This window comes from Micromonospora sp. NPDC002717 (genome assembly GCF_040295705.1).
GTDB lineage: Bacteria > Actinomycetota > Actinomycetes > Mycobacteriales > Micromonosporaceae > Micromonospora.
In genome coordinates this window covers 173,015-218,120 of record NZ_JBEOVW010000012.1, presented here as the reverse complement: position 1 = coordinate 218,120, position 45,106 = coordinate 173,015, and the positions used below count along the sequence as shown (strand labels likewise).

General features: G+C 75.7%; 38 protein-coding genes and 1 pseudogene (1 of these 39 only partly in view). 20 read left to right on the top strand and 19 right to left on the bottom strand.

Going from position 1 to position 45,106, the window contains the following annotated elements; genetic code table 11:
• Positions 1-195 precede the first annotated feature (195 nt).
• The 3 genes from ABT006_RS19970 to ABT006_RS19960 all read right to left on the bottom strand — a co-directional run bounded on the left by ABT006_RS19970 (position 196) and on the right by ABT006_RS19960 (position 3,011).
• Entirely contained in the window at positions 196-903 is a 708-nt protein-coding gene (locus ABT006_RS19970) for a hypothetical protein (protein ID WP_350708351.1), read from the bottom strand.
• A 326-nt stretch (positions 904-1,229) separates the two neighbouring features.
• Complete coding sequence (locus tag ABT006_RS19965; RefSeq protein ID WP_350708349.1) at positions 1,230-2,351, bottom strand: DUF3626 domain-containing protein; 1,122 nt, start codon at positions 2,349-2,351, stop codon at positions 1,230-1,232.
• Positions 2,352-2,534: 183 nt separating this feature from the next.
• Positions 2,535-3,011, bottom strand: a complete 477-nt coding sequence (locus ABT006_RS19960; RefSeq protein ID WP_350708347.1) for a VOC family protein — start codon at positions 3,009-3,011, stop codon at positions 2,535-2,537.
• Between the two features lie 108 nt (positions 3,012-3,119).
• Here ABT006_RS19960 and ABT006_RS19955 point away from each other — a divergent pair, with 108 nt between their 5' ends.
• Complete coding sequence (locus ABT006_RS19955) at positions 3,120-3,302, top strand: hypothetical protein (RefSeq protein ID WP_350708345.1); 183 nt, start codon at positions 3,120-3,122, stop codon at positions 3,300-3,302.
• A 29-nt stretch (positions 3,303-3,331) separates the two neighbouring features.
• Positions 3,332-4,237, top strand: a complete 906-nt coding sequence (locus ABT006_RS19950) for an anti-sigma factor RsbA family regulatory protein (protein ID WP_350708343.1) — start codon at positions 3,332-3,334, stop codon at positions 4,235-4,237.
• Positions 4,238-4,383: 146 nt separating this feature from the next.
• Here the strand turns inward: ABT006_RS19950 and ABT006_RS19945 are convergent, their stop codons facing one another.
• Together ABT006_RS19945 and ABT006_RS19940 are read right to left on the bottom strand one after the other, a co-directional pair.
• Positions 4,384-5,013, bottom strand: coding sequence for an MBL fold metallo-hydrolase (locus ABT006_RS19945; protein ID WP_350708341.1), 630 nt, complete (start codon positions 5,011-5,013; stop codon positions 4,384-4,386).
• Positions 5,013-6,098, bottom strand: coding sequence for an S-(hydroxymethyl)mycothiol dehydrogenase (locus ABT006_RS19940; protein WP_350708339.1), 1,086 nt, complete (start codon positions 6,096-6,098; stop codon positions 5,013-5,015). Before ABT006_RS19940 ends, ABT006_RS19945 begins: the two co-directional genes overlap by 1 nt.
• Positions 6,099-6,289: 191 nt before the next feature.
• Between ABT006_RS19940 and ABT006_RS19935 the strand changes: the two genes are divergently transcribed.
• A complete protein-coding gene (locus ABT006_RS19935; protein WP_350708337.1) occupies positions 6,290-6,715 on the top strand; it encodes a hypothetical protein in 426 nt (141 codons plus the stop codon).
• 40 nt (positions 6,716-6,755) lie between these two features.
• Here the strand turns inward: ABT006_RS19935 and ABT006_RS19930 are convergent, their stop codons facing one another.
• The 4 genes from ABT006_RS19930 to ABT006_RS19915 form a co-directional block, all read right to left on the bottom strand.
• Entirely contained in the window at positions 6,756-8,060 is a 1,305-nt protein-coding gene (locus tag ABT006_RS19930; RefSeq protein WP_350708335.1) for an MFS transporter, read from the bottom strand.
• Positions 8,057-8,719 carry a GntR family transcriptional regulator gene (locus ABT006_RS19925; RefSeq protein WP_350708333.1) on the bottom strand — a complete coding sequence of 221 codons (663 nt, stop codon included), beginning with the start codon at positions 8,717-8,719 and terminating at the stop codon, positions 8,057-8,059. Before ABT006_RS19925 ends, ABT006_RS19930 begins: the two co-directional genes overlap by 4 nt.
• Before the next feature lie 158 nt (positions 8,720-8,877).
• Positions 8,878-9,984: a CapA family protein gene (locus ABT006_RS19920; RefSeq protein ID WP_350708331.1), complete on the bottom strand. Its 1,107-nt coding sequence runs from the start codon at positions 9,982-9,984 to the stop codon at positions 8,878-8,880.
• A gap of 107 nt (positions 9,985-10,091) precedes the next feature.
• Positions 10,092-11,651, bottom strand: a complete 1,560-nt coding sequence (locus ABT006_RS19915) for an MFS transporter (RefSeq protein WP_350708329.1) — start codon at positions 11,649-11,651, stop codon at positions 10,092-10,094.
• Positions 11,652-11,799: 148 nt separating this feature from the next.
• Here ABT006_RS19915 and ABT006_RS19910 point away from each other — a divergent pair, with 148 nt between their 5' ends.
• The gene (locus ABT006_RS19910) at positions 11,800-12,333 is read left to right on the top strand and encodes a TetR/AcrR family transcriptional regulator (protein WP_350708327.1); all 534 of its coding nucleotides are present in this window, start codon (positions 11,800-11,802) and stop codon (positions 12,331-12,333) included.
• Positions 12,334-12,468: 135 nt separating this feature from the next.
• On the opposite strand, the gene ABT006_RS19905 is transcribed toward ABT006_RS19910, so the two are convergent.
• Genes ABT006_RS19905 through ABT006_RS19895 form a run of 3 tightly spaced genes read right to left on the bottom strand, consistent with a single transcriptional unit; the run spans position 12,469 to position 15,804 of the window.
• A complete protein-coding gene (locus tag ABT006_RS19905) occupies positions 12,469-13,410 on the bottom strand; it encodes an alpha/beta fold hydrolase (RefSeq protein WP_350708326.1) in 942 nt (313 codons plus the stop codon).
• Complete coding sequence (locus tag ABT006_RS19900; protein ID WP_350708324.1) at positions 13,407-14,333, bottom strand: SDR family NAD(P)-dependent oxidoreductase; 927 nt, start codon at positions 14,331-14,333, stop codon at positions 13,407-13,409. The genes ABT006_RS19905 and ABT006_RS19900 overlap by 4 nt, the downstream gene beginning before the upstream one ends.
• The gene (locus ABT006_RS19895) at positions 14,326-15,804 is read right to left on the bottom strand and encodes a flavin-containing monooxygenase (protein ID WP_350708372.1); all 1,479 of its coding nucleotides are present in this window, start codon (positions 15,802-15,804) and stop codon (positions 14,326-14,328) included. The genes ABT006_RS19900 and ABT006_RS19895 overlap by 8 nt, the downstream gene beginning before the upstream one ends.
• A gap of 121 nt (positions 15,805-15,925) precedes the next feature.
• On the opposite strand from ABT006_RS19895, the gene ABT006_RS19890 reads away from it, so the two are divergent.
• Both ABT006_RS19890 and ABT006_RS19885 read left to right on the top strand, forming a co-directional pair.
• Positions 15,926-16,588, top strand: coding sequence for a TetR/AcrR family transcriptional regulator (locus tag ABT006_RS19890; RefSeq protein ID WP_350708322.1), 663 nt, complete (start codon positions 15,926-15,928; stop codon positions 16,586-16,588).
• Positions 16,589-16,724: 136 nt separating this feature from the next.
• Entirely contained in the window at positions 16,725-17,357 is a 633-nt protein-coding gene (locus ABT006_RS19885) for a flavin reductase family protein (protein WP_350708370.1), read from the top strand.
• Positions 17,358-17,372: 15 nt separating this feature from the next.
• Here ABT006_RS19885 and ABT006_RS19880 read toward each other — a convergent pair whose 3' ends face one another.
• A complete protein-coding gene (locus ABT006_RS19880) occupies positions 17,373-17,834 on the bottom strand; it encodes a hypothetical protein (protein WP_350708320.1) in 462 nt (153 codons plus the stop codon).
• Positions 17,834-18,313, bottom strand: coding sequence for a hypothetical protein (locus tag ABT006_RS19875; protein WP_350708318.1), 480 nt, complete (start codon positions 18,311-18,313; stop codon positions 17,834-17,836). Before ABT006_RS19875 ends, ABT006_RS19880 begins: the two co-directional genes overlap by 1 nt.
• 44 nt (positions 18,314-18,357) lie before the next feature.
• Here ABT006_RS19875 and ABT006_RS19870 point away from each other — a divergent pair, with 44 nt between their 5' ends.
• The 11 genes from ABT006_RS19870 to ABT006_RS19820 all read left to right on the top strand — a co-directional run bounded on the left by ABT006_RS19870 (position 18,358) and on the right by ABT006_RS19820 (position 39,026).
• Positions 18,358-19,365, top strand: a complete 1,008-nt coding sequence (locus ABT006_RS19870; RefSeq protein ID WP_350708316.1) for a helix-turn-helix transcriptional regulator — start codon at positions 18,358-18,360, stop codon at positions 19,363-19,365.
• A 186-nt stretch (positions 19,366-19,551) separates the two neighbouring features.
• Positions 19,552-19,836 carry a hypothetical protein gene (locus tag ABT006_RS19865; RefSeq protein ID WP_350708314.1) on the top strand — a complete coding sequence of 95 codons (285 nt, stop codon included), beginning with the start codon at positions 19,552-19,554 and terminating at the stop codon, positions 19,834-19,836.
• Position 19,837: 1 nt separating this feature from the next.
• Positions 19,838-21,550: a M14 family zinc carboxypeptidase gene (locus ABT006_RS19860; RefSeq protein WP_350708312.1), complete on the top strand. Its 1,713-nt coding sequence runs from the start codon at positions 19,838-19,840 to the stop codon at positions 21,548-21,550.
• The gene (locus ABT006_RS19855) at positions 21,550-24,867 is read left to right on the top strand and encodes a DUF6603 domain-containing protein (RefSeq protein ID WP_350708310.1); all 3,318 of its coding nucleotides are present in this window, start codon (positions 21,550-21,552) and stop codon (positions 24,865-24,867) included. The genes ABT006_RS19860 and ABT006_RS19855 overlap by 1 nt, the downstream gene beginning before the upstream one ends.
• A 13-nt stretch (positions 24,868-24,880) precedes the next feature.
• Positions 24,881-27,517, top strand: coding sequence for a hypothetical protein (locus tag ABT006_RS19850; RefSeq protein WP_350708309.1), 2,637 nt, complete (start codon positions 24,881-24,883; stop codon positions 27,515-27,517).
• Positions 27,517-31,371: a hypothetical protein gene (locus ABT006_RS19845; protein WP_350708307.1), complete on the top strand. Its 3,855-nt coding sequence runs from the start codon at positions 27,517-27,519 to the stop codon at positions 31,369-31,371. The genes ABT006_RS19850 and ABT006_RS19845 overlap by 1 nt, the downstream gene beginning before the upstream one ends.
• A 7-nt stretch (positions 31,372-31,378) precedes the next feature.
• The gene (locus ABT006_RS19840) at positions 31,379-32,905 is read left to right on the top strand and encodes a hypothetical protein (protein ID WP_350708305.1); all 1,527 of its coding nucleotides are present in this window, start codon (positions 31,379-31,381) and stop codon (positions 32,903-32,905) included.
• A gap of 91 nt (positions 32,906-32,996) precedes the next feature.
• Entirely contained in the window at positions 32,997-33,605 is a 609-nt protein-coding gene (locus ABT006_RS19835) for an ATP-binding cassette domain-containing protein (protein WP_350708303.1), read from the top strand.
• A complete protein-coding gene (locus ABT006_RS19830; protein ID WP_350708301.1) occupies positions 33,602-34,882 on the top strand; it encodes an extracellular solute-binding protein in 1,281 nt (426 codons plus the stop codon). Before ABT006_RS19835 ends, ABT006_RS19830 begins: the two co-directional genes overlap by 4 nt.
• Positions 34,879-36,642 carry an ABC transporter permease gene (locus ABT006_RS19825; RefSeq protein WP_350708300.1) on the top strand — a complete coding sequence of 588 codons (1,764 nt, stop codon included), beginning with the start codon at positions 34,879-34,881 and terminating at the stop codon, positions 36,640-36,642. Before ABT006_RS19830 ends, ABT006_RS19825 begins: the two co-directional genes overlap by 4 nt.
• Complete coding sequence (locus ABT006_RS19820; protein WP_350708298.1) at positions 36,639-39,026, top strand: tetratricopeptide repeat protein; 2,388 nt, start codon at positions 36,639-36,641, stop codon at positions 39,024-39,026. Before ABT006_RS19825 ends, ABT006_RS19820 begins: the two co-directional genes overlap by 4 nt.
• 46 nt (positions 39,027-39,072) lie before the next feature.
• On the opposite strand, the gene ABT006_RS19815 is transcribed toward ABT006_RS19820, so the two are convergent.
• The gene (locus tag ABT006_RS19815; protein WP_350708296.1) at positions 39,073-40,107 is read right to left on the bottom strand and encodes an extracellular catalytic domain type 2 short-chain-length polyhydroxyalkanoate depolymerase; all 1,035 of its coding nucleotides are present in this window, start codon (positions 40,105-40,107) and stop codon (positions 39,073-39,075) included.
• A 254-nt stretch (positions 40,108-40,361) separates the two neighbouring features.
• Positions 40,362-40,685 carry a hypothetical protein gene (locus tag ABT006_RS19810; RefSeq protein ID WP_350708294.1) on the bottom strand — a complete coding sequence of 108 codons (324 nt, stop codon included), beginning with the start codon at positions 40,683-40,685 and terminating at the stop codon, positions 40,362-40,364.
• 211 nt (positions 40,686-40,896) lie between these two features.
• Between ABT006_RS19810 and ABT006_RS19805 the strand changes: the two genes are divergently transcribed.
• Positions 40,897-41,712 (top strand): G5 domain-containing protein, encoded by an 816-nt coding sequence (locus tag ABT006_RS19805; protein WP_350708292.1) that lies wholly within the window; start codon positions 40,897-40,899, stop codon positions 41,710-41,712.
• A gap of 165 nt (positions 41,713-41,877) precedes the next feature.
• On the opposite strand, the gene ABT006_RS19800 is transcribed toward ABT006_RS19805, so the two are convergent.
• Positions 41,878-43,116, bottom strand: a complete 1,239-nt coding sequence (locus tag ABT006_RS19800) for a low temperature requirement protein A (protein ID WP_350708290.1) — start codon at positions 43,114-43,116, stop codon at positions 41,878-41,880.
• Between the two features lie 327 nt (positions 43,117-43,443).
• Positions 43,444-44,007 (bottom strand): aminotransferase class I/II-fold pyridoxal phosphate-dependent enzyme, encoded by a 564-nt coding sequence (locus ABT006_RS19795; RefSeq protein WP_350708288.1) that lies wholly within the window; start codon positions 44,005-44,007, stop codon positions 43,444-43,446.
• Positions 44,008-44,035: 28 nt separating this feature from the next.
• Here ABT006_RS19795 and ABT006_RS19790 point away from each other — a divergent pair.
• Both ABT006_RS19790 and ABT006_RS19785 read left to right on the top strand, forming a co-directional pair.
• Positions 44,036-44,179: pseudogene (locus ABT006_RS19790) on the top strand (LysE family transporter); the annotation flags it as partial.
• 103 nt (positions 44,180-44,282) lie between these two features.
• The gene (locus tag ABT006_RS19785; protein WP_350708286.1) at positions 44,283-44,567 is read left to right on the top strand and encodes a LysE family translocator; all 285 of its coding nucleotides are present in this window, start codon (positions 44,283-44,285) and stop codon (positions 44,565-44,567) included.
• Positions 44,568-44,617: 50 nt separating this feature from the next.
• On the opposite strand, the gene ygiD is transcribed toward ABT006_RS19785, so the two are convergent.
• Positions 44,618-45,106, bottom strand: the 3' portion of a protein-coding gene (gene ygiD / locus ABT006_RS19780) for a 4,5-DOPA-extradiol-dioxygenase (protein WP_350708284.1). The gene runs 381 nt beyond the window's last position; only the last 489 of its 870 coding nucleotides appear in the window; its start codon lies off the right edge, out of view; the stop codon is at positions 44,618-44,620.

Genomic DNA, 45,106 nt, shown 5'->3' with positions numbered 1-45,106 from the left:
CCCGGCGCAGGGATCAAGCCTGACCGCCCGGAGCCGGGCACGGCGGGCCACACCCCCCACCACGACCGCACAGCAAGACAACACCCCCCCACCAAGGAAGGCACAGCGCCGGAAGAACGCGCCGCCGCAGACACAACCGGCCGGCCCCCTGAAATCGGGACCGGCCGGTCGGGTCATGCGGTTGTCACACGGTCGTCACCAGAGCTGGGCGACGATGTCCGCTGCCTGCTCCTCCCACTGCGCGTACGCGAACGGGTAGGCCGAGACCTGCACCGTCTGTGCGGCGGAGGTCAGCGGCAGGTCCTGCCAGCCGCCGACGTTCTTGAGCGCCTCGAAGAACGCCCGCGAGGCGTACTCGGGGTCGGTGATCTGGTCGGGCGAACCCCAACCCGACGACGGGCGCTGCTGGAACAGGCCCTGCGAGTCGTGGTCGTTGTACGCGCCCAGGTGGCCGAGGTTGTAGAGCTTCGACTCCTGCAGCGACGTCGCGATGCCGATGACGGCGCCCCGCTCACCCACGCCGGTCTCCTTGGCCTCCTCGATGATGGCCTTGGCGTTGGCGAGCTGCGCGTCGTCGAGCGGGATGCGCGACTGGGCGCCCTGCACGCCGTGCGGGATCAGCTCGTCCCGGGCGGGCTTGTCGGCGACCGGCTTGGCCGTCTCGCCGCCGGTGGTCAGGGCCGACTCCTCGGTGGGGGCCGACTTGCCCTGGCCGGTGGCCTGCTCGATCGCGGCCACGGCGCCCTCGTGCGGCGTGCTGGTGACAGGTGCGGCCACGGCTGTCGGCCCGAATGCCAGGCCGCCGAGGGCGGCGACACCCACGACGCTCAGCGCGATCTTGCGGTTCGAGTCCTTCGAGTCCTTCGCGATGGCCGGGAGCCACCGAGTGAAGTCGTACTTCACGATGGTTGCCCTTTCGGTCAGGCGAAGCGCTCCGTGCTGAGCGCTCCTCGGGGGAACTTCCGCGCCGGAGGAGGTTTCGGTTCCGGCGGTACGGGGGACACAACCAGCTTGACCTGTCGGGCATTCCGGATATGAGCCGGTGGTGGCGTGCTGCGGTCCCCGTCACTCGACACGTGGGACGGGCGAGCACATTCCCCTGCGTCGGCGCGCGGAAAGATGAACCGGACGATCGACCCAGGCCGGCCGAGTCCGGGCCGGGACAGCCGGGACACGCTCACCGCGAGGCCGGACCGGTGAGGGCTGGCACGGTGCCGGACCAGACCGGCTCAGGCGGCGTGGGGCGCGCCGAACCGGACGAGGACGTGCCAGAGCTGCTTGAGGTGCTGGAGGGTGACCTCGGCCGGCCCCCGGTCGGCCCAGCGGGACGGCTCGGTGACCACGGAGACCGCCGCGCGCCCGATCAGGGCGGCGTCGACCAGTTCGCCCGGCCGGGCGAACTCGGCGTGCACCCGGGCGGCCAGCGGGGGGATGGCCGGCCCCCGGAAGTCGGGGTCGATCCGGTCGACGGGAAGCGCGAAGCCGGCGTGCCAGTGCAGGGCGACGCCGTGCCGACGGGCCAGCGCGTCGAGGGTCTCGCCGGCCTCGGTGCCCCGGAAGGACGGGTCCAGGACCACCGCCTCCACGTCCCGGGCCAGGCTCAACTCCCCGTGGATCTGGGCCTCGATGTAGTCGTCGAGGGCGCGACCCGCGGCGCCGGCGGCCCAGGCGGCGTCCTCGCGGCGGCGCAGCAGCGCCCGGACCAGGGCCACCCCATCCCCCGGCACGCCCAGGGTGACCCCGGTGCCGTCGGTAGCCGCGAGCAGGGCCGCCAGCACCGGCTCGAAGACGTCGACGGTGCCCAGGTCGCGGGGGCCCAGGTGACTGTCGCCGAAGCAGAACGTCGCCCGGGCGAGCACCTCGGGGCGCAGCCGCAGGTGGCAGGAGCCGAACCGGGGGCTGGCACCGTCCGGGTGGTCGAGCAGGTTCAGGCCGCCGTACTTCGGCCGGTCCGTCGGGGGTACGCCGGGCACCTGGTAGGCGCCGCCGAAGAGGGTCTCCTCCCAGCGGTCCCGGTCGCCCCCGGGGAAGGCGGTCAGCCCGCCGTTGGAGATGCCGGTCTCGAACTGGCTGCGGTAGACGCCCTCGGCGGCGAGGGCCGACGCGACCGTACGCCCGTCGGCGCTCAGCCGGTCCGGGTGGAAGTTGAGGGTGAGGCGACCGTGCCGGCCGACCGCGGCGATCAGGCGCTCCGGCCGGTGGGTCACGCCCGAGCCCGCGAGTGCGCGGGCGATGGCGGCCAGGGCTGCGGGGCGGTCGCGCAGCGCCGCCGCGCGGACGTGCCCGATCGCCGCGCGCTGGGCGGGGGTCAGTGCCGCGTCGACGGCGGCCGGACCGGCGGTGGGGTGCACGGCTGCGAATACTTCCCGCGCGCGGGCCGGGACGCACCCGAATTTCGGTGCCGGCCGGAGCAGCGTCGTGCGGCGGCGGCAGCCGGTCACCGACCTGCCGGCCCCGGCCGATTCCGGTTCCGCCCTTCCGCCCGCGCCGTCGTTGCCGGCCACGCTCCGAACGGACCGAGGAGTCCTTTTCGGTTACTCCTCGCGCGCCCGGTCGGTGCCGAAGCCGTCGAGGGTCGCCCGCTCGTCCGCGCCGAGCAGTTCCTGGAAGAGCGTGATCTGCAGGCCGGCCGGGGCGTCGAGGCGCGAGTTGAGCGACTGCCACGGGGTCACGGTCGGCGGGGCGATCTCGGTGGCGCCGGCGGAGACCAGGCGGCGGGTGGCGGACCGGCTGTCGTCCACCTCGAACGCCACCCTAATCTTGGGGGCGACCTGCCGCCCGACCTCGACCTCGTCGATCATCCGCTTCTGCGCCGGGTTGGCGATCTCCAGCGTCGCCCGGCCGGCGTCGAGGATCACCACCCGCGCGTCGCCCTCCCCCGTGAAGGCGGCCTGCTCGGGCAGGCCCAACGCGTCACGGAAGAACACGACCGCCGCCTCGTAGTCCTCGGCCTCCACGACCAGACGAAGCTGGCGTACGGCGGGTGGGCGGCCGGCGTCGTCCGTCGTCATGCCGGCAGAGCCTAGTCGGTCACGGTGCGCCGGGCGCCTACGGTTCACCCGCTGGGTCGGTACCGAAACCGGGGATTACAGTGGGAACGCCGACCGGAAGGCAGGGAATTGACTGTTGGTGCGGTGGTCGACCAGGCCGCCCTGGGGGACCACGTCTGGTGGGCCGACGACGACGAGACCGACGCGCTCGCCGCCGTCGGCCGCTTCGTCACCCCCGGTCCCCGCCACGGTCGGGCCGCGGCCGACGCCCTGGACACGTCGGGCCCGTCCCCGGTGGGACCGGCGGCATGACCGGGCCGGGCGGCACAGCGGGCGCTTTCGTGCACGAGGGCCTTTTCTACCGCGACCCGGACGAGCTGTTGGCGGGCACGGTGCCGTTCATCACCGGCGGGTTGGCCGCCGCAGAACCGGTGCTGGTCGCGATGCCCGGCGCCAACCTGTGGCTGGTCCGCGCCGCGGTCGGCGCGATGGACGGCGTGCGCTGGGCGGACATGACCGAGGCCGGCCGGAACCCGGGGCGGATCATCCCGTGGGTGTTGCAGGCGTTCATCGACGAGCACGCCGGCCGGCGCGTGCGGATCATCGGCGAGCCGATCTGGGCCGGGCGCAGCGACACCGAGTATCCGGCCTGCGCCCAGCACGAAGCGCTGATCAACATGGCGTTCGCCGGCCGTGACGCCACCATCCTCTGCCCGTACGACGTGGCGGGCCTCGACGACGACGTGCTGGCCGACGCGTGCGCCACGCACCCGGTGCTCGTCGACGACGCGGGGCGGCGGTCGAGCGGGGCATACGCCCCGTCGGAGGTGGTCGCCCGCTACAACATCCCGTTGCCGGCACCGGCGGAACCGGTCGCTGCACTGGCCTACCAGGTCGACAGCCTGCCCGCCGTGCGCGCGTTCGTCGCCGGCCACGGCCAGGTCGCCGGGCTGCACGAGGACCGGGTGGCCGACCTGCAGATCGCGGTGACCGAGCTGGCCACGAACAGCATCGCGCACGCCGGGGGCGCGGGCGTGCTGCGGGTCTGGCGGACCGCCGAGCACCTGGTCTGCGAGATCCACGACGACGGCCGGCTGGCCGACCCGCTGGCCGGCCGGTTGACTCCGGCGAAGGACGGCGTCGGCGGTCGGGGCCTGGTGATCGTGCAGGCGCTCTGCGACCTGGTCCGGGTGTACAGCACCGCCGTCGGCACGACGGTCCGCCTGCACATCCGCCGCCCGCTCTGACCGGCGCCGGCGCTCCTCCCCCACCCGCTCTGACCGACGCCGGCGCTCCTCCCCCCGCCCGCCGGGTGGGCGGCGTCGCCCGGACCGGGCCGGCGGGTCCGGTCCGGGCGACGGGCTGACCGTGGCCGGCCCGCCGGCCCGCGCGCTCAGTGCCCTCGGGCCAGCCACTCGTCCAGGTGCGGGGCCTCCGCGCCGACGGTGGTGCTGTCGCCGTGCCCGGTGTGCACCACCGTCTCGGGCGGCAGGGTGAGCAGCCGGTCCCGGATCGAGGCGACGATGGTGCCGAAGTCGCTGTACGAGCGCCCCGTGGCACCGGGCCCGCCGGCGAAGAGCGTGTCGCCGGTGAACACCGCGCCGAGCACCGGGGCGTGGAAGCTGCACGCGCCGGGGCTGTGGCCGGGGGTGTGCAGGACGGTCAGCGCGACCCCGGCCACCTCGACGGTCTGCCCGTCGCGCAGCTCCCCGCCCGGCGCCTCGTCCGGGTGCACCATGTCCCACAGCACCCGGTCGGCGGGGTGCAGCAGCACCGGCGCGCCGGTGGCCCGGGCCAGCGCCGGGGCCACCCGGACGTGGTCGTCGTGGGCGTGGGTGGCGAGGACGGCGCGTACCCGCCGGTCGCCGACGGCGGCCAGGATCGCGTCGACGTCGTGCGGGGCGTCGACGACGACGCACTCGGTGTCGTCGCCGACGATCCAGACGTTGTTGTCCACGTCGAAGGTCTGGCCGTCGAGGGAGAACGTGCCGGAGGTGACGGCGTGGTCGATGCGGGCCGCCATCAGAGGACCACCACCGAGCGGAGCACGTCGCCGCGGTGCATCCGGGCGAACGCCTCCTCGACCCCGTCCAGCGCGATCTCCTCGGTGACGAACGCGTCCAGGTCGAGGCGGCCCTGCAGGTAGAGCTCGGTGAGCATCGGGAAGTCCCGGCTGGGCAGGCAGTCGCCGTACCAGCTCGACTTCAGCGAGCCGCCGCGGCCGAACACGTCCAGCAGCGGCACGTCGACCGTCATCTCCGGCGTCGGCACGCCCACCAGCACCACCGTGCCGGCCAGGTCGCGGGCGTAGAAAGCCTGCTTCCAGGTCTCCGGGCGGCCCACCGCGTCGATCACCACGTCGGCACCGAAGCCGCCGGTCGCGGCGCGGATCGCCTCGACCACGTCGTCCTCGCGGGCGTTCACGGTGTGCGTGGCGCCGAACCTGCGGGCCCAGTCGAGCTTGCGGGGGTCGGTGTCCACCGCGATGATCGTCGTCGCGCCGGCCAGCGCCGCGCCGGCGACCGCCGCGTCCCCGACGCCGCCGCAGCCGATCACGGCCACCGAGTCGCCCCGGGTGACCCCGCCGGTGTTCATGGCGGCGCCGAGACCGGCCATCACGCCGCAACCGAGCAGCCCGACGGCGGCGGGCCGGGCGGCCGGGTCCACCTTCGTGCACTGGCCGGCGTGGACCAGCGTCTTCTCAGCGAAGGCGCCGATGCCGAGTGCCGGGGCGAGTTCGGTGCCGTCGGTCAGGGTCATCTTCTGGGACGCGTTGTGGGTGGCGAAGCAGTACCACGGTCGGCCCCGGCGGCAGGCGCGGCACACCCCGCAGACGGCCCGCCAGTTGAGCACCACGAAGTCGCCGGGCGCGACGCTGTCGACGCCGGCCCCGACCTCCTCGACGATGCCGGCGGCCTCGTGCCCGAGCAGGAACGGGTAGTCGTCGTTGATGCCGCCCTCGCGGTAGTGCAGGTCGGTGTGGCAGACCCCGCAGGACAGGATCCGCACGACCGCCTCGCCGGGCCCCGGGTCCGGCACCACGATCGTCGTCACCTCGACCGGCGCGCCCTTGCTGCGGGAGATGACTCCCCTGACCTGTTGGCTCACGATTTCCTCCTGCTCCACGCCGGCGCGCCGCGCCGCCGTCATCCAGGGTGCGCTGCGACGGCACCGTGGGGTGACGTCCTCTCGGCGACGCTACCGCTGATCATCCGTCGTCCCAACGCCAGGTCGGGCGGTTATCGCCTCGTGGGCGGGGTAGGCGGAGGCACGGTTCGACGGTGGGACGGGAGTGCGCCATGAAGGTCAGTCATCTGCCGCTGCGGGTCAGCACCGGCGCGTTCATCCTCAACTCCGGCCTCGGCAAGCGGAGCCTGGAGGGGGAGGCCGCGCAGGGCATGCACGGGATGGCCGTCGGCGCCATCCCGCAGCTCGGGCAGCTCGATCCGAACCGGTTCGCCCGGCTGCTCTCCCGGGCCGAGGTCGCCCTGGGCGCGGCGCTGCTCGCGCCGTTCGTCCCGTCGGCGCTCGCGGGGCTGGGGCTGGCCGCGTTCGGCGCGGGTCTGGTGCAGCTCTACCTCAAGACGCCGGGGATGCGCGAGCCCGGCAGCCTGAAGCCCACCCAGCAGGGCATCGGCCTGGCCAAGGACGTCTGGCTGCTCGGGGCCGGCCTGACCCTGGTGCTCGACGACCTGACCCTCCGCCGCCGGCTCCGCCGACGGTGAGGCGGGCCGGGGCCCGGCGCCGGGCCCGGCCGCGCCGGACTCAGGGCGTGGCCGGGGTACGCGCCCGCGCGGCGGCCTCCCGGCGGGCGGCGTTGCGGTAGCGCAGGACCTGCACCGCGCCGAGCGCCCAGAGGGCGTACTGCACGGCGAAGGCCCAGCGGAAGGCGGCCAGGTCCGGGGCGGCCCGACCGGCCGGCGTGGCCAGGTCGAGCACCACGCCGACGGCCAGCACCAGCACGATGGAGGCGAGGAAGCCCCCGACGTTGACCACGCCGCTGGCGCTGCCGATCCGGTTGACCGGGTTGGCGGTACGCGCGTAGTCGAAGCCGATCATGGAGCCGGGGCCGTTGACGGCCAGCACCAGCACCAGCGTGACCAGCAGCCAGCCCGGCGCGCGTCCCGGCCAGGCCAGCACGACGGCCCAGACCGCGGCGGTGGCGCCGGTGATCACGAAGACCAGCACCGACCGGTGGAACGGGTGCCGGGCGCACAGGTGCGCGATCACCGGCCCGGTCAGGAACATGGCGACGGTCATCAGGGTGAGCAGCGACGCGGCGGCCGTCGGGCTGAGTCCCTGTCCCTGCACCAGGAACGGGTATCCCCAGAGCAGGGCGAACACGGAGCCGGAGAACTGGGTGACGAAGTGCGTCCAGAGGCCCAGCCGAGTGCCCGGCTCGGCCCAGGCGGCCCGCAGCTTCCGGCGCACGGCGGCGAGGTCGGGTGCCGGGCCGGGGGCGGTCTCCCCGTGCGGGGTGTCCCGGACGGCAACCACGATCATCAGGAGCACCGTCGCCCCCACCGCCGCGACGGCGAGGAAGGCGGGAGTCCAACCGGCCCGGTGCAGCAGCGCCACCAGCGGTACGGCGCCGAGGATCGCCCCGAGCTGCCCGAGCGTCCCGGTGAGCTGGGTCATCATCGGGTTGCGTCGCCCAGGGAACCAGAACGCCACGATCCGCAGCACGCTGATGAAGGTCATCGCGTCGCCGAGCCCGACCAGGACGCGGGCGGCCACGGCGAGGCGCACGTCGGTGGCGAGGGCGAAGCAGACCTGCCCGGCGACCATCAGCGCGCCGCCGGCGATGAGCAGCCGCCGGGAGCCGAACCGGTCGAGCAGCACGCCGACCGGCACCTGCATCAGCGCGTACACGGCGAGCTGGGCGACGGAGAAGGTGGCCAGCACCGAGGAGTTGATCTCGAAGCGGTGCGCCGCGTCGACCCCGGTGACGCCCAGCGAGCTGCGGTGGAACACTGCGGCCACGTACGCGCTCACCGCCACGCCCCAGACCAGCGCGGCGGCACGGCGCGGCGCGACCGGCGCGGGTGCCGGGGTGGTCAGGACGGTCACGGCAGCGTCCGCAGCACGTCCGCGGCCTTGTCGATGTGCGCGGCGACGGCGGCGAGCCAGGGCCCGGGGTCGTCGGAGTCGAGCGCGGCGAGCTGGGCGGCGTGCTCGGTCAGTGCCGTCTCGGCCCAGCCGGGCGAGAGCCGGAAGCTGGCCTCCCCCATCCGCAGCTGCCGGTCGCGCAGCCGCTGGTACAGCTCGGCGAGGATCTCGTTGCCGGCCGCGTCGACCACGATGGCGTGGAAGGCGCGGTCGGCCTCCATCAACGTGGTCACGTCGCCGGCGGCGTGCGCGGCGCGCATCTCGGCCAGCCGGGCGGCGAGCCCCTCCCGCAGCGCCGCCCGGCGGGGCCAGATCCGCTCGGCGGCGTGCAGCTCGACCAGTCGCCGCGCCTCGATCACGTCGGTGATCTCCCGGGCCGAGACCGGACGGATCAGCGCGCCCCGCTTGGGGTAGAGCTTGACCAGCCCCTCGGCCTCCAGGCGCAGCAGCGCCTCCCGGACCGGCGTGCGGGACACGCCGGCGGCCTCGGCGATCTCCCCCTCGCTGACCAGCGAACCGCCCGGGTGGATCTGCTCCAGGATCGCCCGCTTGAGGTGGCGGTAGGCGCGTTCGGCGGCCGACGGCGCGGCGACCCGCCCGGACGGAGAGGGATGCGTCATGTATCTATGATGCGCCCCTGGCATCGACGCGTCCGATCGCCCGTCCTCGGGGTGGCGCACACCACGGTCGGCGCGGGGCCACGGCCAGGACGGGCGACCGTCGGCGCGGGATAACGGGCAGGCCGGGCGGTCGGCGCGGGCCCCCGTCGGGCAGGCCGTCAGCGCGGGTGGAGGGCCAGCAGCCCGTCGGGGTCCATGTCGAACCCGGAGACGAACGGCGGGCCGAAGCCGCCCAGCAGGTCCGCGAGCCAGCGGGCGTCCCCGGGCGCGGCCCGCTCCAGCCGCATCCGGCGCATCCGCACCGGGGCCGCCCGCAGCCGACGCAGCGCCCCGGTCGCCGCGTCGAGGGTGGGCAGCCAGAGCAGCCGCAGCTCCGGCCGGTACGCCTCCTGCCCGCCGATCCCCTCGTAGTCGTCGACCAGGTCGCCGCAGCCGTAGAGGACCAGCCGGTCGCGGTACACCTCGACCGGTCGCGGGTGGTGCGACGAGTGGCCGTGCACCACGTCCACCCCCGCGTCGACCAGCCGGTGGGCGAAGTCGACGTGCTCGGGCGGCACGTCGTACCCCCAGTTGGAGCCCCAGTGCACGGAGACCAGCACCCGGTCTCCCGGCCCCGCCACGGCGGCGATCCGGCCGGCCAGCGCGTCGGCCGACGCGGCGGAGACCTCCGGCAGGTACGCCACCCCGGGCGCGTCGGCGGTGGCCGCCCAGGGCGGGGGCACGCCGCTGGACGGGGCGGCCACCGACCAGACCAGCAGGCGGCGGCCCGCGGCGAGCGGCACCCGGGCGGGCGCCCAGGCCGACGCCTCGTCGCGGCCGGCGCCGGCGGTGACGATGCCCGTGTCGGCCAGCGCGTTGAGGGTGTCGGTGAGGCCGACCTCGCCGAAGTCGAGGGTGTGGTTGTTGGCCAGCGCGCAGACGTCGAGCCGGGCCGCGGCGAGGCAGGGCAGGTTCGCCGGGTGCATCCGGTAGTGGATCGCCTTGGCCGGGGCGTGTGCGCCCCGGCCCGTCACCGCCGTCTCCAGGTTGACCACCCGCACGTCCGGCCGCAGCGCGTCGAGCAGGTCGAGCGCCTCGCCCCACGGCCAGGCCGGCGGCGCCGGGCGCGGGACCGGGCCGGCGGCGGCCTCGGCCAGGCCGACGTAGTCCCGCGCGTCCCCGACGGCGGGTTCACGCAGCTCGGGCGGACCCGGTGCGGGCAGGATCGCGTCCACGCCCCGGCCGGTCATCACGTCGCCGCCGAGGAAGAGGGTCACGTCGGACATCCCGTCTGCCTTCCCCGCGGGGCCCTGCACTCACCTGTCGCCGGCCGGCGATCGACAGCCGACGGTGGACGTCTCTCACCGGGGCCCGAACAGCCGGTGTCGCGGACTCAGGGGCGCCGGCCGGAGGGAATGATCTTCCACGCGGTCAGGGCGGCCAGGAGGAGCAGGGCCGCGGCGACGAGCGAGGTGATCTGCATGCCGTGGGCGAAGGCGTCGCGGGCGGCGGCCAGGATCAGGCTGCCCTGCTCGCCGGCGCCGACCAGCGCCGGAGTGCCGGCGGCCAGCGACTCGGTGACGGCCTCGCGGGTCGAGTCGCCGAGTGCGGACAGGTCGGGCAGGCCGGCGCGGTACAGCACGGTGTGCAGGGTGCCGAGCAGGGCGATGCCCAGCGCGACGCCCAGCTCGTAGGACATCTCCGAGATCGCCGAGGCGGCGCCGGCGCGTTCGCGGGGCACCGTGCTCAGGATCGCGTCGGTGGAGGCGGTGAACGCGATCCCGATCCCCAGCCCGATCACGACGAGCCCCACGGCCAGGCAGGTGTATCCGGTGGCACCCTCGGCCACTGCCAGCACCCCCAGGCCCGCCGCGGTCACGAGCAGGGAGGCGGCGAGGGCGCGACCCACGCCGAGCCGGGTGATGACGCGGACGGCGACGACGGCCACGGCGATGGAGGCCAGGGTGGCGGGCAGCTCCCGCAGCCCGGCCTGCAGGGGCGAGTAGCCGCGGACCAGCTGCAGGTACTGCGAGAAGAAGAACAGCAGCCCGCTGAAGGCGAAGATCGCGACCAGCGAGGCGAGGACGGTGCCGGTGAACGCGCGCCGGGCGAAGAGGGTGACGTCCACCAGCGGCGTGCGCAGGGTGCGCTGGCGGCGCACGAACACCACCGCGGCGCCCACGCCGAGCGCGGCGGCGAGCAGGCCGGCCGGGTCGACGCCGGTCTTGGCGATGTGCTTGACCGCCCACACCGGCGGCACGATCGCAGCGACCGACAGCGCGGCGCCGAGCAGGTCGAAGCGTCCGGGGTCGGGGTTGCGCGATTCAGGCACCAGCCGCGCGACGCTGATCAGCACCAACAGCATGATCGGCAGGTTGATGACGAACACCGACCCCCACCAGTAGTGCTCCAGCAGAGCACCACCGACCAGCGGGCCCAGGGCCGCGCCACCGGCGGCGCCGGCCGACCAGACCGCGATCGCGCGGGTGCGCTGGGCCGGGTCGGTGAACAGATTGCGCACGAGCGACAGGGTCGAGGGCATCAACGTCGCGCCCGCCACGCCGAGCAGGACGCGGGCGGCGATCAGCCAGCCCGCGGTCGGCGCGAAGGCCGCCAGCAGCGAGGCTGCGCCGAAACCGGCGACGCCGAACAGCAGCAGCCGCTTGCGGCCGATGCGGTCGGCCAGGGTGCCCATGCTGATCAGCAGGCCGGCCAGGGCGAAGGAATAGACGTCACCGATCCACAGCACCTCGGCAGAGGTGGCGCCCAGGTCGGCGGTCAAGGCCGGCATCGCCAGCGCCAACACGGTGCCGTCGACGGCCAGCAGGGTCACCGCCAGGGTCAGCGCCGCCAGCGCGGCCCACTGCCGCGCTCCGGCGCGGGCCAGGCGCGCGGGCGTGTCCGGCCCGGCGTAAGTGGCGCCGACCGGCGGAGAGGGCATCGCGGACGTCATGCTCCCACGTTACCGACCATTTGGTCCGCTGAGCAAACCGTATGGTCGGCTCGTAGGATCGGCACAGCGGCGACAGCCGTTTCGCCGCCGGGACGAGCAGGGAGACGTGGTGCGAGGTCGAGAACGCGACACCGTCAGAACCCGCAGGATGGTGCTGGACGCCGCGGCGAAGGTCGTCGGCACGCACGGGTCCGGCGCCAGCGTGGACGCAATCGCCCGGCAGGCCGGGGTCTCCAAGGGCGGCCTGCTGCACCACTTCCGCTCCCGCGACCAGTTGCTCCTCGCCCTGGCCGAGGACCTCGCCGAGCAGTTCGCCGCCGCGGTGCACGCGGCGGTCGACCCGCGGGACCACGCTCCCGGGCGCCTGGTGCGCGGCTACGTCAACGCCACCTTCGACGACCTGATCGACGGAACCAGTGTCCCCGAGCAGGTCGTGCTGGCCGCCGCCCTGTCCACCGTCCCCGGCGTCGCCGAGGTGCTGCAACGCGACAAGCAACGGTGGAACGAGGCATTCGACGCCGACGGGCTGCACCCGCAACGAGCCCTGCTCATCGTCCGCGCCGCGGACGGGGTAGCGACCGCGGGCCTGTACGAAGGCGGCACCGACCCCGAGGAACTGCGACGCACACGGCAACTGCTGCTGGCCCTCAGCCGCCAGGAAGGGCCCCTCGCAGACCTGTGAGCCGGAGCACCGCCGCACCGATTCCTGCCGACACCGCGGGTGGCCGAGCACGCCCGCCCTAGCGGCGGACGGCCTGCACCACGACGCCGTCGAGGCGCCCGGGACGGGCGGGCCTGTCCGCCCCGGGCCGGGCCGTCAGCCCGCCTCCGCGACCGCCGGCCGGTCTCCGGCGGGCGGGACCGCGCCCACGGGCGGGGCGTGGTCGCCGGACGCAGCGGCGGCGTCCGTTCCCGCCGTGGACCAGAAGTCGACGAGCAGGCGGTGGAACTCCTCGGCGCACTCGATCTGCGGCATGTGCCCGCAGTTCCGGAACAGGTGGGTGCGGGCTCTGGGCAGCCGTGCCCGGGCGGCGTCGAGGTGCGACGCCGGAAGGATCAGGTCCCGGTCGCCCCAGACGACGAAGGTGGGGATGTCCAGCCGCTCCACCTCCGACAGCAGCTCCTCCCGCCACTGCGCGCTCACGCCCCGGAACGTGCCGAGGTGGTGGGCGGTCTCCAGCATCACCCGGGCCGCGTACGGCAGGCGGGCGACCTCCAGGGCGTACGCGACGCGTTCGGCGGTGGCGAAGGCCGGGTCGTGGAACAGGGACAGCTCGGCGCGGCGGGCGGCCCACCGGCTGGGCCGCAGCAGCAGCCGGCCCAGCGGGCGCAACGCGAGCAGGCGCAGCGCGATGGTCACCTCCCGGCCGAAGCCGGCGCTGTTGACCAGCGTCAGGCTGGCCACCCTGGCCGGCTCGGACGCCGCGAGGCGCATGGCGATCGCACCGCCGAGGGAGTTGCCGACCACGTGCGCGGGCCCGTCGACGCCGACGGCGTCGAGGTAGCGGCCGACGAAGCCGGCGAGCGCCGGCAGGGTGCAGGGCTGGACCATCGGCAGCGAGCCACCGTAGCCGGGCAGGTCGACGCTGTGCACCCGGAACCGGTCGGCGAGCAGCTCGTGCAGCTCGGTGAAGTCGCGCAGGGTGCGGCCGATGCCGTGCAGCAGCACCACCGGGGGCCCGTCGCCGTCGACGCGGTGGCACACCCGCCGGCCGTCGACGGTGACGTGCCGGGGCCGGCGCGCGACCGGGGCGGTCACGCCGGCTCCCCGGCCGGGTCGGCCACGGGGGCCGCCTCGGATCGCCGTTGCGCCGGGACGGACGGCGTGGCCGTGGCGCGGCGTGCGGGACCGCCCGCCACCCGGTCGAGGCCGAACGCCAGGACCCGGTGGTACGACGCCGGCGCCACCCGGGCCAGCAGGTCGGGCAGCTTCGCCGACCAGCCGATCAGCACCCGGCCCCGGCGGCGTTCCACCCCGCGCAGGATCACCTCGGCGGCCTTGGCGGGATCGATGGTGAGCAGCCGCTCGAACTGCCGGCGGCCCGTCTCGAACTCCTCGACGGAGACGCCGCTGCCCACCCGGGCATTCTGCGCGATCCGGGTGCGGATGCCGCCCGGGTGCACGGAGGTCACCCCGATCCCGTCGTCGGCCAGCTCGTGGCGCAGCGCCTCGGTGAAGCCGCGGACGGCGAACTTGCTGGCCGAGTAGGCGGCCTGCCCGGCCGGGGCGATGACCCCGAAGATGCTGGAGACGTTGACCAGGTGCGCGCCGGGCTCCGCCCGCAGCGTGGACAGCAGGGCGTGGGTCAGCTGCACCACGGCCCGGAAGTTGACGTCGACGACCCAGCTGAACTCGTCGAGGGTCACCTGGTCGAACCGGCCGCCCAGCGCCACCCCGGCGTTGTTGACCAGCAGCCGGACCGCCGGATGCCGCTGCCGGACCTCCTCGGCCACCCGCGCCGTCGCGGCGGCGTCCGCCAGGTCGACCAGGTAGGTGGTGACCTGCCGGTCGGGGTGCGCGGCGCGGACGGCCGCGACCACGGCGTCGAGCCGCCCGGCGTCGCGGTCGAGCAGCACCAGGTGGCTGCCCCGGCGGGCCAGCCCGTGGGCGAGGGCCTCGCCGATCCCGCTGGCGGCGCCCGTGACGACTGCCGTGCCGCCCGTGAAGACGAACCTACGCACGGACGGTCCTCCTTTCCGGTGTGCCGGCGGGGGCAAACCGCACGCCGGAGTCGGTGAGTCGGCCGTGCCGCATCAGCAGCACGTCCCGGGGGTAGTTCTGGTACAGCCGCCACGGCGCCCGGTCGCCCTGCTTCGGCAGGGCGTCGACACTGCGCAGCACGTACCCGGCCGTCAGGTCGATTATGGGCCGCAACTCGCCGCCGGGGGGCGGCAGCGGGGTGACGACCTGCTGGCCGGTGCGGTCCAGGTGCCGCAGCAGCCGGCAGACGTAGGTGGCCACCAGGTCGGCCTTGAGCGTCCACGAGGCGTTGGTGTAGCCGATGGTCATCGCGAAGTTCGGCACCCCGGAGAGCATCATGCCCTTGTAGGCGACGGTGCCGGCAACGTCGACCTCGGCGCCGTCCACGGCCAGGGTCATGCCGCCGAGGGCGAGCAGGTTGAGCCCGGTTGCGGTGACCACGACGTCGGCCGCCAACTCCGCGCCGGAGGAGAGCCGGACGCCCCGCTCGGTGAAGGTGTCGACGGTGTCGGTGACCACCGACGCCCGGCCCCTGCTCACCGCGGTGAACAGGTCGCCGTCGGGCACCACGCACAGCCGCTGGTCCCAGGGGTCGTAGCGGGGCGAGAAGTGCCGGTCGACGTCGTAGCCGGCCGGCAGCCGGCCCCGGGCGGCGCGCAGCAGCAGCTTCCTCACCAGGGCGGGGGCGCGCCGGCTGAGCTGGAAGTTGGCGGTGGCGAGCAGGACGTTCTTCCAGCGCACCACCGGATACGCGGCCTTCGCCGGCAGCCAGCGCCGCAGCGCGTCGGCGACGACGTCGCGCGAGGGCAGCGCCATGACGTACGTGGGTGAGCGTTGGAGCATGGTCACGTGGGCGGCGCGCTCGGCCATCGCGGGCACCAGGGTCACCGCCGTGGCGCCGCTGCCGATCACCACCACCCGCTTGCCGGCGTGGTCGAGGTCCTCGGGCCAGTGCTGCGGGTGCACGATCCGCCCCGCGTACCGCTCCGTGCCGGGGAACTGCGGGGCGTAGCCGGCGTCGTAGCGGTAGTAGCCCGAGCAGGTGAACAGGAACGAGCAGGTCAACTCGACCGTCTCGGCGGTGTCGTCGCGGTGGGCGTGCACCGTCCAGCGGGCCCGCCCGCTGTCCCACTCGGCGCGCACGACGCGGTGCCGGAAGCGGATGTGGTCGGTGACGCCGTACTCCTGGGCGGTCCGGCGGACGTAGTCGCGGATGGTGTCGCCGTCGGCGATGGCCTTCGGGTCCGTCCACGGCCGGAACGAGTAGCCGAGGGTGAACATGTCGGAGTCGGAGCGGACGCCGGGGTAGCGGAACAGGTCCCAGGTGCCGCCGATCGCGTCGCGGGCCTCCAGCACCGCGTACGTCTTCTCCGGACAGTGGCGGCGCAGGTGGCAGGCGGCGCCGACGCCGGACAGGCCGGCACCGACGATGAGCACGTCGACGTGGTCGATGGCCGTCTCGCCTCCCCCGTCCGCGGATGTGACACCGGACACTAGACACGGCCGCCGACGCCAGTCAACACCCTGTCGAGTCCCGTCGACACGGTGTCGATCCGGTGTAGAGTCGTCGGCCATGACGCCCGCCCGTACGGCCGCCGGGAACGCCATCGCGCGCGGACGCCGCGGGGCGCGGTCGGCGGGGGACGAACGCGAGTCGGCCATCCTGGCCACCGCCGAGCGGCTGCTGCGGCAGCGGGCCGTCGCCGACGTCTCCGTCGACGACCTGGCGCGGGGCGCGGGCATTTCCCGGCCCACCTTCTACTTCTACTTCCCCTCGAAGGACGCGGTGCTGCTGACGCTGCTGGACCGGGTCACCGAGGAGGCCGACGCCGCAGCCGGTGACGTGCTGGAGCGGCTGGCCGAGGATCCGCGGGCGCGCTGGCGGGAGCTGATCGACCGGTTCCACGAGACGTTCGGCGCCCACCGGGCGGTGGTGCTGGCCTGCGCCCAGGTGCGCGGCACCAACGCCGAGGTGCGGCGGCTGTGGGCGAGCGTGCTGGAACGCTGGGTGCAGGCGATCGAGACCGCGATCGAGGCCGAGCGCCGCCGCGGCGCGGCCCCCGACGGCGTGCCGGCCCGCGACCTGGCCATCGCGCTCAACTCGATGAACGAGCGCGTCTGGTACGCCACGTTCGCCGGCGACGGGCCGGCGGTGGCCGAGCGGGACGTGGTCGACGTGCTGCTCGACGTCTGGCTGGCCGCGATCTACCGCAGCACCGCTCCCCCGCCGGCCTGACCCCGCCGGGCGGCGTTCCTGAGGTGGTCGAATGCGACGTCCGATCGCCGCCAGCAACGGCCGGCCGGGAACGTGCAGAGTCGGGGCGGGAGGCGCGGCGCCCGTCACGCCCTCGACGAAAGGTGGACGTGTGCACATGGTTCCCGGCCTGAAGGTGCTCTACTTCGGAACTCCGGTGGTCCTGGTCAGCTCGCGCAACCCGGACGGCACGGCGAATCTCGCGCCGATGTCGTCGGCGTGGTGGCTGGGGCAGCAGGCCATGCTCGGGCTCGGCGACAGCGGCCGGACCACCGCCAACCTGCTGCGCGAACGCGAGTGCGTGCTCAACCTGCCGTCCTCGGCGATGGTCGACGCGGTCGACCGGATCGCGCTCACCACGGGCCGGCCGGACGTGCCGGCGTACAAGCTGCGCCAGGGCTACCGGTACGAGCCGGACAAGTTCGCCCTGGCCGGGCTGACCGCGCAACCCTCGGAGCTGGTCCGGGCACCCCGGGTCGCGGAGTGCCCGGTCCAGCTGGAGTGCCGGGTGATCGCGGCTCACCCCTTCGCCGGAGCCGACGTGCGGGCCACCGCCTTCCAGGTCGAGGTGCTGCGCGCGTACGTCGAGGAGGAACTGGTCATCCCCGGGACGAGCCACGTGGACCCGCTGCGCTGGGACCCGCTGATCATGAAGTTCTGCGAGTTCTTCGGCGGCGGGCACAACGTGCACCCGTCCCGGCTCGCCGAGGGCTGGGACATGCCCCACCGGCTCGGCGTCGCCGCCGGTTGAGCCCGCCGGGCCCGGTCAGCCGCCCGGCCTCCGGGTGAAGTCCATCGTCCAGTTGGTCTCCCAGGTGCGCCCGCCGTCGATGGAGAACGCCTGCTCCCAGCGGCAGGAGGTCGCGGTGACGCCCGACCAGACGAACCGGCACCGGATCGGCCGGCCCTCGTCGACGTCGTCGCCGAGGAACGTGCCGACGCCGTCGGTGAACCGGCCCACCACCGGCGGCAGCTCCAGCACCCCGCGCCGGCTGTTCATCCAGTAGATCGACCAGGTGCCGGCCGCCGGGTCGAGGAGCCGCACGGTGGCGCCGGAGAAGCCCCGGGTGGGAAAGGTGATCTCGTCGAAGCTGCCGGCGCCGCCGAAGAAGCCGCGGGCCACGGAGACGCCGGGAAACTCGTCCCAGTCGTCGCTGCCGACGTGCCGCTCGCGCAGGCGCCGGTTGGCCACGTCCCACGTGCCGACGAAGAAGTCGAAGTCGCCCATCAGCGGCCCACCGGCCCCTCGGCGCGGGTGTCGGCGAGCCAGCCGGCGAGGTCCGGGCGCTCCGGCGCCAGCACGTGCCGGGCCCAGGCGGCCCGCTCGTGTTCCAGCACGCCCAGCTCCCAGACGCAGCCCGCCCACGGGCGGTCCAGGTCGACGAAGCGGGTGGGGTCGTCGTCCGGGCAGTTCAGGGCGGGCTGGCCGGCCGCCGCGATGCGCACCTCGACCACGTTGTCCCAGACCCAGCTGTACGCCAGCAGGTACGCCCCCGTGTCGGCGCCCCGGTGCAGCACCACCCAGCCCGCCGACGGGGTGTCGTCGCCGTCGCGGGCCGGCAGCAGGCGGGGCAGCACCGCGTACGCGGCCCGTTCCACCTCCGGCTCGATCCGCCGCTCCGGCTGGTCGACGTGGTAGCGCTTGAGTTGACGGCCGGCGACCGTGAGAGGTCCCGGCGCCCGCAGTTCCTTGTCGCGAAATGCCATGCCGGGACGGTACGGACACTTCACTGACAGCTAGTGTCAGCGGAGTGCGGGCCAGTCGACTCCTCTCCCTGATGATGCTGCTCCAGGCCCACGGGCGGATGACCGCGGCGCAGCTCGCCGAGCGGCTGGAGGTGTCCACCCGCACCGTCTACCGGGACGTCGAGTCGCTGCACGCGGCTGGCATCCCGCTCTACGGCGAGGCGGGGCACGCCGGCGGCTACCAGCTCGTCGAGGGCTGGCGTACGCGGCTGACCGGGCTGACCGCGCAGGAGGCGGAGCGACTCTTCCTCGCCGGCCTGCCCGGGCCCGCCGCGGAGCTGGGTTACGGGGCGGCGGTGGCCGCGCTCCAGCTCAAGCTGCACGCCGCGCTCCCGCCCGAGCTGGCTGACCGGGCCGCGCGGATCCAGGAACGGTTCCACCTGGACACCCCCAACTGGTACGCCGACGGCGACGCCTCGCCGCACCTGCCGGAGGTGGCCGAGGCGGTCTGGCGGCAGCGGCGGATCGCGGTGCGCTATCGGAGCTGGGCCGGGGAGGTCGACCGGGTGCTGGAGCCCTACGGGCTGGTCCTCAAGGGCGGCCGGTGGTACGCGGTCGCCGCCCGACGCGGCCGGGACGAGCCGGCCACCTACCGCGTCAACCAGGTCGTGTCGCTGACCACCCTGGACGAGGGGTTCGCCCGGCCGGCCGGGTTCGACCTGCCCGCCTGGTGGCGGGCGCACGTGGTGCGGTTCCGGGCCCACCTGCACCGCGACGACGCCACGGTCCGGCTCTCCGCACGGGGCCGGGAGCGGCTCCGGGAGATCGCCAGCGAGCTGGTGGTGGCGGCCGTCGACGCCACCGCCGGGCCACCCGACGAGGCCGGCTGGGTGACGGCCGTCATCCCGATCGAGTCGCTCACCCACGCGCACGGCGACCTGCTGCGGCTCGGCGCGGAGGTCGAGGTGCTGGCCCCGGCCGCGCTGCGCGAGCGGCTCGCCGCCACCGCCGCCGACCTCGCCGCCCTCTACGCCCCGCGCCCCGTTCCCGAGGTGTCGTCGTCGCCCTCCTGACCTTCCGACCGCGTCCGGCGGCCCGACAACGGCGCGGCGAGGAGCCCGACAGGCCCCGCCGCGACGGCAATCCGACACCCTGCGGCGATCCTTCGACCACTCGGCGTATTGCCTGCCGGTCGGTGGAGTCGTTGAGTGGGCAGGGGACGGCTTCGACCGCCGCGTCAGCAGGCCCGGGAGGCGATCGTGGGGCTCATCCAGATCGAGGGCACGGCCGAGGTGCTGCGCGGGCTGCGCGGCATGGCCGGGCTCGACCTGATCGACCCGAGCGCCGCGTCACTGGGCGCGGACCGCTACCGCATCTCGGCGTACGCGCCGGAGGAGCTGATCCCCGAGTTGGAGGCGCGCGGCGCCCAGGTGCGGGTGATGATGTCGTCCGGCCAGTTCGACGCCTTCCATGCCGAGGTCGCGCAGCACCTCGCCCCACCACCGGAGGCGTCGGCCCCGCCGGAGAGCACCGGGGAGCGCTGAGGTGCCCCCGCCGTATCCGGACATCACCGCGCCGCTGCGGGCGCAGGAGATCGAGGACGCCCTCGCCGACCTCGCCGCGAGCTTCCCCGCGCTGTGCACCCGGACGGTCTTCCCGACGGAGACGGCCGGCGGCCGGACGCACAGCTACGTCAGGATCGCCAACGGCAGCGGCCCGAACCGGCCGGCGGCGCTGGTCGTCGGCGGGGTGCACGCCCGCGAGTGGGCGCCGCCCGACGCGCTGGTCACCCTCGCCCGCAACCTGCTGGTGTCGTACACGTCGGGCACCGACGTCGTCTTTCCGGCGATGACCGTCACCCCGCTGGTCGGCGCCCCGGTCCGCTACCGCGCCTGGCGGATCCCGGCGGCCGACGTCAACGACATCGTCACGAAGCTCGACCTCTACATCCTGCCGCTGCTCAACCCCGACGGGCGGGAGCACGACCTGACCCACCTCAGCGAGCCGGGCTGGCGCAAGAACCGCAGCCCGCAGGCGGGCGGTGAGATCGGCGTCGACCTGAACCGCAACTTCGACATCATCTGGCGTTTCGAGGACTACTACGACGTGGCGCTCTACCGCGCCCGGTACGGTTCCGACCCGGCCTCCACGTCGCCGGCCGACGACACCTACCGCGGCCCGTCGGCGCATTCCGAGGTGGAGACCCGCCACCTGGAGTCCCTGCTGGACACCCTGCCGATCCACTACTACGCGGACGTGCACATGTTCGGCCGCAACATCCTCTACTCCTGGGGGCTCGAGGAGGACGGCGACGACCCGGCGATGCACTGGCGGGCGCCCGCCTTCGCCGGGACCCGGGACGGGCTGATCGCCGGGGATCCGGCGCTGCCAGCGGGCCGGACCGACTACAAGGAATACCTCCCCGACGACCCGCCGCACCGGATCCGCTCGCGGGCGCGGATGATCGCCACGGCGATGCACGACGGGATCCTCCGCTCGGCCGGGGTCGATCCCGCCGCGCCCGCCTCCACGACCCAGCGTGCCCACTCCGAGTACACGGTCGGGCAGAGCGCGTTCCTCTATCTTCCGGTCGGCGGCGGGCCGAACTCCGGGTGCAGCGACGACTACGCGTGCAGCCGACAGTTCGCGCTGCCGAACCGGCAGCCGATCTTCGCCTACTGTCTCGAGGCGGGGCACGCCGAGGAGCAGGGCTTCCACTGCAACTACGCCGATCCGCCCGGCCACTTCCGCAAGATCAACCGGGAGATCCACGCGGCGGTGACGGCACTGCTCAAGGTGGCCGCCTCAGCCCCGCTGCCCGCCGCCGGCGGGGGCGGGGGCGGCGGCGGACCCTGCCTGATCGCCACGGCCACGCTGGGCCGCCCCGATCATCCGGACGTGCGCTATCTGCGGCACCTGCGCGACGAGCGGCTGCGGGCCACGCCGCGCGGCGCGCGGGCCGCCGACGCGCTGGACCGGGTCTACTACAGCTTCAGCCCGGCCGTGGCCCGGCTGCTGCGGCGGCACCGCCGGGCGCGCACGGCCGTGCGGGTCGGGCTGATCCGACCGCTCGTCGCCGCCCTGCGCCTGCTCCTCGGGCCGGAGCGGGCGCCGATCCCGCGCCGGACCGCATCCGCCGGTAGCCCACCGCCGGGGCGGACCACGTCCGTAGACGGCGCACCGCCGGGGCGGAGCACGTCCGTAGGCGGGCCGCCGGGCGGGCGGCGCGGCGGCACCGGGCCGGGGGGTGGGCGCTGATGGCCGGGACCGCCGAGCAGCTCGCCGTCGAACTGGCCCGGCTGCTCGACCCGGTCACCGAGCGGCTGGCCGCCGGGCAACTGGTCGACCTCTTCGCCGAGCTGGGCCTGCCGCTGCCCGGCCCGGTCGCGGGCGCGCCCGGGGTGGTCGCCGCCGCCGGCACCGCCGGCACCGCCCTGGCCGCCCTCCCGCCGGCGGTCACCGCGCTGGTCGACGCGATCGCCGACGACGACAGCGCCGCGGTCGCCGCCGCCCTGGGCGACCTGCTGCCGCTGATCGTCGACGCCGTCGACGCCGTCCGGGCCCTGGCCGGCGCGGTGCAGTCCGCGTACGCCGGGGGCGGTGCGGTCAGCGCGCCGTTGGCCGCGATCCTCGCCGACCTGCCGCGACGCCTGGTCGACTGGACCGCCGCCAGCTACCTGTTGGACCGTCGGCCGGCGCTCGGCCGCGCCCTCGCCCTGTTCGGGCTGGTCGACAACGTCGCCGTGCCCGCCGACGGGGACCGGCCCGCCTACCTGCGGCGCGGGCTCCGGCTGGACCGCCTCGGGGTGCTGCTCGACGACCCGGCCGCCGCGCTGCGCCAGGTGTACGGCTGGGGCGAGCCCACCCTGGACGCCGCGCTGCTGCTCGCCCGGCTGCGCGACTGGCTGACCGCCGTCGGCGTGCCGGCGGTGGTGCTCGCCGGGCCCGGCGGCCGGCCCGAGCTGGCCGCGTTCCTGTTCCGGCTGCACGCCGTGGACGGGCTGCCCCCGGGCACGCCCACCCCGCTGGAGCTGACCCTCGACGTGTTCGACTTCGGCGGGCTGGACATCCCCCTGCCGATCGGCGACGCCTGGGCGGTACGCCTGCGTGGCCAGGGCAGCCTCGACCTCGGCGCCGCCCTGCGCGTCGAACCGCCCGCCACGCTGCGCCCGCAGGCCCCCGCTCCCGGGGTCGCCGGGGAGCTGACCGTGTCGGTGGAGCGGCTGCCCGCCGGTCCTGGGCCGATGGTGCTATTCGGCGAGGCCGACGGCACCCGGCTCACGGCCACCGCCGTCCGGGCCGCCGTCGGCGCCGCGTTCGCCGCCGACGGGGGCGGGGTGAGCGCCCGGCTGATCGTCGACGCCGAGGTCGCCGCGGGCCGTCTGGTGATCGCCTTCGGCGGCGCCGACGGCTTCCTGTCCAGCGTGCTGCCGGCCACCCTGGAGGTCGACTTCGACCTCGGGCTGCACTGGGACCCGGTGGACGGGCTGACCCTGCGCGGCGGCGCCGGCCTGGTGCTCGCCGTACCCCTGGCGGTGCGCCTGGGCCCGCTGCGCCTGGACCGGCTCGACCTGGCCCTGCGCCCCGGCGCGGCCGGCATCACCCTGGAGGTCCGCCTCACCGGCGGCATCGACCTCGGGCCGTTCGCGGCGAGCGTGGCCGGCATCGGCGTCGGCGCCGACCTGGCCGTCCGCGACGGCAACCTCGGCCCGGTCGACCTGACCTTCCGCTTCCTGCCGCCCACCGGGCTCGGCATGGTCGTGGACGCCGGGCCGGTCACCGGCGGCGGCTTCATCGGCTTCGACGAGCCGGCCGGCCGCTACTCGGGCGTCCTCGCGCTCAAGCTCGGCGTGGTCGGGGTGGAGGCGGTCGGCCTGCTCGACACCCGGCTGCCCGGCGGCGCGCCCGGCTACGCGCTGCTGATCCTGCTGCGGGCCAGCTTCCCGCCGATCCAGCTCGGCTTCGGCTTCGCACTCTCCTCCGTCGGCGGGCTGCTCGCGCTGAACCGGCAGACCGACGTGGACGCGTTGCGTGCCCGGATGGCCTCCGGCACCGTCGGGCGGATCCTGGCCCCGGAGGACCCGGTCCGCAACGCCCCGGTGCTCCTGGCCGACCTGGCCGCGGTCTTCCCGCCCACGCCCGGCGTGATCGTGGTCGGGCCGACGCTGCAACTGTCCTGGGCGGAGCTGGTCCGCTTCGACATCGGCGTGTTCATCGAGCTGCCCGGCCCGCGCAAGATCGTGATCCTCGGCTCGGCGCGCGCGGGGATCGAGAACCCGTCCGGCGGCCGGCCCTACCTGCAGATCCGGCTGGACATCCTGGGCGTGGTCGACTTCGCGCAGCAACTGGTCGCCTTCGACGCGGTCCTGATCGACAGCCACCTGCTGGAGATCCTCGAACTGACCGGCGGCGCGGCGTTCCGGCTCAGCTACGGCGCCGAGCCGTACGTGGTGCTGACCGTCGGCGGCTTCCACCCGGCGTACAACCCGGCACCCCTGGTCTTCCCCGCCAGCCTGACCCGGATCGCCATGACCCGCGGCGAGCCCGACGACCTGCTCTACTTCCGCTTCGAGGGCTACTTCGCGGTCACCACGAACACGCTGCAGTTCGGCGCGGCCGTCGAGGTCGTCGTCAACCTGGGGCCGTTCAACATCCGGGGTTTCCTCGGCTTCGACGCGCTGATCCGGTTCCAGCCGTTCCACTTCGAGTTCGCCATCCACGCCTCGGTGCGGGTGCGCTGGCGCAGCCGCACCCTGGCCGGGTTGGACCTCACGGGCAGCATCTCCGGCCCCGGCCCGGTGGTCTTCCACGGCAGGGTCACCCTGGAGATCCTGTTCTTCGAGATCACCTTCGAGGAGACCATCACCCTCGGCTCGTCCACGCCGCCGGCCGTCACGCCGGTCGCCTCGGCCGTGGCCGAGCTCGCCGGGGAACTCGCCGACCCGGCCAATCTGCGCAGCACCGGCGCGACCGATGCCGCCGTGGTCGTCGAGCCGGCCCGCACCGCCGCGCTGCCCGTGGTCTCGCCGCTGGGCCAGGCCGTCTGGACCCAGGAACGCGCCCCGCTGGACCTGCTGCTGCAACGCTTCGAGGGCGCGCCGCTGACCCGGCCGGAGACGGTCACCGCCACCGGCCCGCAGGTCACCGGCACCGAGGTCGACTGGTTCGCGCCGGGTGGCTTCGCCGACCTCACCGACGCCGACGCGCTGAACCGGCGCGCCTTCGAACGGCTCACCGCCGGCGTCCGCCTGGGCGGCGAGGGCGTCGACGCCGGACCGTCCACGCTGCTCACCGTCACCGTCAAGCAGATCCGGCTGCCCGCGCCGCCGGTGCTGGTCACCGCCACCGCGCTGCCCCGGTGGCTGCTCGCCGCGGCGGCCGGCCGCACCGGACGGCCCGAACGCGACCCGGTCACCCCGGCGGTGGGCGTGCGGGACGAGACCTGGGCCGTGCACGGCGCCGGGGGCGCGGTGACCGCCGGGCTGTCCCAGGCGCAGGCGCACCAGCTGGCCACCGTGGGCGGCGTCGGGGCCGCCGTCGCGGCGACCGACCCCGTGCCGGCGATGAGCTTCTAGAGGGGCGGCGAGGATGGCCGACGAACAGCTCACCTTCCACGGATGGTCGCGGGAGCGGATCGCCGCGCTGGCCACCGGCGTGCAGGACGGGCGGCCCCGGGTCGAGACGGCCGTCACCCTCACCGGCACCGACGCCGCCGGCGCGACCACCACGGCCGCCACCGGCACGGTACGGTTCCTGCTCGCCGGCCCGGCCGACGTGGTCCGCCTCGCCCCCGGGGCGATAACCCGCCGCTACCCGACGCCCGGCGCCGTCGACCACGAGTCGGACCGCTGCCCGCACGTGGAGTTCGCCGACGCGACCCTGCCGTGGCGGTACACCCCGGCGCCCCGCCCGGCCGCCGGCACCGGCGCGCAGCACCCCTGGCTGGTGCTGGTCGTCGGGCTGGACGGCGACGAGCTGACCCTCGCCGGGGACCAGGTGACGCTCAGCCCGGCCGTGCAGGCGCTGCACCCGCTGGGCACCGGCGCGACGGCGTACCGGTGGGCGCACCTGCAGGTGGACAGCGCCGGGAGGCGGATCGCCCGGCTGCTCTCCGGGCGGTCCCTCGCCCCGGGCACCGACTACGTCGCGGCGCTGGTGCCGGCGTACGACCCGGCGGGGCAGCCGCGGTGGACGGGCACCGGCCCGGCCACCGTGCCCTGCTACGACACCTGGCGGTTCCGCACCGCCACCCCGGCGGGGAGCTTCGAGGACCTGGCCGCCGCGCTGCGCCCCGGCGCCGCCGAGCCGGAGACCGGCCGGGCGCCGCTGGACTACCCTCGGGTGCCCACCGCCGGCGACCTGGCGGTACGCGGCGCGCTCGCCCCGCTCGGCGGCACCGACGCGGCGCTGCCCGGCGAGGTCCACGACGACCTGGACGCGCTGCGCACCCCGGCGCGGGACGACCGGGGCCGGCCGATCGTCGGGCTGCCCCGCTACGGCGAGGCGTGGCGGGCCGGCGCCCCGGAGGAGACCACCTGGGGCGGCAGCCTGAACACCGACCCCCGGGACCGGGGGGTGGCCGGGCTCGGGTTGGAGCTGGGCATCCGCCTCCAGGAGGAACTGGCCGCCGAGGCCCGCGCCCACCAGGGCGCGCTCGCCGAGGCACGACAGCGGATCCGGGACCTGGTGCTCGGCCTGCACGCCGCGGGCGGGCTGTGGCGGCGGCGGACGCCCGCCGACGCGTACGAGCGGCTCTGGCTGCTCGGGCCGGCGCTGGGCCGCGTGGTCACCCCGGACGGGACGGTGGCCGCGCTCGCCACCGCCGCGGACCGGCCGCTGCCGGCGGGGCTGTTCTCCGGTGCGGCCCGGCGGATCCTGCGCGCCGGGCCGGCGCGCACCGCGCTGACCGCCGCCGGCGCGGTGCCGGCGGGCGAGGTGCTCAAGGCCGCCAACCGGTGCCCCCGCCCGCCGCGCCCGAGCGCCGACGGACTCCCGCTGGAGGACCTCGGCATCGACCTCGACGACCTGGAGGAACGTCGACGTCGGGCGGCGGAGACCGGGGAGGTGGACCTGCACGCCGCCGCCGGGCGGGCGAAGGAGTTGGCCGAGGCCGCCCACCCGAAGCTGCGCGACCTGGCGCACGCGGTGGCGGAGCGGCTCGCCCGGGCGGCGCACGCCGGGTCACCGGCGCCGTGGGCCGAGGCCCTCGCCCTGCTGGCCGCCGCCGCGACCGTCGACGACCGCGCCGAGCGGGAGCTGGAGCGGCTCGCCGCCGCCCTGCAGGAGCTGCTGGAACGCTGGCCGAAGCCGGCCGGCGAGGACGACCTGCCGGCGCTGCTGGACGGGCTGGCCGAGCCGGAGCCGGTGGAGCCGCCGTGCCGCCCGGTCGACCTGGACGCGCTGGCCGCCGGGGTGGCCGCCGCGTTCGACCCGACCGGCCCCGGCGCCGCCGCCCGGGTACGGGTGCTGTCCACCATCGACGGTCTGGACCCGGCACAGCCGCTCGCCCCGCCGGAGGTCTGCGTCGGGCTGGACCGACCGGTCTGGGCCGACCTGCGCGACGCCTTCGACGAGTGGCTGCTGCCCGGGGTGGGCGCGCTGCCGGAGAACTCGGTGATCGCCGTGGAGACCAACCCCCGCTTCGTCGACGCCCTGCTGACCGGGCTGAACACCCAGCTCCTCGGCGAGCTGCGGTGGCGCAACATCCCGGTGGCGACCGGCTGCACCCCGCTGCGGGTGTTCTGGAGCCGGGCCGACACCGGCACCGGCGCCCGCGTCGACGACATCACCGGCATCGGGAACTGGCCGGACGACAGCGGCCCGGGCACCCCGGCGCACCGCCCGGCCGGCGCCTCGGGCCGGGACCTGGTCGTGGTGATCAAGGGGCGGCTGTTCCTCCGCTATCCGGCCACCGTGGTCTACCTGGTCACCGCCGAGCACTCCGGCACGGTCGACTTCGGGCAGGACCCGCCGGCCGGGGCGGTCCGGGTGCTGCCCAGCTTCCAGGGGCGGATCGGCACCGACGTGACCTTCTTCGGCTTCCAGGGGTTCGACCCGGCGGACGTGCTGCGGCACTGGCTGGTCTTCGAGGAACCCCCGGCCGGCTACCGCTTCGCCAACGACGCCTCGACCTCCCCGGTGCCGGAGACCTGGGCGCGGACCAGCTTCGCCCGCCCGGTGCGCGTGCTCATCCGCGGCGACCACCTCGACCCGGAAGGACCGTGATGGCGGAACCAGTCGTCGGCGTGCTGCTGCCGGTGCGGATCGAGACCCGGTTCTCCCCCGGCCTGCTGCGCCTGCTGGTGGTGCCGGACGAGCCCTGGTTCGCCCGGCACGACCCGCGGGTGTCGCCGGGCGAGGTCGACGCGGTGCGGCGTTATCTCGACGCCGGGGGCGGCGAGGTGGCCTGGCGCGAGCTGACCGTCCACGTCGGCGGGGCACGGGCGGTCTGGCTGGTCCGGACGCTGGCCGTCACCGCCCCCGACGGCACCACCGCGCTGCGGCCGGTCGGCGCGGGCGAACTGCGCACCGAGCCCGCCTTCCCCCGGATCGAGGAGTTCCCGGACACGCTGCACGTGTGGCTGGCCCGCGGCGGCGGCCCGCCGGCGCAGGTGTTGACCCTCACCGTCGACCGGGGCCGGCTCGCGGTCGACTTCCCCGACCCGGACGCACCGGCGGAGCGGCGGTGGTGGGAGAACTGGGACGAGGCCGTCGAGGCGGGCCTGGCCGGGAAGGTGCCGCTGGACGGCGACCCGTCCGACATCGACGCGCTCTACGTCACCGGTCTCGGCGACGGCGACCCGGGCGCGCTGTTCGGCAGCCACCGCGACGAGGGACGGCTGTCCCTGCTGGCCCCCGGCTCGGCGACGAACACGGTGGACGGGGCGCCCGCCGCGCCCGTCACCGGGGACGCGGCGGCCTGGTGGGGGGTGCTCACCGGTGCGCCCACCGACACCGACCGGCTGGTCTCCGCCACGCTCACCGGCGACCCGGGGCTGCTCGGCGCCCTGCCCGGCACGTCGGAGCCGCACCGGCGCTGGGCGGGCGCGGCGGTGGCCGGGCTCTGGCCGGCGCTGTGGGGTTTCGCCGGGGCGGACGTGTGGGCGCTGCCGACCGGCGCCGCCGCCGAGTGGGCGCCCGGCGCGTTGCTGCCCGAGGGGCCGTTCCCGACGCTGCGCGTCGGCCCCCAGCCCTACGGGCTGCTGCCGGCCACGGTGCTGCGCCGGTGGGTGCCCGAGCCGAAGGACCCGCCGGTCGAGGCGGGCCTGGTCGAGCCGCTGTCCCACCTGCGCGCCGAGTACGCCGCCGCCGCCGAGCAGCGGGGCACAGTGGTCGGGGCGTCCACCGAGGAACTGCTCGACCTGATCGGTCAGGTGCCGACCTCGCCGCTGTTCCGGCACCGCAGGGCCTGGCCGCTGGAGCTGTGGTGGCTGGTGCTGCTCCTGCTCGGCTACGGTGCGTCCTGGTCCGACCTGGACACCGCCTGGCGGCGCCGGCATCCCGACGCCGAGCGGCTGGGCCTGGCGCCGCAGCGCCGCTACGGGGCCACGGGCGCGCCCCGCCGGCTGGAGGTCCCGCTCGTGACGCCGGACGGCCTGCCCGCCGGTACCGGCGTCGCCGACGTGCTGAAGCGGCTGGTGGAGGTCGCGGAGGAGCAGCCGTGGGCGTACGCGAACCGCGCGATCCTGGAGAAGGAGCTGCTCAGGGAGTACCCGCTGGACAGCCTGCTGCTGCGGCTCGCCGTCCGGTCGTTGCAGGTGGCGATCGGCGACGTGGGGCGGGCGCTGGCCGGCGAGGCCCCGCCCGGCCCGGAGCCGGTGGCCCGGGACGCCGCCACCGCCGGCCGGCTCCAGGGCTGGATCGCCAACACCCCCGTCGCCGCGCTGCACGGGCCCACCCCGCAGGCCCGCGCCTACGAGCGGGTGGTCGACGGGCTGCTCGCACTCGGCGAGATCGAGCCGCCCCGGTTGGAACGGCTGCTGCGCGCCACCGTGGACACCGCCGCGTACCGGGTCGACCCGTGGTTGCTGGGGCCGCCCACCCGGCGGCTGCACGACCTGGTGGAACAGCAGGCGGCCAAGCCCCGGCTCGGGGCGTACGGCTGGGTGGACCGGCCCCGGCCGGGCGCCCCGGGGCCCACGGCCGCCGGTCTGATCCACGCGCCGTCGGCCGGGCAGGGTCTCGCCGCCACGGTGCTGAGGGACAGGGCGGTCAGCGACCCGTCGCCCCGCTGGGACCTGGACCTCACGTCCCGGTCGGTCCGCGACGCCGACCGGATCGCCGAACACGTCCGGGTCGGCGCGCACCTGGCCGAGGCGCTCGGCCGCGAGGTGGAGCGGGTGGTGGGCACGCCGGCCGACGTGGAGCGGCTGCGCCGGGACTTCCCCGTCCGCACCGAGCACGCCGGGCGGCGGGTCTGCGACGGGCTGGCCGTGCTGGCCGCCCCGCCGGGCGACCTCGGGTTGGACCCGGCCCGCCTGGCCGACCTGGACCGGCTGCGCGTCGCCATGGACGCCTACGGGGACCTGCTGGTCGCCGAGGCCGTGCACCACGTCACCGAGGGCCGGGCCGAGGTGGCCGGGGCGGCGCTCGACGCCGCCGCCGGGTTGACCCGCCCGCCGCGGCTGGGGCTGCTGCGCACCCCCCGGGAGGGGCGGGCGGTGGGCACCGGCGTGGTCGTCGTCCTTCCGCACGTCGCCGACGCGGCACTGCCGGCCGACCCGACCGACCGGGCCACCCTCGCCCCGGCGGCCCTGGCCGACCCGGCGACCGCCGCGTTCCTGGCCACCCAGGTCGGCCCCGACTGGACGTTCGAGGTCGCCGCCGGTGGGCTCGTCGCCACCGTCACCCTCGACGGGTTGGGGCTCGGACCGGCGGACGCGCTGGCCCTGGCGCGTACCGACCTGGAGCGCCTCGCCGTCGCCGCCGGTGCCGCCGCGCTCGGCGCGGAGCCGGCGACGGCCACGCTGACCGGCGGCGACGGCGTCGCCCGCTACGAGGCCGCGGCGCGGCTGGTCGCCCTGATCGGGCGCCACCCGGCCGACCCGGACGCGACGGCCGAGCGGGCGGACCCCGCCGACCCGCCCGCCGCCGCGCACGCCGACATGCTGGCCCGCTACGCCCGGGTCCGGGACACGGCGGCGGCCCTGGCCGCCCGGCTCGCCACCGAGCTGGCGCTGACCACGGGCGACGGGGGCATCGGCGGCGCCGACCCGGCGGTGCTGACCCGCCTGGTCACCGCCGCCCGCGCCTGGGGCCTCGCCCCCGACCCGGCGCCGACGGAGGCGGCGTCGGGCGCGGAGGCCGCGCAGCGGCGGCTGGTGGCGCAGGCCGTCCGGGTGCGGGAGCTGCTCGACGCGCGGCTCGACGCCGCCGCCGACACCGCGCCGACCGGCCCGGGGTCAGCCTCCCCGGCGGCGGAGCTGACGCGCGACGACCTGGTCGGGCAGCTCGCCGCGCTGGTCAGCCCGACCGGCCAGCTCGCGGTGACCGCCCGGCTGCCCCGCTCGGCGCTGCCCGCGATGACCGGCGACGGGACGCTCGACGCGGACTGGTTGCCGGTGGTCGCCGCCGTCCGGGAGCCGCTGGCCAGGCTGGAGGCGCACCAGCTCGCCGACGGCACGCCCGCCGCCGCCGGGCCGGCCCTGACCGGCTGGAGCAACAAGCCCGGCGACCCGTGGCAGAGCGGCGGCCCCGACGGGCGACGGCTGGTCGTCGCGTACGCCGACCCGACGCTGGACCTCACCGCCACGCCGCCGGGGGCGCCGGTCGCGGTGGCCGTGCTCGACCGGTTCACCGAGGTGGTCCCGGAGGCGACGCAGGCCACGGCGGCGACCTTCGGCTTCGACGCCCCGGCCGCCCGGGCGCCGCAGGCGATCCTGCTCGCCGTGCCGCCGGACCTGTCGCGGCCACTCGACCCCGAAACCCTGGTGGAACTCCTCGCCGACGTCCGCGAGCTGGCCCGGGCCCGGGTCGCCCGGCCGGCCGACCTCACCCCCGGCCTGCGCGGGCTGCTGCCGGCCGGGCTGCTGCCCGCCGACGGACCCACGGGGGTCCCGCTCGATGCGACCCGGAGGTGAACCGGCGATGGCGCTGGTCTTCGACACGGTACGACGGTTGGAGGCGGACCAGGCCGGGTCGGACCTGACCCGCGGCTTCGCCGCCGAGGTCGCCGACCCGGCCTGGCTGCTCGGCCGGCAGTGGCAGCTCGGCGAGCACCAGGGCGAGGACGCGTCCTCCCCGGTGCGGGTCAGCTACCGGGCCCGGCTCACTCCCGTCGACCCGCTGGGCGGGCAGCCACACCTGGACCCGCGCACCACCCCCGCCGAGGCGATCGTCGAGTCCGAGCCGGGTGACTGGTGGACCCCCGGCCGGCGGATCGCGGCCGGCCGGGCGGTCGCGGCGGCGGCCGGGACGGCCGGGACGCCCCTGCCGGCCGACCCGACCCTGCTGCTCGCGGCGCTGCCCGTGCCGTACGACGTGCTGGACGGCACCGGCGTGGACGGCCGCGAGCTGTGGCGGCGGCGCGGCGAACTGGGCCTGCCCGAGGCGTGGTTCGCCGGGCTGCGCCCGCCGGAGCCGGAGCCGGTGGACCTGTGGGATCCGGCGGAGCTGGCCTACGACGCCGACTTCACCGCCGACGGGGTGACCCTGGCGCTGCGCCGGCACGACGGCGGCGACCTCGACTGGTACGCGGTGGACGCCGACCGCCCGCTGCCCGACCCGCCCGTGCCGGTCGACGCGGCGACCACCGTGCCCCGGCGGGTCCGCTACCCGGGCGCGCCGCTGCCCCGATGGTGGCAGATCGAGGACGCCGCGGTGGACGTCGGCGGCTACCCGCCGGACCGCTCCCACCTGGCGACGCTGCTGCTGATCGACCTGATCGTCAACCACTCCGACGACTGGTTCGCCTTCGCGGTGCCCGGTCTGGCCGGGCACGTGGTCACCCTGGACGAGGTGGTGGTGCACGACTCGTTCGGCGAGGACTGGCCGGTGACGCCGCCCGCCGGCTGGAGCCTCTTCGCCACCGACGGGCTGGACAGCCGTTCCCTGGTGGTCTGGGCCACGGCGGCCACACCGCTGGCCGGTCCGGTGCTCGACGAGGTGGTGATCGGCACCGACGAGGACGCCAACCTGGTCTGGGCGGTGGAGCAGCGGCTGCGCGGGCGCGGGGTGCTCGGCGACGAGGAGGCCCCGGCCGAGCCCCCGGCCCACCTGGACGCCTCCGGCCGGCCCGGGTTCGCGTACCGGCCGATGACGAGGGTGCCCCGGCACTGGCACCCGTACGTGGTGGAGGAGGTCGCCGGCCGGCGCCGGTACGTGCAGGGGCGCGGGGTGGACCTGTCCGGGCCCACGGCGGTGCTGCTGCCCGAGGCGGAGAGTGACCTGCTGGTCGACCCGGCCGCCGGCGGGACGCACCCCACCCACCAGCTCGAACCGGCGGCGGTGCCGGCCGACGGCGTACGGGTGGAGCGGCGGGCGGTGCTGGCCCGGGCCACCGACGGCAGGCCGGTGCTGTGGACCCAGCGGCGCCGGCAGCCGCTGCTCACCCCGCCGTCCCTGGGGCTGCGCTTCGACGCGCTGGAGCCGGTGCCGCCGGAGGTGGTGGCATGAGCCCGTCGTGACTCCACAGGGGAGGGTGCGGGGCACCGCGGGTCGCCGGTTTGTGCCACCCTGGGGGTGACTGCCCGGGTCACCGGAGGTGATGGCCACGTTACGTCTGCGCGAACTCGTCGCCGTGCCCGACGCCGCGCCGGTGACCCTCCACGTCGCCGCGGGCGCCTCGGCCGCGCTGGTGGCCGACCCGCCGGTCGGCACCGCCGTCGCCCGGGTGGTGGCCGGGCTGGCCGCGCCGGTCGCCGGTCAGGTCCTGGTCGGCGGTCGGGACGTCACCGGGATGCCACCGCCGCGCCGCCGGATCGCCTACGTCCCGGCCGGCGGCGCGCTGCTGCCCCACCTGACCGTGCGCCGCAACATCGCCTACGGCCAGCGCCGGCGGGAGCGGGTGCGGGAGGTCGCCGACGACTGGACGGCGACGGTGGTCGACCGGCTGGAGCTGGCACCGACCCTGGAGCTGCGACCGCACCTGCTGTCGGAGGCGCAACGGTTCCGGGTCGCGCTGGCCCGGGCGGTGGCCTGCCTGCCCGAGGTGCTGGTGATCGACCTGCCGACCGGGCCGGCCGGCGGCGGGCGGCTCACCGACCTGGTCGGGCGGCTGTCGCCGCCGGACACCGCCGGGGCGGCCGTGCTGGTGTGCACCCGCGATCCGGACTCGCTGGCCGACGTGCCGGTCGCCGCCGAGGTGGTCGCGTGACCGCACCGGGGCGGCTGCGCCGCCGGGCCCTGCTGCGGGCCGCCGCGGCGGCGGGCGCGACCGCCGTCGCCGGCTGCTCCCGGGCGGAGCCGTCGGTCCAGGTCGCGGTGGTGTGGAGCGGCGGGGAGCTGGCCCGGTTCCGCGAGGTGGTGGCCGGCTACGACGCCGGTGTGCAGGTGATCAGCGCCGGCAACGACATCGACGCGTTCCTGCGCGCCCGCCAGCTCGCCGGCACCAGCCCCGACGTGGCGATCCTGCCCAGGTCGGGGCTGGTCGTGGAGTACGCCCGGCGCGGCTGGCTGCGCGAGCTCACCCCGGCCGCCAGCTACGCCCTCCCGCCCGGCATGGCCGACCTGCTCTCCGCCGACGGGCGGCGCTACGGCGTCTGGGTGAAGGCGGCCCACAAGTCGCTGTTCTGGTACTTCCCGTCGATGCTCCCCGAGCCGCCGCGCACGTGGGACCAGCTCGTCACGCTCACCCGGCGGCTCGGCGCGCGCGCCCGGGCCGGCGACGGCCCCGCCCCGCTGGCCGTCGGCGCGGCCGACGGCTGGGTGCTCACCGACTGGTTCGAGAACGTCCTGGCCGACGTGGCTCCGCCCGGCTTCTACGAGGCGCTGGCCCACGGTGAGGCCGACTGGCGGGCCCGGCCGGTGCAGGTCGCGCTGGACCGGCTCGCCGAGCTGTGGCGCGTCGACGGCGCGTTCCCCGGTGGCGGGCGCCGCGCCCTGCTCACCCAGTACGAGGAGTCGGTGATCCAGGTGGTGTACCACCGGCGGGCCACGATGCTCTTCGAGGCCGACTTCGTCGACGACGTCGCCAGCCGGTTCCGCCAGGGCCCGGAGCGGCCGGAGACGTTCCGGTTCCCCGGCGCCCGGCTGGCCGACAAACCGCTGATCGTCGGCGGCGACGCGGCGGTGGCCTTCGCCGGCTCGGCCCGCGGCGCGGAGCTGGTGCGCTGGCTCAGCGGCGGGACGGCGTTCGAGCCGTGGCTGCGCGCCGGCGGCTACCTCTCCCCCAACGTGTCCGTGCCGCTGGCGGACTACCGCGACGCCGTGCGCCGCCGCCTCGCCGCCGAGCTGCGCACGGCCGAGGTGGTGCGCTTCGACCTCTCCGACCGGCTGCCCGGCCCGTTCACCGGCTCCGACGGGGTGGGCATCTGGCGGATCATGCAGGACTTCTTCGCCGACGTCACCGATGGGGTCGCCGTCGGCGAGGCGGTCCGGCGGGCGACCGGTCAACTGGCCACGGCGGCCCGCTCCGCGGGGAGGGGCCGATGAGCCGGGTGCTGGGCGAGCCGGCGGTCCTCGACGACGTCGGGCCGCCCCGGCGCGGGCGGGCCTACCCCGCGGCGGGGGCCACCTCGACGCTGCTGCTGCCCGCCCTGCTGCTGCTCGGCGGGCTGGTGGCGTGGCCGGTGCTGCGTACGCTGCACGCCAGCGTCACCACCGACGGCCGGTGGGTCGGCGCGGAGCACTACCGCACGGCGCTGGCCGCGCCCGGCACCGGCGCGGTGGTGGGTCGCACGGTGCTCTGGGCGCTGGTCGTGCCGGCCGTGGTGACCGTCCTGGGCTACCTGCTCGCCGCCGCCTCCCGCCGTTCGCAGGAGGGCGGACTGGTCCGGCTGATCCTGGTGGTGCCGACCGCGCTGCCGCTGGTGGTCACCGGCGTCACGTTCCGGCTCATGTACGACCCGGATCCGGAGCGCGGGCTGGCCACCCTGGTCGCCGCGAGGCTGACCGGCCGGTCGGCGGCGGACGCGCCGCACCTGCTCGGCCCCGGCCTGGTCACGGTGGCGCTGATGTCGGCGTTCGTGTGGGCCTGGGTCGGGCTGGCCGTGCTGGTGTTCCGGGCCGCCCTCGACGCGGTGCCGCCGAGCCTCGCCGACGCGGTCCGCGCGTACGGCGGCAACCGCCGCGACGTGCTCTGGGACGCCCAGTGGCGACCGCTGCTGCTGCGTACGGTCGCGGTCGTCTTCACCCTGGTGGCGCTCGGCACCACCCGCACGTTCGACCTGATCCTGGTGCTGGCGCCCGGCTCGGTGCGCGACGAGGCGTCGGTGCTGGCGCTGCGGGTCTGGCAGACCTCCAACGGCGCCACCACCGGCGAGGGCGCCGCGCTCGGCGTCGTCTGGCTGGTGGCGGTGGCCGCCGGGGTGCTGGTCGCGGCGCTGTTCGTGCGGCAGGCCTGGCCTCCGCCCCGGGATCCGGCGCCCGTCGGGCCCGACCCGGCGGCGCCGGCACCACGCCGGTCGATCCGGCTGCTGGTCGCGGGCGCGGCGGTCGCCTGGCTGGTGCCGCTCGGGGTGCTGCTCGCCACCTCGCTGCACGGAACGGTGGACGCCGCGGGTGAGGGCTGGTGGTCGAGACCGCCGAGCCTCGCCTCCTACCGGGAACTGCTCACCGGCGTCGAGCTGTGGCGCACGCTGGGCTTCACGCTGGTGCTGGCGACGGTGGTGACCGCCGCGGTGCTGGGCGTCGCGCTGCTCGCCGCGTACCCCCTCGCCTGGCTGACGGGGCCGGCCGCCCAGGGCACGGGCCTGCTGCTGATGGCCGCCAGCATCGTGCCGGTGCAGGTGATCGCGGGGCCCGTCAACGAGGTGCTCGGGGTGGCGCTGTCCTCGGGCACGGCGCGCGGCCTGGCGCTGGTGCACGTCGCGCTGGGCGTGCCGTTCGCCGTGCTGGTGCTGCGCAACGCCTTCGCCGACCTGCCCGCCGAGCAGGTTCGGGCGGCCCGGGTGGGCGGGCGGCACTGGTGGGGCACGCTGCGGCTGCTCGCCCGGCACAACCGCCCGGCCGTCGTCGCCGTCGCCGTGCTGGAGTTCGTGCAGGTGTGGAACGACCTGGTGGTGGGCCTGCTGTTCAGCGGCCCGGGCGCGGTGCCGCTGGGGCTGTTCCTCGCCGGCCAGACCCGCGGCTTCGTCGCCAACAGCGGCGCGCTCGCCGCCGGCTCGGTGATCGCCTCGATCCTGCCGGTGCTGCTGGTGGTGTTGGCCCGCCGCCAGCTCGTCGCCGGCCTGGTCGCCGGGGGCGTCCGGTGAGCGGGCAGGGGCCTGCCGGCCGCTCCCGCCGGGCGCGCCGGCTGAGCCTGCTGCTGGCGATCGGCGGCGTGGTCGGCGGGACGGTCAGCGCGGTGCTCGGCAACGTCACGGGCAACCTGCTCTCCGAGCTGTCGGTCGCCCAGCTCGGTTCCGCGAGCGCCGGGGTGATCGTGCTCGGCCTCGCCGCCGCCGTGATCGTGGAGTGGCGGCGCCAGCGTCAGCAGGCCGCGACGCAGGACGACCCCGACACCCCGCCCGCCGTCGGCGCGCCCACCCTGCCCTGGCCGGCGGGGTTCACCGGGCGGGCCGGGCACGTCGACGCGATCATCGACCTGCTGGCGAAGGAGCACGCGGTGGCGGTGGTCGGCCGGCGGGCCGTCGGCACCTCGTCCTGCGCGATCCAGGCCGCCAACCTGTGCCGGGAGGACTTCCCCGACGGCCAGTACTACCTGGACCTGCGGCGGGGCGGCCGGCCGCACGGCCCGCGGCAGGTGCTCACCGCGCTGGCCCGGATCCTGGGCACCCGGCCGCCGGCGTCGGGCCACGCCGACGACCTCGCCGACGCCGCCGACGAGCTGAGCGGGCAGCTCGACGGCCGACAGATCCTGGTCGTGCTGGACAACGTGGACGACCCCGGCCAGGTCCGGCCGCTGCTGCCGCCGACCGCGCGGGCCTGCCGACTGCTGCTGGTCGGCACGCCCGCGCTCGACGCCCTGGAGGGGGTGGTGGCGCACGGTCTCGCCGAGCCGGACGCCGACGACGCGGTCGAGCTCTTCGCCGCCGCGGGCGCCGCCGCGCCCGTCGCCCGGCCGCACCGCCCGGATCCGCGCACCGACCCGGCCGTACGCGTCCTCGTCGAGCTGTGCGGCCGGCAGCCCCGCACGGTGGCGGAGCTGGGTCGGCGTACGGCGCAGCACGGCTGGCGGCACGCCGACGTGCTCGACGCGCTGCGCCGCGCCGTCGACACGCCCCCGCACCAGCACGTCGCCGCGTCCCCGGCGACCCTGCTGGTGACCGGGCGGGACACCGCGTACCACGCGCTGGGCGGCGAGGCGCGGAGGTTGTGGCGGCTGATGTCGCTCAGCCCGGTGCCGCTGGACCGGCCGACGATCGCGGCGCTCGCCGGCCGCCGCCCGGACCGGGTGGCCGCGCTGCTGCACGAGCTGGCCACCGGCGGGTTCGTGACCGGCGCGCCCGGCGACCGCTACGAGGTGCGCCCGCTGCTGGGCCCGTACGCCCGGATGCACCTGCGCGACGCGGAGCCGGCGCGGCGGCGGGTGGCCGCGCAGGCCCGGCTCACCCGGCACCTGGCCCGCTGCGCCGAGCGGCACGCCACGAGCCTCGCGGTGGCCGGCTCGCCGCCGGACCGGGAGCCGACGCTGGCCCTGGACGACGACCCGTACGGCTGGTTCGACCTGCACCAGGAGCTGCTGCTGGCGGTGGTGAAGGTGCCGGCAGGCGCGGCGGAGACGCTGCCGCGGCGGGTGCGCCGCTGGTGGTTCCGGCTGGCGGTGGCGCTGTGCGGATGGCTCGCCCACGCGGAGCGGCTCGGCGAGTGGGAGGAGGTGTGCCGCACGGTGCTGGCCACGCCCACCGCCGACGACCGGCCGGAGATCGCCGGCTGGGCGCACAACGAGCTGGGGGTGCTGCGCCGCCGGCGAGGCGACCCGCAGGGGGCGGCGACGGCGCTCAGCCTGGCGGTGGCGGAGCGGGGCCGGCGCGGCACCGCGCAGGCGCGGATGAACCTCGGCCTGGTGCTGCTGGACCTGGGGCAGCTCGACGACGCCGTGGAGCACCTGGAGCTGTCCCGGCGGCACCGCTCCGGCGCGGACCGGGCCGGGCACGCGCTCACCGACCTCGGGATGGGTGCCGCCCGGCTGGCGCGGGGCGAGCTGGAGACCGCGCACCACCACCTGGTGCGGGCGGCGAACGCCTTCCGCGCGCTCGGCGACGCCCGGGGTTACGCGGCGGCGCTGACCAACCTGGTGCTCGTGCACGCCGGGCTCGGCGAGCACCTCGACGCGGCGCAGTCGTGGCGGGCGGCGCTGCGGGAGTACGAGTCCGTGGCGGACCCGACCAACCGGGCCGCCGCGCTGCTCAACGCGGGAGCGGCGCTGCTGGCCTCCGCTCCCGGCCAGGCACGGCAGGCGTACGAGCTGCTGGCGGAGAGCCGGCGGCTACGCGACGGGCGGCCGACGGCGGGGCTGGGGCGGACGCTGCTGCACCTGGGCGACGCGGCGGCGGCCCTCGGCGACGCCGCCGAGGCGCGGCGGCACTGGCTGGACGCCGCCACGGTGTGCGAGGAGGCGCGGGACGCCGACGGTCAGGCCGCGGCGGACGCGCGCCTGGTGGGCAGCAACGCGCCCGCCGACGAGCCGGCCTGAGCGGGGGCCTGGTGCGGGGCCCCCGCTCAGACGAGTGAGGGGCAGCTCAGCCGTCCAGCCGGCGGACCATGTTCATGATGGTCTCCACCTGGGCGCCGCCCTTGATCGGGTAGTTGGTCGCGCCGAGGTAGCCCCACCAGTCCCAGCACCCGTTCGGGTTGGTGCCGGCGGTGGCCCGCGCCTGCGGGTAGAGCACGATCAGGTTGTTGGTGTCGGCGTACTGGTTAAGGTTCGCCCGGTCGACGAAGGCGGTGCCGACCGCGCCGTAGCCCTGGAGGCAGCCGTGCAGGGCGACCAGCAGCCGGCACGACTGCCCGGCGGCGCAGGACGCCGGGACGTAGGCGAACCCGTTGGCGTCCATGCTCAGGCCGTTGGCCCAACCGTTGACCGCGTGGGTGTTCTGGCTGAACCGGATGAGCGTTCCGCCGAGCGGGCCCGTGTTCGGCGCCTGCACGCTGCCGAGCAGCTTGCGCAGCAGGGCGTTCTGCGGGTCGGTGCCGCAGTCGTTCAGGAAGGGCGAGGCGGTGGCGGTGCAACCCAGCGTCCCGTACGGGGTGACCCAGGCGTGGCCGGCCGACGAGCCGCTGTCGTACTGCACGCCGGCGCCGAAGTGCTGGTAGTAGCGGACCAGGTCATCGGTGACGGACTTCTTGACGACGCCGTCGTTGTTGCCGTGGAAGACGTACACGGGATCGCCGGAGAGGTTGCCGACCGGGTCGACCCAGCCGTAGGTGGCCCACGTCCGGGTGTAGGTCTGCAGGGCGGTCACGTTCGTCGGGTACAGGTTGTCGCCGCAGCCGTTGAGCGCCTGGACGACGTTGTTCTGCGCGCAGTAGTACGGCCCGGCGGCGAAGACCGCCGCGCCCCGGATCCGCGACGAGTAGGCGACGTGGAGCTGGGTGGCCATGTAGCCACCGGAGGAGACGCCGGCGACGTACACGCCGGAGACGTTGTAGGCGCGCAGCGACCCGGAGACGGGTGTCTTGGTGTACGGGGTGGCGGCCTGGGCGGGAGCCGCCGCGGTGAGGACGAGCAGCAGCGCGGTGACGAGGGCGGTGGCGGCCTTGAGCGGTGTGGTCATGGCGCTCTCCTGTCCGGGAGCGGTGGCGGTGGTGTCGGCGTGCGCAGACGCTAACGTGACACCGACCACATCGGACATGAGCGGCGTCGACACCTCGGGCGGCGCCGGGGGTGTCGGCCGCCCACAGCTCGCACCCGCACCTCCCACCCCACCCGACACGACGGCACCGCCACCGAACTCGGTCGGCCGCCGACCCGTGAAGGCGGATCGGCTCACCGCCGGGGTTGTCGTACAGCCGGATGCCGTCGCCGCCGTCATTGCGAGCTCGGGAAACCGGGCCAGTGCGGTTCCCGGGGTGCTCCGGCCTCGGCCCAGCACAGTCCGCCCCTGGCCGCCACGCCCGGCAGCCCGTCGACCAGCCGGCCGATGTCCACCACCGACGCCAGCGACACCGCGACGTCGGCCCGCAGCTCCGCCGCGGCCGCGTCGAGGTCGTCCTCCTCCGCCGACCAGTCGATGTCTGCCGCCCGCAGCTCGGCCACTGCGTGGTCGGTGAGCACTCGCGGGTCGGTCACGGCGACCGTGAGCCGGCAGTACACGTGGAGCGTGAGCGGTTCCGGGACGTTCGCGTCGGCCATGCCGTCAGGATGACGCACGACGTCGGGCGCCGGTACCCACGCCCGACCACGTCGAACCAGCCGTGTCGGCCCTCCTCCGGTCACCTGACGGACACGTGCACGGTTGGCCACCGATCGACAACCTTCCGTCGCGACGATCCGTCCGGCGCCGATACGGACAGTGGCCGCTTGGCCGGCGGCAATTGTTGATGACGCAAGCACACTGTGGGGCGTGACATATCAGCCTCCGCAGGACCCCTGGCAGGGCCGGGTGCCGCCACCCCCGCCCTTCGAGCCGCCGACCGCCGCGTACGCCTGGGTCCCTCCTCGCCCGACGGCTCAGTTCGCGCAGCAGGACCGACGGTCGTGGTGGCGCAGGTTGCCCGGCAGGGCGCAGATCGCGCTCGCGGCCACCGGCCTCCTGGTGCTGTGCTGCTGCGGAGGCGTCGCGATCGGAGCGACGACCGATCCGCCTCCGGGCACGGAGCGGCCGGGGGCCGTTTCCCCCCAGGAGCAGCCGAAGACATCGGGTGCGGACGCATCCACGGCAGGGGCGGCAGACATCGCCGCCCCGGCAGGGCCGACGCCGACGGAGGCGGCACCGGCGGAGCCGACGCCCACGGTGGAGACGTCGCCGCTCGTCGAAATCCGCACCGTCACGCAGACCCAGAAAATTCCTTACCAGACCAGGACGGTCAAGGACTCCAGCATCCCGGAGGGCACCCGGAAGGTGCGGACCCGCGGTGTCGCGGGAATCAGGACCCTCACCTACGAGGTGACCGTGACCGACGGCGTCCAGACCGACCGGAAGCTGGTGCGGTCCGCTGTCACCAGGGCGCCGATCACGCAGGTCGTCGCCGTGGGCACGAAGAAGACGCAACGGTGCGACCCCAACTACACAGGCGCCTGTGTGCCCGTCGCCAGCGACGTCGACTGCGCCGGCGGTAGCGGAAACGGGCCCGCGTACGTCGAGGGACCGGTGTGGGTGGTCGGCAGCGACATTTACGACCTGGACCGGGACGGCGACGGCGTCGGCTGCGACGAATGACGGTCGCGGTGGCCCCTTCCGCTCGCCGCGAGGTCCACGAGCGGATGCACGGCGGCATCGACGCCGTCGAGTACGTCGCGGCCTGAACGTTCTCCGCCGGATGATCGCCAACCTGGGCGGCGACAGCGACCTTCCGTAGGGGTGCGGCGGACGCTCCCACACCGATCACGCGGCCGGCTCACTGTTCGGGCATTCCTCCTCCGCCAGCGCCTCGCGGAGCCGCCGCCGCTCGCGGCGGGTCAGGAAGAACTCGATCGCCGCCGTGACGACGCAGATCACGCTCAGCCACGCCAGCGCCGCGAGTGCCGACCGTCGGGCGATGACCGGGATGAGCGCCACCAGCAGGATCGCCGCGAAGACCCGCGGCCACACGAGGGTGCGGACGGCGCGGCTCAGCCGCCACTGGAACGCGGCGTGCGAGAGCATGAACAGCGCCACCCCGCCGTACATGGCGTAGAGACCCAGACTGTCGAGAGGGTCGCCCCGCCGGTAGGCGTGGGCGTCGCCGACCAGCGACGGCACGTGCTTCAGCCCGAGCGCGAGCAGGATGATCCCGGCGATCATCGGCAGGTGCAGGAAGGTGTAGCCGTCTCTGGCGAGGGCCACCCGGCGGGCCTGGTCCGCGTCCCGCAGCGCACGTTCGCCGATGAGGGCGGACAGGTCGAAGTAGATCAGTTCGAGGGCGCCGGCGACCACCACGGCGAGCGCGGAGGCGGTGAGCAGACCCGGTGAGCCCGGTACGCTGCCGCCGGCGATGCCGACCGACACCAGCACCTCGCCGAGCGCCACGATCATGATCAGGTTGTGCCGCTCGGCCCAGTGCCGGGCGGAGAAGATCTGGCGTTCGGGGACCCGGAGCATCTGTCCGGCCCCGTAGTCGACGATGACCGCCAGCAGCCAGAGGACGACCTGCCCGGCCCTTGCCTGGTCGGTGCTGAGGGTCGATCGGGGAAGCAGCGCCGCGGCCAGCAGCAGGGTGACCGCGACGACCATCGGCACGGTGAGCGCGGCGAGGTCGACGCGGCGCAGTCCGGGGGTCGCGTAGAGCCGCAGCGCCAGGTAGAGCACCCGCACGGCGGCGAAGCAGGCGACGAACGCCAGCGACGTGTCCGTGCCGCCGGGAACGTCGGTGAAGGCCTCGCTGATCGTCACCGTCAGCACGAACATGATCGGCGTGACGGAGAGGATCACCAGCCGAGACAGGCCGTAGGTCGCCTGGGCCCGGTTGCCGAGCCAGGCGAACAGCGACCAGGACCACCACAGGACGGTGAGAACGAGCAGGCCGTGCAGCACGCCGAGCTCGCCCGCCTCCGCCGTCATCAGGGTGGTCACCTGGATGAACGCGAAGACGAACACCACGTCGAGGAAGAGTTCCGCCGTGGCGACCCGGGACTGCTCGGTCACCGAGCGGACGCGCCGCGCTCCCGTCACTCGTCGGGCGGACACGGCGGCGTCATGACCCGGGTGGGCCGGAAACGGCGTCGAGGCCGGCTGAGGAACCGCACGCCTACTCCTCCTCGCGCATGGCTGTGGCAGGGACGTGTCCCCGTGTGTGCACCGGACAAACTCCCTGCGACCACCCGGATCAGGCCCACGGCGGCGCAGGTCCGCAGACACGGGTCGTCTCCGGTTGACGGGCGGCTGTCCCGCCGGGCGGGATGGCCGCCTGCCGGGCGCGTCCGCTCGCTTCCGGTGTCGGTCAGTTCCGGCCGGCCCGCAGGGCCGCGGCGATCACCCCGACGCCCTCCTCGATGGCCGAGGCCGTGTTGGCCGCGTACCCGAGGACCAGGCCCGGCGGGTGGGGCGCTGGCAGTGCCACGACAGCGGCTGCACCTTCACCCCACGTTCCAGGGTGGCCGACGCCACCTCCGTGTCGGCCACCTCGCCGGGCAGCGTGACCGTCAGGTGCAGCCCGGCCGCTGCCCCGTGCACCGTCGCGCCCGGCAGGTGCCGGGCGACGGCCGCCACCATCGCGTCGCGCCGCCGGGCGTACCGTCGGCGCAGCAGCCGCAGCTGCCGCTCCAGCGCACCCGAGGTCATCAGCTCGGCCAGCACCAGTTGCGGCAGCACCGCGTTGCCCAGGTCGGCGTTGCGCTTGGCGTCGACCACCGCGTCCCGATGGCGCGGCGGGGCCAGCAGCCAGCCGATGCGCAGGGCGGGCGCGAGCAGCTTCGACACGCTGCCGGCGTAGCAGACGTGGTCGGGCAGCACGGCTCGCAGGGCGGGCACCGGCGGCCGGTCGTAGCGGTGCTCGGCGTCGTAGTCGTCCTCGACGACCAGGCCGCCGGCCGGCACCGGGGCGCTCTACACGCTCGCCGCCGGGCTGACCCGCGGCCCTCGCGCGGGGCTGCTCGCCGCCGCCGGTTGCACCCTGGGCGTCGCCCCGCACCTGGCGGCGGCGGTCACCGGCCTGGCCGCACTGTTGCACTCCAGCGCCGCGGCGTTCCAGGTGCTCACGTACGTCGGGGTGGCCTACCTCCTCTACCTGGCCTGGGCGACGTGGCGGGACCGCAGCGGGTTCACGATCGCGGCGGCGGAGCCCGCGCCGTCGCCCGCCCGGGTGGTCCGGGGTGGCGGTGCTGTCGAACCTGCTCAACCCGAAGTTGACCATCTTCTTCGTCGCGTTCCTGCCGCAGTTCGTCCGCCCGGACGAGCCGGACCAGGTGGCCCGGATGCTGGGGCTGGGGGCGGTGTTCATGCTGCTCACCTTCGTGGTGTTCGGCGCGTACGGGCTGCTCGCCGGTGCCGTGCGCGACCGGGTGCTGGCCCGGCCGGCGGTGACCCGCTGGCTGCGCCGTGGCTTCGCCGGCTCGTTCGTGGCGCTCGGGCTGCTGCTGGCCCGCGCCGAGTCCTGAGGATGGACCCGACCGGCTGGCCGGCGGCTTCGAGTGCTGAGGCCGGGTGATCAGATGTTCGAGGAGTCGGGAGGCACGTCTGCCGGGAGCAGCGGCGCACCGGCCGCCGGGCCCAACCCCTGGCAGGACATCCCGACGGTGTACGCGGTCATCGACAGCGATCCGTACGCGTACCCGTCCACCAGCACCGCCGAGCCGTTGCCGGCGGCCCCGGCCAGGCCGGCCAGGTAGAGCAGCGGGATGAAGTGGTCGGGCGTCGGCACGGCCAGGCCGAAGTCGTGGTGGGCGTCGAGCGCGGGTGCCTCGGTCGGGTCGCCGAGCATGACCTCCCTCGCCGCCTCGTCGAACCGGTGCGCCCAGTCGAAGCCCTCGTCGACCATGCGCGGATCCACCCCGCGGAGGTTGTGCACGACGTTGCCGCTGGCCACGACGAGCACGCCGCGCTCGCGCAGCGGTGCCAACTTCGCGCCCAGATCCAGGTGGTAGTCCAGATCCTTGAACGCGTTGATGCTCAACTGGACGACGGGGATGTCGGCGTC

What these genes read in the sequence shown, in the direction of transcription:
- ABT006_RS19960 (WP_350708347.1), bottom strand. Translation starts at nt 3,011, where the DNA reads ATGACGACGGACGACGCCGGCCGCCCACCCGCCGTACGCCAGCTTCGT.
- ABT006_RS19945 (WP_350708341.1), bottom strand. Translation starts at nt 5,013, where the DNA reads ATGGCGGCCCGCATCGACCACGCCGTCACCTCCGGCACGTTCTCCCTC.
- ABT006_RS19935 (WP_350708337.1), top strand. Translation starts at nt 6,290, where the DNA reads ATGAAGGTCAGTCATCTGCCGCTGCGGGTCAGCACCGGCGCGTTCATC.
- ABT006_RS19925 (WP_350708333.1), bottom strand. Translation starts at nt 8,719, where the DNA reads ATGACGCATCCCTCTCCGTCCGGGCGGGTCGCCGCGCCGTCGGCCGCC.
- ABT006_RS19920 (WP_350708331.1), bottom strand. Translation starts at nt 9,984, where the DNA reads ATGTCCGACGTGACCCTCTTCCTCGGCGGCGACGTGATGACCGGCCGG.
- ABT006_RS19915 (WP_350708329.1), bottom strand. Translation starts at nt 11,651, where the DNA reads ATGACGTCCGCGATGCCCTCTCCGCCGGTCGGCGCCACTTACGCCGGG.
- ABT006_RS19910 (WP_350708327.1), top strand. Translation starts at nt 11,800, where the DNA reads ATGGTGCTGGACGCCGCGGCGAAGGTCGTCGGCACGCACGGGTCCGGC.
- ABT006_RS19890 (WP_350708322.1), top strand. Translation starts at nt 15,926, where the DNA reads ATGACGCCCGCCCGTACGGCCGCCGGGAACGCCATCGCGCGCGGACGC.
- ABT006_RS19885 (WP_350708370.1), top strand. Translation starts at nt 16,725, where the DNA reads ATGGTTCCCGGCCTGAAGGTGCTCTACTTCGGAACTCCGGTGGTCCTG.
- ABT006_RS19880 (WP_350708320.1), bottom strand. Translation starts at nt 17,834, where the DNA reads ATGGGCGACTTCGACTTCTTCGTCGGCACGTGGGACGTGGCCAACCGG.
- ABT006_RS19875 (WP_350708318.1), bottom strand. Translation starts at nt 18,313, where the DNA reads ATGGCATTTCGCGACAAGGAACTGCGGGCGCCGGGACCTCTCACGGTC.
- ABT006_RS19855 (WP_350708310.1), top strand. Translation starts at nt 21,550, where the DNA reads ATGGCCGGGACCGCCGAGCAGCTCGCCGTCGAACTGGCCCGGCTGCTC.
- ABT006_RS19850 (WP_350708309.1), top strand. Translation starts at nt 24,881, where the DNA reads ATGGCCGACGAACAGCTCACCTTCCACGGATGGTCGCGGGAGCGGATC.
- ABT006_RS19845 (WP_350708307.1), top strand. Translation starts at nt 27,517, where the DNA reads ATGGCGGAACCAGTCGTCGGCGTGCTGCTGCCGGTGCGGATCGAGACC.
- ABT006_RS19840 (WP_350708305.1), top strand. Translation starts at nt 31,379, where the DNA reads ATGGCGCTGGTCTTCGACACGGTACGACGGTTGGAGGCGGACCAGGCC.
- ABT006_RS19835 (WP_350708303.1), top strand. Translation starts at nt 32,997, where the DNA reads ATGGCCACGTTACGTCTGCGCGAACTCGTCGCCGTGCCCGACGCCGCG.
- ABT006_RS19825 (WP_350708300.1), top strand. Translation starts at nt 34,879, where the DNA reads ATGAGCCGGGTGCTGGGCGAGCCGGCGGTCCTCGACGACGTCGGGCCG.
- ABT006_RS19815 (WP_350708296.1), bottom strand. Translation starts at nt 40,107, where the DNA reads ATGACCACACCGCTCAAGGCCGCCACCGCCCTCGTCACCGCGCTGCTG.
- ABT006_RS19810 (WP_350708294.1), bottom strand. Translation starts at nt 40,685, where the DNA reads ATGGCCGACGCGAACGTCCCGGAACCGCTCACGCTCCACGTGTACTGC.